The 53,336-nt window shown below is 66.9% G+C and carries 60 protein-coding genes and 1 pseudogene (1 of these 61 running past the window's edge); 20 read left to right on the forward strand and 41 right to left on the reverse strand.

The annotated features are described in order from the left end of the window. Positions 1–329: 329 nt before the first annotated feature. From VGN82_RS25795 to epmA, 7 genes are all read right to left on the reverse strand, one after another. A complete protein-coding gene (locus VGN82_RS25795) occupies positions 330–1,433 on the reverse strand; it encodes an anhydro-N-acetylmuramic acid kinase (RefSeq protein WP_327529964.1) in 1,104 nt (367 codons plus the stop codon). Between the two features lie 44 nt (positions 1,434–1,477). Beyond that, positions 1,478–1,786, reverse strand: a complete 309-nt coding sequence (locus VGN82_RS25800) for a DUF1330 domain-containing protein (RefSeq protein WP_327529965.1) — start codon at positions 1,784–1,786, stop codon at positions 1,478–1,480. A gap of 2 nt (positions 1,787–1,788) precedes the next feature. Next, on the reverse strand, positions 1,789–2,076 hold the full coding sequence (locus VGN82_RS25805; RefSeq protein WP_327529966.1) for a DUF1330 domain-containing protein: 288 nt from the start codon (positions 2,074–2,076) through the stop codon (positions 1,789–1,791). A gap of 51 nt (positions 2,077–2,127) precedes the next feature. Then, positions 2,128–2,832 carry an orotidine-5'-phosphate decarboxylase gene (pyrF, locus tag VGN82_RS25810; RefSeq protein WP_327529967.1) on the reverse strand — a complete coding sequence of 235 codons (705 nt, stop codon included), beginning with the start codon at positions 2,830–2,832 and terminating at the stop codon, positions 2,128–2,130. Between the two features lie 65 nt (positions 2,833–2,897). After that, positions 2,898–3,542: a DsbA family oxidoreductase gene (locus tag VGN82_RS25815; RefSeq protein ID WP_327529968.1), complete on the reverse strand. Its 645-nt coding sequence runs from the start codon at positions 3,540–3,542 to the stop codon at positions 2,898–2,900. 34 nt (positions 3,543–3,576) lie between these two features. Next, on the reverse strand, positions 3,577–4,644 hold the full coding sequence (locus VGN82_RS25820; RefSeq protein WP_327529969.1) for a lysine-2,3-aminomutase-like protein: 1,068 nt from the start codon (positions 4,642–4,644) through the stop codon (positions 3,577–3,579). After that, positions 4,641–5,705: an EF-P lysine aminoacylase EpmA gene (epmA, locus tag VGN82_RS25825; RefSeq protein WP_327529970.1), complete on the reverse strand. Its 1,065-nt coding sequence runs from the start codon at positions 5,703–5,705 to the stop codon at positions 4,641–4,643. Before epmA ends, VGN82_RS25820 begins: the two co-directional genes overlap by 4 nt. A gap of 115 nt (positions 5,706–5,820) precedes the next feature. Here epmA and efp point away from each other — a divergent pair, with 115 nt between their 5' ends. The 3 genes from efp to VGN82_RS25840 all read left to right on the forward strand — a co-directional run bounded on the left by efp (position 5,821) and on the right by VGN82_RS25840 (position 7,499). Then, the gene (gene efp, locus VGN82_RS25830; RefSeq protein WP_327529971.1) at positions 5,821–6,390 is read left to right on the forward strand and encodes an elongation factor P; all 570 of its coding nucleotides are present in this window, start codon (positions 5,821–5,823) and stop codon (positions 6,388–6,390) included. 91 nt (positions 6,391–6,481) lie between these two features. Continuing rightward, positions 6,482–7,000, forward strand: a complete 519-nt coding sequence (locus VGN82_RS25835; protein WP_327529972.1) for a DUF1993 domain-containing protein — start codon at positions 6,482–6,484, stop codon at positions 6,998–7,000. A gap of 31 nt (positions 7,001–7,031) precedes the next feature. Further along, positions 7,032–7,499, forward strand: a complete 468-nt coding sequence (locus VGN82_RS25840; RefSeq protein ID WP_327529973.1) for a GNAT family N-acetyltransferase — start codon at positions 7,032–7,034, stop codon at positions 7,497–7,499. A 179-nt stretch (positions 7,500–7,678) separates the two neighbouring features. Here the strand turns inward: VGN82_RS25840 and VGN82_RS25845 are convergent, their stop codons facing one another. The 10 genes from VGN82_RS25845 to VGN82_RS25890 form a co-directional block, all read right to left on the reverse strand. Then, positions 7,679–8,335 carry an MBL fold metallo-hydrolase gene (locus tag VGN82_RS25845; protein WP_327529974.1) on the reverse strand — a complete coding sequence of 219 codons (657 nt, stop codon included), beginning with the start codon at positions 8,333–8,335 and terminating at the stop codon, positions 7,679–7,681. Between the two features lie 55 nt (positions 8,336–8,390). Continuing rightward, positions 8,391–8,726 (reverse strand): hypothetical protein, encoded by a 336-nt coding sequence (locus VGN82_RS25850; protein ID WP_327529975.1) that lies wholly within the window; start codon positions 8,724–8,726, stop codon positions 8,391–8,393. Then, positions 8,723–10,351, reverse strand: coding sequence for a fumarate hydratase (locus VGN82_RS25855; protein WP_327529976.1), 1,629 nt, complete (start codon positions 10,349–10,351; stop codon positions 8,723–8,725). The genes VGN82_RS25850 and VGN82_RS25855 overlap by 4 nt, the downstream gene beginning before the upstream one ends. A 160-nt stretch (positions 10,352–10,511) precedes the next feature. After that, the gene (gene ptsN, locus VGN82_RS25860) at positions 10,512–10,973 is read right to left on the reverse strand and encodes a PTS IIA-like nitrogen regulatory protein PtsN (protein WP_327529977.1); all 462 of its coding nucleotides are present in this window, start codon (positions 10,971–10,973) and stop codon (positions 10,512–10,514) included. 85 nt (positions 10,974–11,058) lie between these two features. Further along, complete coding sequence (hpf, locus tag VGN82_RS25865) at positions 11,059–11,646, reverse strand: ribosome hibernation-promoting factor, HPF/YfiA family (RefSeq protein ID WP_327529978.1); 588 nt, start codon at positions 11,644–11,646, stop codon at positions 11,059–11,061. 117 nt (positions 11,647–11,763) lie between these two features. Next, positions 11,764–13,293 (reverse strand): RNA polymerase factor sigma-54, encoded by a 1,530-nt coding sequence (gene rpoN, locus VGN82_RS25870; RefSeq protein WP_327529979.1) that lies wholly within the window; start codon positions 13,291–13,293, stop codon positions 11,764–11,766. A gap of 280 nt (positions 13,294–13,573) precedes the next feature. Further along, complete coding sequence (gene lptB / locus VGN82_RS25875; RefSeq protein ID WP_414644405.1) at positions 13,574–14,383, reverse strand: LPS export ABC transporter ATP-binding protein; 810 nt, start codon at positions 14,381–14,383, stop codon at positions 13,574–13,576. Between the two features lie 142 nt (positions 14,384–14,525). Further along, positions 14,526–15,257, reverse strand: coding sequence for an LptA/OstA family protein (locus tag VGN82_RS25880; protein ID WP_327529981.1), 732 nt, complete (start codon positions 15,255–15,257; stop codon positions 14,526–14,528). 2 nt (positions 15,258–15,259) lie between these two features. After that, a complete protein-coding gene (gene lptC / locus VGN82_RS25885; RefSeq protein ID WP_327529982.1) occupies positions 15,260–16,051 on the reverse strand; it encodes an LPS export ABC transporter periplasmic protein LptC in 792 nt (263 codons plus the stop codon). A 115-nt stretch (positions 16,052–16,166) separates the two neighbouring features. Continuing rightward, entirely contained in the window at positions 16,167–16,781 is a 615-nt protein-coding gene (locus VGN82_RS25890; RefSeq protein ID WP_327529983.1) for a ribonuclease D, read from the reverse strand. A gap of 253 nt (positions 16,782–17,034) precedes the next feature. Between VGN82_RS25890 and VGN82_RS25895 the strand changes: the two genes are divergently transcribed. The 3 genes from VGN82_RS25895 to VGN82_RS25905 are packed head-to-tail and all read left to right on the forward strand — an operon-like array spanning position 17,035 to position 19,297. After that, on the forward strand, positions 17,035–17,508 hold the full coding sequence (locus VGN82_RS25895; RefSeq protein ID WP_327529984.1) for a hypothetical protein: 474 nt from the start codon (positions 17,035–17,037) through the stop codon (positions 17,506–17,508). Next, the gene (gene dapE, locus VGN82_RS25900; protein WP_327529985.1) at positions 17,457–18,653 is read left to right on the forward strand and encodes a succinyl-diaminopimelate desuccinylase; all 1,197 of its coding nucleotides are present in this window, start codon (positions 17,457–17,459) and stop codon (positions 18,651–18,653) included. Before VGN82_RS25895 ends, dapE begins: the two co-directional genes overlap by 52 nt. A gap of 56 nt (positions 18,654–18,709) precedes the next feature. Next, complete coding sequence (locus VGN82_RS25905; RefSeq protein ID WP_327529986.1) at positions 18,710–19,297, forward strand: hypothetical protein; 588 nt, start codon at positions 18,710–18,712, stop codon at positions 19,295–19,297. 44 nt (positions 19,298–19,341) lie between these two features. Here the strand turns inward: VGN82_RS25905 and truA are convergent, their stop codons facing one another. The 3 genes from truA to def all read right to left on the reverse strand — a co-directional run bounded on the left by truA (position 19,342) and on the right by def (position 21,669). Beyond that, entirely contained in the window at positions 19,342–20,079 is a 738-nt protein-coding gene (truA, locus tag VGN82_RS25910; protein WP_327529987.1) for a tRNA pseudouridine(38-40) synthase TruA, read from the reverse strand. Beyond that, positions 20,079–21,008 carry a methionyl-tRNA formyltransferase gene (fmt, locus tag VGN82_RS25915; RefSeq protein WP_327529988.1) on the reverse strand — a complete coding sequence of 310 codons (930 nt, stop codon included), beginning with the start codon at positions 21,006–21,008 and terminating at the stop codon, positions 20,079–20,081. The genes truA and fmt overlap by 1 nt, the downstream gene beginning before the upstream one ends. A gap of 85 nt (positions 21,009–21,093) precedes the next feature. Further along, complete coding sequence (gene def / locus VGN82_RS25920; protein ID WP_327529989.1) at positions 21,094–21,669, reverse strand: peptide deformylase; 576 nt, start codon at positions 21,667–21,669, stop codon at positions 21,094–21,096. 118 nt (positions 21,670–21,787) lie between these two features. On the opposite strand from def, the gene VGN82_RS25925 reads away from it, so the two are divergent. Continuing rightward, the gene (locus tag VGN82_RS25925) at positions 21,788–22,972 is read left to right on the forward strand and encodes a DNA recombination protein RmuC (protein WP_327529990.1); all 1,185 of its coding nucleotides are present in this window, start codon (positions 21,788–21,790) and stop codon (positions 22,970–22,972) included. On the opposite strand, the gene VGN82_RS25930 is transcribed toward VGN82_RS25925, so the two are convergent. The 4 genes and pseudogenes from VGN82_RS25930 to VGN82_RS25945 all read right to left on the reverse strand — a co-directional run. Further along, complete coding sequence (locus tag VGN82_RS25930) at positions 22,973–23,482, reverse strand: OsmC family protein (RefSeq protein WP_327529991.1); 510 nt, start codon at positions 23,480–23,482, stop codon at positions 22,973–22,975. A 64-nt stretch (positions 23,483–23,546) separates the two neighbouring features. Beyond that, positions 23,547–24,329: an ABC transporter ATP-binding protein gene (locus tag VGN82_RS25935; protein ID WP_327529992.1), complete on the reverse strand. Its 783-nt coding sequence runs from the start codon at positions 24,327–24,329 to the stop codon at positions 23,547–23,549. Between the two features lie 11 nt (positions 24,330–24,340). After that, entirely contained in the window at positions 24,341–25,099 is a 759-nt protein-coding gene (locus tag VGN82_RS25940; protein ID WP_327530031.1) for an ABC transporter permease, read from the reverse strand. 91 nt (positions 25,100–25,190) lie between these two features. After that, positions 25,191–26,157: pseudogene (locus tag VGN82_RS25945) on the reverse strand (aliphatic sulfonate ABC transporter substrate-binding protein); the annotation flags it as partial. Positions 26,158–26,441: 284 nt separating this feature from the next. On the opposite strand from VGN82_RS25945, the gene VGN82_RS25950 reads away from it, so the two are divergent. The 3 genes from VGN82_RS25950 (at position 26,442) to VGN82_RS25960 (ending at position 30,634) form a co-directional block, all read left to right on the forward strand. Then, positions 26,442–29,255, forward strand: a complete 2,814-nt coding sequence (locus VGN82_RS25950) for a [protein-PII] uridylyltransferase (RefSeq protein ID WP_327529994.1) — start codon at positions 26,442–26,444, stop codon at positions 29,253–29,255. A 149-nt stretch (positions 29,256–29,404) separates the two neighbouring features. After that, on the forward strand, positions 29,405–30,010 hold the full coding sequence (grpE, locus tag VGN82_RS25955) for a nucleotide exchange factor GrpE (RefSeq protein WP_327529995.1): 606 nt from the start codon (positions 29,405–29,407) through the stop codon (positions 30,008–30,010). Between the two features lie 3 nt (positions 30,011–30,013). Further along, on the forward strand, positions 30,014–30,634 hold the full coding sequence (locus tag VGN82_RS25960) for a trimeric intracellular cation channel family protein (protein ID WP_327529996.1): 621 nt from the start codon (positions 30,014–30,016) through the stop codon (positions 30,632–30,634). 18 nt (positions 30,635–30,652) lie between these two features. Here the strand turns inward: VGN82_RS25960 and VGN82_RS25965 are convergent, their stop codons facing one another. The 3 genes from VGN82_RS25965 to VGN82_RS25975 all read right to left on the reverse strand — a co-directional run bounded on the left by VGN82_RS25965 (position 30,653) and on the right by VGN82_RS25975 (position 33,266). Then, positions 30,653–31,276 (reverse strand): alpha-ketoglutarate-dependent dioxygenase AlkB family protein, encoded by a 624-nt coding sequence (locus VGN82_RS25965; protein WP_327529997.1) that lies wholly within the window; start codon positions 31,274–31,276, stop codon positions 30,653–30,655. Between the two features lie 10 nt (positions 31,277–31,286). Then, the gene (gene dapB, locus VGN82_RS25970) at positions 31,287–32,093 is read right to left on the reverse strand and encodes a 4-hydroxy-tetrahydrodipicolinate reductase (RefSeq protein WP_327530032.1); all 807 of its coding nucleotides are present in this window, start codon (positions 32,091–32,093) and stop codon (positions 31,287–31,289) included. Positions 32,094–32,273: 180 nt separating this feature from the next. Beyond that, on the reverse strand, positions 32,274–33,266 hold the full coding sequence (locus VGN82_RS25975; RefSeq protein WP_327529998.1) for a Tim44 domain-containing protein: 993 nt from the start codon (positions 33,264–33,266) through the stop codon (positions 32,274–32,276). Between the two features lie 288 nt (positions 33,267–33,554). Here VGN82_RS25975 and VGN82_RS25980 point away from each other — a divergent pair, with 288 nt between their 5' ends. Continuing rightward, positions 33,555–33,800, forward strand: a complete 246-nt coding sequence (locus tag VGN82_RS25980) for a hypothetical protein (protein ID WP_327529999.1) — start codon at positions 33,555–33,557, stop codon at positions 33,798–33,800. 338 nt (positions 33,801–34,138) lie between these two features. Here VGN82_RS25980 and VGN82_RS25985 read toward each other — a convergent pair whose 3' ends face one another. Together VGN82_RS25985 and VGN82_RS25990 are read right to left on the reverse strand one after the other, a co-directional pair. Then, positions 34,139–35,383: an amidase gene (locus VGN82_RS25985; protein WP_327530000.1), complete on the reverse strand. Its 1,245-nt coding sequence runs from the start codon at positions 35,381–35,383 to the stop codon at positions 34,139–34,141. A 1-nt stretch (position 35,384) separates the two neighbouring features. Then, positions 35,385–35,612: a DUF2798 domain-containing protein gene (locus VGN82_RS25990; RefSeq protein WP_327530001.1), complete on the reverse strand. Its 228-nt coding sequence runs from the start codon at positions 35,610–35,612 to the stop codon at positions 35,385–35,387. A gap of 276 nt (positions 35,613–35,888) precedes the next feature. Between VGN82_RS25990 and VGN82_RS25995 the strand changes: the two genes are divergently transcribed. Continuing rightward, positions 35,889–37,040, forward strand: a complete 1,152-nt coding sequence (locus VGN82_RS25995; RefSeq protein WP_327530002.1) for an extensin-like domain-containing protein — start codon at positions 35,889–35,891, stop codon at positions 37,038–37,040. Positions 37,041–37,047: 7 nt separating this feature from the next. Here VGN82_RS25995 and mepA read toward each other — a convergent pair whose 3' ends face one another. Next, on the reverse strand, positions 37,048–37,995 hold the full coding sequence (gene mepA / locus VGN82_RS26000; protein ID WP_327530003.1) for a penicillin-insensitive murein endopeptidase: 948 nt from the start codon (positions 37,993–37,995) through the stop codon (positions 37,048–37,050). A gap of 147 nt (positions 37,996–38,142) precedes the next feature. On the opposite strand from mepA, the gene VGN82_RS26005 reads away from it, so the two are divergent. Continuing rightward, on the forward strand, positions 38,143–39,126 hold the full coding sequence (locus tag VGN82_RS26005; protein WP_327530004.1) for a Bug family tripartite tricarboxylate transporter substrate binding protein: 984 nt from the start codon (positions 38,143–38,145) through the stop codon (positions 39,124–39,126). Positions 39,127–39,229: 103 nt separating this feature from the next. Continuing rightward, on the forward strand, positions 39,230–39,403 hold the full coding sequence (locus tag VGN82_RS26010) for a DUF3309 family protein (RefSeq protein WP_327530005.1): 174 nt from the start codon (positions 39,230–39,232) through the stop codon (positions 39,401–39,403). Positions 39,404–39,442: 39 nt separating this feature from the next. Here VGN82_RS26010 and lhpI read toward each other — a convergent pair whose 3' ends face one another. The 6 genes from lhpI to rpsA all read right to left on the reverse strand — a co-directional run bounded on the left by lhpI (position 39,443) and on the right by rpsA (position 45,330). Beyond that, the gene (gene lhpI, locus VGN82_RS26015; RefSeq protein WP_327530006.1) at positions 39,443–40,393 is read right to left on the reverse strand and encodes a bifunctional Delta(1)-pyrroline-2-carboxylate/Delta(1)-piperideine-2-carboxylate reductase; all 951 of its coding nucleotides are present in this window, start codon (positions 40,391–40,393) and stop codon (positions 39,443–39,445) included. Further along, positions 40,393–40,731, reverse strand: coding sequence for a lipopolysaccharide assembly protein LapA domain-containing protein (locus VGN82_RS26020; RefSeq protein WP_327530007.1), 339 nt, complete (start codon positions 40,729–40,731; stop codon positions 40,393–40,395). Before VGN82_RS26020 ends, lhpI begins: the two co-directional genes overlap by 1 nt. A gap of 88 nt (positions 40,732–40,819) precedes the next feature. Beyond that, complete coding sequence (gene ihfB, locus VGN82_RS26025; RefSeq protein ID WP_327530008.1) at positions 40,820–41,104, reverse strand: integration host factor subunit beta; 285 nt, start codon at positions 41,102–41,104, stop codon at positions 40,820–40,822. 28 nt (positions 41,105–41,132) lie between these two features. Next, positions 41,133–42,101 (reverse strand): signal peptide peptidase SppA, encoded by a 969-nt coding sequence (gene sppA, locus VGN82_RS26030; protein ID WP_327530009.1) that lies wholly within the window; start codon positions 42,099–42,101, stop codon positions 41,133–41,135. Between the two features lie 130 nt (positions 42,102–42,231). Next, positions 42,232–43,521, reverse strand: a complete 1,290-nt coding sequence (locus VGN82_RS26035) for an Hsp70 family protein (RefSeq protein ID WP_327530010.1) — start codon at positions 43,519–43,521, stop codon at positions 42,232–42,234. Positions 43,522–43,629: 108 nt separating this feature from the next. Continuing rightward, positions 43,630–45,330, reverse strand: a complete 1,701-nt coding sequence (rpsA, locus tag VGN82_RS26040; protein ID WP_327530011.1) for a 30S ribosomal protein S1 — start codon at positions 45,328–45,330, stop codon at positions 43,630–43,632. 384 nt (positions 45,331–45,714) lie between these two features. Between rpsA and VGN82_RS26045 the strand changes: the two genes are divergently transcribed. The 4 genes from VGN82_RS26045 to VGN82_RS26060 all read left to right on the forward strand — a co-directional run bounded on the left by VGN82_RS26045 (position 45,715) and on the right by VGN82_RS26060 (position 48,563). Beyond that, positions 45,715–46,380 carry a sulfite oxidase-like oxidoreductase gene (locus VGN82_RS26045; RefSeq protein WP_327530012.1) on the forward strand — a complete coding sequence of 222 codons (666 nt, stop codon included), beginning with the start codon at positions 45,715–45,717 and terminating at the stop codon, positions 46,378–46,380. 92 nt (positions 46,381–46,472) lie between these two features. Next, on the forward strand, positions 46,473–47,030 hold the full coding sequence (locus VGN82_RS26050) for a LemA family protein (RefSeq protein WP_327530013.1): 558 nt from the start codon (positions 46,473–46,475) through the stop codon (positions 47,028–47,030). A 48-nt stretch (positions 47,031–47,078) separates the two neighbouring features. After that, a complete protein-coding gene (locus VGN82_RS26055; RefSeq protein WP_327530014.1) occupies positions 47,079–48,176 on the forward strand; it encodes a M48 family metallopeptidase in 1,098 nt (365 codons plus the stop codon). Positions 48,177–48,365: 189 nt separating this feature from the next. Beyond that, positions 48,366–48,563: a hypothetical protein gene (locus VGN82_RS26060; RefSeq protein WP_327530015.1), complete on the forward strand. Its 198-nt coding sequence runs from the start codon at positions 48,366–48,368 to the stop codon at positions 48,561–48,563. Here VGN82_RS26060 and VGN82_RS26065 read toward each other — a convergent pair whose 3' ends face one another. Next, on the reverse strand, positions 48,564–49,172 hold the full coding sequence (locus VGN82_RS26065) for a 2-hydroxychromene-2-carboxylate isomerase (RefSeq protein ID WP_327530016.1): 609 nt from the start codon (positions 49,170–49,172) through the stop codon (positions 48,564–48,566). A gap of 253 nt (positions 49,173–49,425) precedes the next feature. On the opposite strand from VGN82_RS26065, the gene VGN82_RS26070 reads away from it, so the two are divergent. Together VGN82_RS26070 and VGN82_RS26075 are read left to right on the forward strand one after the other, a co-directional pair. Then, positions 49,426–50,658, forward strand: coding sequence for an argininosuccinate synthase (locus VGN82_RS26070; protein ID WP_327530017.1), 1,233 nt, complete (start codon positions 49,426–49,428; stop codon positions 50,656–50,658). A gap of 102 nt (positions 50,659–50,760) precedes the next feature. Beyond that, positions 50,761–51,129, forward strand: a complete 369-nt coding sequence (locus tag VGN82_RS26075; protein WP_327530018.1) for a hypothetical protein — start codon at positions 50,761–50,763, stop codon at positions 51,127–51,129. Positions 51,130–51,166: 37 nt separating this feature from the next. Here VGN82_RS26075 and VGN82_RS26080 read toward each other — a convergent pair whose 3' ends face one another. From VGN82_RS26080 to fabB, 4 genes are all read right to left on the reverse strand, one after another. Next, on the reverse strand, positions 51,167–51,412 hold the full coding sequence (locus VGN82_RS26080; protein ID WP_327530019.1) for a DUF2188 domain-containing protein: 246 nt from the start codon (positions 51,410–51,412) through the stop codon (positions 51,167–51,169). 51 nt (positions 51,413–51,463) lie between these two features. Further along, entirely contained in the window at positions 51,464–52,297 is an 834-nt protein-coding gene (fabI, locus tag VGN82_RS26085; RefSeq protein WP_327530020.1) for an enoyl-ACP reductase FabI, read from the reverse strand. Between the two features lie 94 nt (positions 52,298–52,391). Then, a complete protein-coding gene (locus VGN82_RS26090) occupies positions 52,392–52,664 on the reverse strand; it encodes a DUF3303 domain-containing protein (protein ID WP_327530021.1) in 273 nt (90 codons plus the stop codon). A gap of 11 nt (positions 52,665–52,675) precedes the next feature. Then, a protein-coding gene (gene fabB / locus VGN82_RS26095; RefSeq protein ID WP_327530022.1) for a beta-ketoacyl-ACP synthase I crosses the window boundary here: on the reverse strand, positions 52,676–53,336 show its 3' portion. The gene runs 566 nt beyond the window's last position; the window shows 661 of its 1,227 coding nt (coding positions 567–1,227); its start codon lies beyond the right edge, outside the window; the stop codon is at positions 52,676–52,678.

Genomic DNA, 53,336 nt, shown 5'->3' on the forward strand with positions numbered 1-53,336 from the left:
CCTCAGCAGAGACAGGCATTCGGCCGAGCAAGTCGGCGTCACAGCCTGGCGTTCCAGTGAAGCGCAGAAGAGGCGCCGCTCAGCGGCGGCGCCGTCTCGATGGGCGGTTTATAGGCGGACCCCCCGGACCAAGTCAACAGCGATTTTTCAAAAAAGTGACGACCGGTCCCGCCCCGGCGCTTCCACGAGCCGGCTTCCGACCGATTTAGGCCTGCCGGAGCGCGCTTTTGGGCCTCTCGGCGGGCATTTCGGCCGAATCCGAAAATTTTCGAATCGTCGAATTCGGCTACCGGCATCCATAGCGGCTGGGCGCCGACAGTTTTGTGACGTCAGCCGGCCCGGTTGAGCCTGCCGCCTGTGAGCGGACTTGGGACGCCCGTGGTCGAAGGCAGGCTGAGCGGCAGCCCCTTCACCGATCGGATGGCGAGATAGGCGAAGAGCTGCGCCTCGAGGGAGTCACCATCCCAGCCTGCAGCCTCCACCGGCTCGACCGGCACACCGAGTCGCTCCGCGAGGCGGTTCATGAAATGGCGATTAAGCCGGCCTCCGCCACCGACAAGCCAGCGCTTCGGCGCTTGCGGCACGTGGCGTAGCGCTGCGACCAGGCTTTCCACGGTGAAGGCTGCGAGCGTCGCCGCGCCATCGGCGTCGGAAAGCGGCTCCGTGATCTGGGCACGGCGATGGAAATCATTCCGGTCGAGCGACTTTGGCGCCGGCCGGTCGAAGAACGGATTGTCCATGAAGGTGGCGACAAGCTCCTCATGGACGCGGCCACTCGCTGCCAACTCGCCATCGGCGTCGAAGGGGCGCCCAAGCCGGCGCAGCACGAAATCATCGAGGATCGCGCTGGCGGGCCCCGTGTCGAAAGCGATGACGGTGTCGCCGTCGATATAGGTGACATTGCCGACGCCGCCGAGGTTCAGCACCATGACGGGCTGTGCCATGCCCTGAGCAAGGGCGCGATGATAGAGCGGCGCGAACGGCGCGCCCTCCCCGCCCGCGGCGACATCGGCATAGCGGAAACGGTCGACCGTCGGGATGCCGAGCGCCGCGGCAACGGCCGGACCATCGATCAACTGGCGGGTGAAGCGCTGCTGGGGCCGGTGATAGACCGTCTGGCCATGGAGCCCGACGAGATCGATATCGGCCGGATCGTGGCCGTGGTCGGCGATAAAATGCCGGACCGCGGCGAGGTGGTCGGCCGTGACCGCCGCCTCCAGTTCGGCCAACGGCTCGGTCAGTGCGCGCTCGGGCTCGGCTATCAGCGCCTGAAGCGCCCGGCGCGTCTCGTCGCGATAGGGGTAGGATTGTCCGGCACCGAAGCTGACGGCATCGCGACCGTCGCTGGTGACGAGCGAGACGTCGATGCCGTCCATCGAGGTGCCGCTGATGACGCCGATGGCGGTGAGGCTGTCCTGCTGAAGCCGGTCCATCTGAGCTCGCTGCGGCCCGTCCCTGAGGCGTCGTGGAGGCCGGCCTATTCGCCGGGCTGGGCCCCGTCGTAGCCGCCGATGATGACGAGATCGACCTGGCCGACTTGGGCAAGGTGCTTCACCGCCTCCTGGTATTCAGGTGAAGCGTAGCAGGCTCGCGCCGTCGCTTCGTCCTTGAACTCCAGGACGACGTTGTGCTTGCGGCCCGCGCCGCGCGCGAGCTTGTACTCGCCGCCGCGCACCAGGAACTTCGCGCCATACTTCGCGAAGGCGACCGCATTCAGGGCGCGGTAGCGGGCATATTCCTCCTCGTTCTCGACATCGAGCCGAGCGATCCAATAGCCCTTCGCCATCCTCACGCCCCCTCGACCGCAACGAGGTCGATCTCGCCGGCGCCCTCGCGCAGCTTGCGGGCCTCGGCATATTCGGGAGAGAACAGATAGGCCCGCGCCGAGGCGAAATCCGCGAACTCGATGACGACGTTGCGGGCGCGGCCTTCGCCCTCGCCCACCGTCATCTGACCACCGCGTACGATCGGCGTGCCGCCATAGATTTTCATCACTTCGGAGGCCTTCGCCGCATAGGCGCCCCACTTGGTCGCGTCGGTGACCTTGGCGCGGCCGATGACATATCCCTTGGGCATGAGCGTATCCGTCTGCTGGAGCGGGGTGCGCGAATCGCGTTCCTGCGAAGCTTATGAGGCCGCCGCGATCTCGTCCATGATCGCAGCGGCCGCGCCGCGCGGGTCGGCCGCACGGATGATGGGGCGCCCGACGACGAGATGATCGACCCCGGCGCGGATCGCCTCGCCCGGTGTCAGGGTGCGCTTCTGGTCGCCGGCGGCACTGTCGGCGGGGCGGATGCCTGGCGTGACGATGACCATGTCGCCGCCGATCACGTCGCGGACGATTGCAGTCTCGGCGGCCGAACAGACGATGCCGTCGATACCGGCGGTACGGGCCTGTTCGGCGCGCAGGCGCACGAGATCGCGCACGGCGAGCCCGTAGCCTGCATCGCGCAGATCGCCATCGTCATAGGAGGTCAGGGCCGTGACGGCGAGCAGCTTCAGCGCGGCATCGCCGCGGCCCTCGACGGCGCCGCGCATGGTCTGGGGGTAGGCGTGAACAGTCAGGAAGGTGACCCCGAGCTTGGTCAGCGAGTCGACGCCTTCGGTGACGGTGTTGCCGATATCGTGCAGCTTGAGGTCGAGAAAGACCTTCTTGCCTTCGCTCGTAAGCTGCCGGGCGAGATCGAGCCCGCCGGCGAAGGCGAGGCGATAGCCAATCTTGTAGAAGGTCGCGCCGTCACCCAGCGTCGAGACGATGCGGTAGGCGTCCCAGATCGTCGGCACATCGAGGGCCACGATCAGCCGATCGCGCATGTCGTTGATCTTCTGCATCATCGCCCCTCCGCTGCCTGCGGGGAAGGCGCATGATTCGAGCGCGGTTGCAAGCTTCGCGGCCTTCAGGCCGCGTCGGACAGCACCTGGGCGAAGACCTTGGCCCAGACATCCGGCGTCTGCGCGCCCGAGACCGCCAGCTTGCCGTCGACGATGAAGAACGGCACGCCGGTGACGCCGACCTGGGCCGCATGAGCCTCAAGCCCGACGATGGTCTCGCGCAGCTCGTCATTGGCGAGTTCGTCGCGCGCGGCCTGCTCGTCGAAGCCCTGCTCGACGGCGATCTGGACGAGCGTCTCGAGGTCGCCGATGTCGCGGCCGTCCTGCCAATAGGCCTTGAACAGCGCCGCCTTCATCTCGCCGCCGCGCTGCACGGTCGAGGCAGCCGCGACCAGCATATGCGCCATGCGGGTATTGACGCTCTTCTTGACCGCCGCCCAGTTGAAGGTGACGCCGCTTTCGAGCGCGGCTTCCGACAGGCGCAGCTCGATCTCGCGGCGCTTGCCGGCGCCGAACTTGGCGTCGAGATACTGCGTGCGATCCATGCCTTCGGCCGGCATGTCCGGGTTCAGCTCGTAGGGCAGCCAGGTGATGGCGACGCGCTCGGTCAGCCCATTGCGGGCGAGCGCGGTCTCGAGCCTAGCCTTGCCGATGAAGCACCAGGGGCAGGCCAGATCGGAGACGATCGCGATCGGCAGTTTCTCTTGCATGTGCATGTCCTTCGCGGTTCGCCGCCTGTCGCCTTCAGCCCGGTGGATAGCGATGCTGCTCGCCATGGCGGTCCTCGGCGAATGCCTCGGCACCCGGCGCCTCGCAGGCCGAGAGGAAGGTCGGGCCGACAGGGATCTTTCCCGCCCCGCCGGGGATGTCGAGGATATAGGTCGGCTGGCACAGGCCGGACAGATGGCCTCGCAGGCTTTTGACGAGAGCCTGCCCTTCCTCCAGCGAAAGGCGGAAGCGCGCCGTACCGGGCGCGAGATCGGGATGGTGGAGATAATAGGGCTTCACGCGGTTCTCGACGAAGGCGCGCATCAGGGCGGACAGCGTCTCGACATCGGCATTGACGCCCTTGAGGAGGACGCTCTGGCTGACCAGGACATGGCCGGCATCGGCCAGCGTCGCGAGGGCGGCGCGAGCGGCATCGGAGAACTCGCGCGGATGATTGGCGTGAACAGCGACATAGCTCGCCTTGCCAGGGATACGCAGCGCCCGCGCATAGTCCCCGGTGATCCTGCCGGGATCGACGATCGGCACGCGCGTGTGCCAGCGCACGACCTTGATGTGCGGGATCGCGGCGAGGCGCTTGGCAACCTCTCGGATACGACGGGCCGAAAGGATGAAGGGATCGCCGCCGGTCAGGATGACCTCCCAGATCTCCGGATGGCCGGCGAGATAGGCCAGCGCGGCATTGAGCTTGTCACCCGTCAGCGCGTCGCCGCCGGGCCCGACCATCTCGCGCCGGAAGCAGAAGCGGCAATAGACTGGGCAGGCATGAACCAGCTTAAGGAGCGCTCGGTCGGGATAGCGATGAACCACGCCTTCGACCGGCGAATGGGCCTCGTCGCCAATCGGATCGGCGATCTCCTGCGGCAGAGTCACGCGTTCGGCGGAGTCGGGGACGAACTGGCGCGCGATCGGATCGGCAGCATCGGTCGGATCGATGAGTTCGACCATGGCCGGCGTCACCGAAACCGCGTAGCGCGCGGCCACAGCCTGCAGCGCCTCGCGCTGCTCCGGCGCGGCCAGACCTGCATCGATGAGCGCGTCGACGCTGCGCAGCGGCTGGCCGCCGGGGAGCTGGTGAAGGGTCATGCCCCTCCCCTGCCCGGTTCCGCGACCGGCGTCCAGAGCACGTCCTCGATACGGCGGGCGCCGGTGCAGAGCATCACCAGCCGATCGAAGCCAAGCGCGATACCGCTCGCCGGCGGCATCGCAGCGAGTGCGGCGAGGAAATCCTCATCGATCGGATAACGCTCGCCATAGATGCGCGCCTTCTCGTCCATGTCAGCCTCGAAGCGCCGGCGCTGCTCGGCCGGGTCGGTCAATTCGCCGAAGGCATTCGCCAGCTCGACGCCGCAGGCATAAAGCTCGAAGCGCTCGGCGACCCGCGGATCGCCGGGCTTGGGCCGCGCCAGCGCGGCCTCGGAGATCGGATATTCGCACAGGATCGTGGCGCGTCCGCGACCCAGATGAGGCTCGACCTTCTCCGACAGCACGCGGCTGAAAATGTCGGACCATGTGTCGTCATCGGCCACGCGGATGCCGGCCTCGATCGCATCGGCGGCAAGCCCGCCGCGATCGACGTCATGATCCGCAGTCACGGTGCGGAGCAGATCGATTCCGGCGTAACGGCCGAAAGCGTCCTGCAGCGTCAGGCGCTCGGGCTCCGCGAAGGGGTCGGCCTCGATGCCGCGCCAACGCAGCACATCGACGCCCGCAGCCCGTGCAGCTTCCGCGAGCAGGGCGGCACTGTCGCGCATCAGCGTCTCGTAATCTTCGCCCGCACGGTACCATTCCAGCATCGTGAATTCGGGATGATGCAAAGCGGTCCGCTCACGATTGCGGAACACGCGCGCGAAATCGAAAATCCGCGCCTCGCCCGCCGCCAGCAGCTTCTTGGCTGCAAATTCCGGTGAGGTGTGAAGATAATAGGGATGCGGCTGCGCGGCGTTGTCGATCAGCGTGGTGGCGAAGCCGTGCAGATGCGTCTCGTTCCCGGGCGAGACCTGCAAGATCGCCGCCTCGACCTCGACGAAGTCGCGCGCTTCGAACCAGCGCCGCAGCGCCGCCTTGACGCGCCCGCGCGTCAGCAGCGCCGGGCGTCGGTCGGCATGGATGTCGGGCCGCCAGAGTGGCGTGACGGAGGAACTCATCGAATCTCGGGCCGGATGCGTCGGAAAGCTTTCGTTTCGCGCGTGGATGCGGTAGTTGCGCGGCGATCGAATTCGCATAGCGCGCGGGCGCGCCGCGCACCAGAAGGACATTCACGTGGTCAAGGTCATCGCCTCTTCCGTCCGCAAGGGCAACGTCCTCGAAGTCGACGGGCACCTGTGCTCGGTTCTCTCGGCCGAGAGCTTCTTCCCCGGCAAGGGCACCCCGACGACGCAGATCGACATGCGCCGCATCGCCGACGGCGTGAAGGTCACGCAGCGCTACAAGACGACCGAGCAGGTCGAGCGCGCCTATGTCGAGGACCGCGACTTCACCTATCTCTATCAGGACGGCGAACAATACGTCTTCATGAACCCCGAGACCTACGACCAGATCCATGTCGATAAGGATGTGGTCGGCGACTCCGCCCCCTATCTCCAGGAAGGCATGAAGGTCTCGCTCTCGGTGTTCGAGGACAAGGCCGTGGCGATCGAGCTGCCCCAGCGCGTGACTCTCGAGGTCGTCGAGACCGAGCCGGTGACGAAGGGCCAGACGGCCTCCTCCTCCTACAAGCCGGCGATCCTGTCGAACGGTGTGCGCAGCGCGGTTCCGCCGCATGTCGGCGTCGGTACCCGCATCGTCGTGATGACGGCCGACGGCTCCTATGTCGAGCGCGCGAAGGATTGATCTCCGGGCGCAGAGCGCCGTGGAGAAATCTCCTCTATAGCTTCACGCAGCGGGCCCTTTCCGGGCCCGTTGTCGTTTCGAGGATCCCGCCATGTCGCTCACAGTCCAGGCTGCCGCCCTTTCCGGCTTCGTACAGACGCTTCGCGCGCTCGACGCCATCATCGACAAGGTCGTCGAGCAGGCAGAGAGCCGCAAGATCCAGCCGGAGGTCGTGCTGACCGCGAGGCTCGCACCCGACATGCTGCCCTTCACGCGGCAGATCCAGCTCTGCTGCGACTTCGCCAAGAACACGGTGGCGCGGCTTTCGGGCGGCGACAACCCGCGCTTTCCGGACGAGGAGAAGAGCTTTCCCGAGCTGAAGGAACGCATCGCCAAGACGCTGGCCTTCATCGCGGCGGCCGATGCAGCCGCCCTCGATGCGGGACTTTCCCGCGACGTCACCTTTCCGCGCGGCCCCTCGGCGACGGTGACGATGAAGGGCGAAGCCTATCTCACGCGCTTCGCCATCCCGAACTTCTATTTCCACGCCGCGACTGCCCACGGCATCCTGCGCCATAACGGCTTCCATATCGGCAAGCAGGATTTCCTGCTGGGCGTCTTCAACGCCTGAGACGACGCAAGTCGCCCCGATGCAGGGGACCGTGTCCTTCGTGATCGAACGTGCCACTCCCGGCGATGCCGGGGAGATCGCCACGCTCTATCTCGCATCGCGGACTGACGCCCTGCCCTATCTGCGCCGCTGCCACAGCGACGCAGAAGTGCGCGACTGGATTGCAACCGTGATGCTCGCCACTGGCGAGACCTGGGTCGCGCGCCAGGCTGGCCTCATCCTCGGCTTCGTGATGCTCGAGGGCGAAGAACTCGAGCAGCTCTACCTGCTGCCCGGTCAGTTCCGTCGCGGCATCGGCTCGCATCTGCTGGCCAAGGCCAAGGAACGCAGCCCCGCCCGGCTCGGCCTGTTCACGTTCCAACGCAACGCGCCGGCGCGCGCCTTCTACGAGCGCCACGGCTTTCGTCTCGTCGCTCTCGGCGACGGCACGCAGAATGAAGAAGGCGAACCCGACGCGAGTTACGAGTGGCGCAGCTCATTTTCGCCAGAGGCCTTGTAATCGGAACGAGCCCTCCCCATCTCGGTCTCATCGGCGATGTCGAGGGCGTTCCACTGTCCTCCGTTGCCGCGAAAGACGGCCATGAGCCGAACGTGTGACGCCGGATGTACGCGCACCGTTCCGCTGCATGGCCGTTGGCGTTTTCAGGCCCGTGGCACAGGCGCGCGTCGCCGCGCCGCTCAGCCCTGTAGGAACGGATTGTTCTGCCGCTCCTCGCCGAGCGTGCTCGCAGGCCCATGCCCCGGCAGGAACTGGACGTCGTCGCCGAGCGGCACGAGCTTGGACTTGATGCCGGCAATCAGCGTCTCGTGGCTGCCATAGGGAAAATCGGTGCGGCCGACCGATCCGGCGAAGACCGTGTCACCCGCGAGCAGGAAGCGCAGATCCTTCTGGAAGAAGGTGATGTGGCCGGGCGTATGGCCAGGCACATGCTGAACCGAGAAGCTGACATCTCCGACCGAGATCTCGTCGCCCTCTACGAGCCAGCGCGACGGCGTGACCGCCTTCATGTCGAGAATGTCGAAGCGCAGGCCCGATTTCGGCAGATCGTCGAGCAGGAACTTGTCGGCCTCATGCGGCCCGATGATCGGGATCGAGAGCTTTTCCGCCAGTTCGGTCGCGCCGCCGGCATGGTCGAGATGGCCGTGGGTCAGCCAGATCGCAGCCGGCGTGACGCCGATCTCCTTCAGCGCCCCCTGGATCACCCCGACATCACCACCCGGATCGACGATCACGGCCTGCTTCGTGCGCGTGCACCAGATGATCGAGCAGTTCTGCTGGAAAGGCGTCACCGGGACGACGGCGACGCCGAGAGGCGATTGCGGCTGATCGGTCATTGCGTGTGTCCTCTGCTTGCGGGTGTCCGCCGATCGCAATGACGGGAGGCGGGGTTCAGCGCTTGCCGCCGCAGCGATTGGCGAGCAGCGCGCGGTAATCGGCCAGTTCGGAATCCATCAGAGCGACATTCTGTGCGCGCTCGTTCCCGCTCTGGCAGGTCGCGAAGATGGAGCGGGCATTCTGCAGGAAGCCGACATGCTCGCGCCAGGTCCGACACTGCGTCGCCTGGTCGGCACTGGCCACGGCGGTCAGACGCGATTGCTGGCGGCGCAGGCCGGCCTCGTTCTGGAAGAGGTCGCGCGAGCAGGTCGCCGGGCGGTTCTGCGCCGGGGCGGGCTGCGCGATCCCGAGCAGCGCGAGGGCGAGACCGCCGAGGGCAAGGCTCCTCATCCGAGGTTGAGCTCCTTGAAGAAGTCGTTGCCCTTGTCGTCGATGACGATGAAGGCCGGGAAGTCCTCGACCTCGATGCGCCAGACTGCCTCCATGCCGAGCTCGGGATATTCCAGCAGCTCGACCTTGCGGATGCAGTCCTGGGCGAGACGGGCGGCTGGGCCGCCGATCGAGCCGAGATAGAAGCCGCCATGCTTCTTGCAGGCTTCGCGCACCGAGGCAGAGCGATTGCCCTTGGCGAGCATCACCATCGAGCCGCCGAAGGACTGGAACTGGTCGACGAAGGAGTCCATTCGGCCAGCGGTCGTCGGCCCGAAGGAACCGGAGGCAAAGCCCTCCGGCGTCTTGGCCGGGCCGGCGTAATAGACCGGATGGTTCTTCAGGTAGTCGGGCATGCCCTGCCCGCTTTCGAGCCGCTCTCGGATCTTGGCGTGGGCGGAATCGCGGGCGACGATGATCGTGCCGGTCAGCGAAAGCCGCGTCTTCACCGGATACTTCGTCAGCGCCGCGAGGATCTCGCTCATCGGCCGGTTGAGGTCGATCTTGACCACGTCGCCGCCAAGCGAGGCATCCTCGACCTCGGGCATATACTTCGCCGGGTTGGTCTCCAACGCCTCGAGGAAGATGCCGTCCCGGGTGATCTTGCCCTTGGCCTGCCGGTCAGCCGAGCAGGAGACGCCGAGCCCGATCGGCAGCGAGGCGCCATGGCGCGGCAGGCGGATGACGCGGACGTCGTGGCAGAAGTACTTGCCGCCGAACTGCGCGCCGACGCCGAGCGACTGGGTCAGCTTGTGGACCTCCTCCTCCATGGCGAGGTCTCGGAAGGCGTGGCCGAGCGGGGAGCCCTCGGTCGGCAGCGCATCGAGATACTTGGTCGAGGCGAGCTTGACGGTCTTGAGGTTCTGCTCGGCCGAGGTGCCGCCGATGACGATGGCGAGGTGGTAGGGCGGGCAGGCGGCCGTGCCGAGCGTCAGGATCTTCTCCTTCAGGAAGGCGATCATCCGGTCCTTCGTCAGCAGCGAGGGCGTCGCCTGGAAGAGGAAGGTCTTGTTCGCCGAGCCGCCGCCCTTGGCGACGAAGAGGAACTTGTAGGCGTCCTCCGCATGGCCCTTGCCCTCGGCATAGATGTCGATTTGCGCCGGCAAGTTGGTCGCGGTGTTCTTCTCCTCGAACATCGACAGCGGCGCGACCTGGGAGTAGCGCAGATTGCGCTTGAAATAGGCATCGGCGACGCCTTCGCCCAAGGCCTGCTCATCCTCGCCGTCGGTCCACACCATGCGACCCTTCTTGCCCATGATGATCGCGGTGCCGGTGTCCTGGCACATCGGCAGCACGCCGCCGGCGGCGATGTTGGCGTTCTTGAGGAGGTCGTAGGCGACGAACTTGTCGTTCGAGGTCGCCTCGGGATCGTCGAGGATCTTGGCGAGCTGGGCGAGATGACCCGGGCGCAGCAGATGGTTGATGTCGATGAAGGCCTGTTCGGAGAGCTTGCGGATCGCCTCACGAGAGACGCTCAGCACCTCGCGGTCGCCGATCTTCTCGACCGAAACGCCTTCGCTGCCGAGCGCGCGGTAGGGCGTCTTGTCCTCGCCGAGCGGAAAGAGATCGACATGGGTATAGGCCATCAGCGGCACTCCGGCATTGAACGGCGTCCCTTCCGCCCAGCGGGCAGAAGGATCGCCGGATCGAATAGACGATGTTGCGATCTGGTCAAATGAAAGAGACCGCGATGGGCTCAGGGCCAGCAGCGCTTCCAGCGCTTCGGGCGCGAGGCCAATGCCGAGCTCAGGCTGCCTTCGCAGCCGATTCAGCGAGGATGGCGTAGATCGCGGCGGGATCGCGAATGCCTCGGATCTGTTCGAGCACCGAGGGGTTGCGCAGCACGCGGGCGACGCGCGCCAGCGCCTTCAGGTGATCGGCACCAGCGCCTTCGGGGGCGATCAGCACGAAAATGATGTCGACGGGCTGGCCGTCGAGGGCGTCGAAATCGATCGGCTTTTCGGCGCGCGCGAACAGGCCGACCAGCCGGTCGATGCCCGGCATGCGCCCATGCGGGATCGCGATGCCGTCGCCGATGCCGGTCGAGCCCAGGCGTTCGCGCTGCAGCAGCGACTCGTACAGCTCGCGCTCGGGCAGGCCTGTCGCCAGCGCCGCGTGCTGGGCCAGTTCCTGCAGCGCCTGCTTCTTGCCGTTGGCCCGCAGCGGCGAAATCACCGCCGCGGGTGTCAGGAGATCGATCAGCGTCATGCGCCAGTCCATGCATGTCCCATGCCGCGCTCGGAATGACTGCGGCAGGGTCCAGGTTCGGGGTCCGCGCGGAACCCCGCCAGACCTACGACAACGACGCCGGCGGATCGATCCAGCCGATGTTGCCGTCGCGGCGGCGGTATACGACGTTCATCCTGCCATTGCCAGCATGGCGGAAGATCACCACCGGCGCGCCGGTGAGGTCGAGTTCCGCGACGGCGTCGCCAACGGTCCTGACATGCAGGGATTTCGTCGTTTCGGCGACGATCACCGGGTTGTCCCCGGCCCCTTCGTGCTCGATTTCCTCGATTTCCTGGTCCGGGGCCGCGATCACATAGCTGGGGATTTCGACACCCGCATCGCGACCATTCGCCGATGCCGAGCGATCCTTGAGCCGCCGCTTGTAGCGGCGCAGCCGCTTCTCGATACGCTCCGCCATCTTGTCGAGGCTGGCATAGGCATCATGCGCGGTGCCCGAGGCCTCGAGCGTGATTCCCGACGACAGATGCAGCACGCCGTCCGTCTTGAAGGCCGTACCATCCTTTCCGACGGTGACGTGTCCCTGATAGCCGCCCTCGAAATATTTGCCGAGCGCAGCGGCGACGCGGGCCTCGGCCTGCCCACGCAGGGCTTCGCCGACATCGAGATTCTTGCCGGAGATTCGCAAGCTCATGGAGTGCTTCCCCTAGTTAGCCATGGCCAGGAGATCGGCCATCTCTAGGAGCTAAGAACTGGCTACCGGGTATGTCAATGATATGGCTCAAACAGGCGAGGCTGTGCGCCCGCCGGCTCAGCGTCCGCCCATAGCCATGGCGACCTTCTCGCGGCGACGCTCCATCGACGACGGGATGCGCAGGGATTCACGATACTTCGCGACGGTGCGGCGCGCGATGTCGATGCCGCCAGCCTTGAGCCGCGCGACGATCGCATCGTCGGACAGCACATCGGCCGGCTCCTCGTCGTCGATCATCTGGCGGATGCGGAAGCGCACGGCTTCCGCCGAATGGGCCTCGCCATAGCCGGTCGCGGCGATCGCAGCGGAGAAGAAGTACTTCATCTCGAAAACGCCGCGCGAGCAGATCAGATACTTGTTCGAGGTGACGCGCGAGACGGTCGATTCATGCATGCCGATGGCGTCGGCCACCGTCTTGAGGTTCAGCGGACGCAGATGCTCGACGCCATGGGCGAAGAACCCGTCCTGCTGGCGCACGATCTCGCTCGCCACCTTCAGGATGGTGCGGGCGCGCTGCTCCAGCGAACGGGTCAGCCAGTTGGCCGTCTGCAGGCACTCCGCGATGAACGCCTTGTCCTCCTCGCTGCGCGCCGCCTTTGAGACCCGCGCATGGTAGGTCTGGTTGATCAGCACGCGGGGTAGCGTGTCGGGATTCAGATCGACCAGCCAGGAGCCATCGGGGGCAGCGCGGATGAAGACGTCCGGCACCACCGTCTCGGCCGCCGCACCGCCGAAACCGCGGCCGGGCTTGGGATCGAGTCGCCGAACCTCGGCGACCATATCGGCGATATCCTCGTCATCGACGCCACAGAGCCGCTTGAGCGCGGCGAAGTCGCGCTTGGCGACGAGGTGGAGATTGGCGACGAGGATCTGCATCGCCGGGTCGAAGCGATCCCGGTCGCGCAGTTGAATGGAGAGGCATTCGCAGACATCGCGCGCCGCGACGCCCGAGGGATCGAAGCTCTGGACGATGCGCAGCACGCTTTCGACGCGGGCGACCGAGACGCCCAACCGCTCCGCGACGTCGGGGACGGCCTCGCCGAGATAGCCGGAATCATCGACGGCATCGATGAGGTGACGGCCTATCAGGCGCTCGGCTGGATCATGCACCGCGAGGTCGAGTTGGGTGCTGAGATGTTCGTGCAGCGAAGTCTCGACGGTCAGCCCGCTCTCGAAGCCATCCGGCCCGTCCTCGAAGGAGCCGCCGGAGCCGCCATAGGCGCCGCCGATGATGGGGAGGCTGTCGGCTCCGCGTGTATCCAGTCGCGCGACGCTCGGCTGCTCGCCCTGGAAGACGTTGTCGAGCCCGGTGCCGAGCCGGCTTTCCATCCCCTCCTGGCTGTTCAGGCTTTCGGCACGGGCATAGGCCTCGGGATCGGCCGCGTGGGCGTTGTCGCCACCATCGGCCTGGAACGGACCGTCCGACGCATCGTCGCGTTCCAGCAAGGGATTGCGTTCCAGCTCCCCCTCGACGAAGTTCTGCAGTTCGAGATGCGACAATTGCAGAAGCTTGATCGCCTGCAGCAATTGCGGCGTCATGATCAGGGACTGGCCCTGACGCAGCTCCATGCGAGGCATCATCGCCATTGCGGCATCGACCCTTTCGTGCCAGCGCGCCAATTCGGCACACTTCTTGCTAAGAGGTCAGACTAGCGCCGTCCAGCGAGCGCGTCAAAGGCTTGCCCTGTCATTGAGCAGGGAAATTTTTGCGCCGCAACATGAGACTATGGTTGCAGCCGCAATGGCCGGAACCAAGCCCCGATGGCGCGCTGCGAAGCCGATTACACCCGGAAAGGGCGTCGCGCACCATGCCCTGGCTGCGCGCGGCAATCACCGGGAATGCGTGGCGTAGCGTCGCGGCACTCGCTCAGAGCCGGAAATCCTCGCCGAGATAGACACGGCGGACATCCGGGTTGGCGATGATCTCGGCCGGCGACCCCTCGGTCAGCACACGGCCGGAATGGATGATGTAGGCGCGATCGACGAGGCCGAGCGTCTCGCGGACGTTGTGGTCCGTGATCAGGACGCCGATGCCGCGATCGGTGAGCTGCCGCACCAACGCCTGAATGTCGCCGACCGCGATCGGATCGATGCCGGCGAAGGGCTCGTCGAGCAGGATGAAGGAGGGCTTGCCGGCGAGCGCGCGCGCGATTTCGCAACGGCGCCGCTCGCCGCCCGAGAGCGCGATCGACGGCGCCTTGCGCAGGCGCGCGATGGTGAACTCCTCGAGCAGCTGGTCGAGCTGGCGCTCGCGCTCCTTGCGGTTCGGCTCGACGACCTCGAGAACCGCGCGGATGTTGTCCTCGACGCTGAGGCCGCGGAAGATCGAGGCCTCCTGTGGCAGGTAGCCGATGCCCAGCCGTGCGCGCTGGTACATCGGCAGCTGCGTGATGTCGTTGCCTTCGAGCGAAATCGTGCCGAGATCGGCCGCGACGAGGCCCGTGATCATGTAGAAGATCGTGGTCTTGCCGGCACCGTTGGGACCGAGCAGCCCGACGGCCTCGCCCTGGCGCAGGTGCAGGCTGGCATCGGTCACGACGGTGCGGCCGCCATAGCTCTTGCGCAGGCCGCTAACCGCCAGGATGCCGGGGCCACCGATCGCGGCGGCTTCCGAAGCGCCGATACCGACGACACCTTCATGACCGCGCCCGGATCGACCGAACAGGCGATTGAACATGCCTGCACTGCGCGGCTGGGTCGTCGGCACTTCGCGGGCGGGCACCGTATCGGATTGAGGCATGTCGGAGATCGTCACTGCGGGTGCTGTGCCTGGTCTGGAGAAAGGACGGCGGGATGCCCGCGGAGCGTGCGAAACCGGCTCAGTTGGTCGGCGTCGCCGGCTTGGCGGGCGTAGCCCCGGCCGCGGGCTTGGCACCGGCTTCGGTCGAGTTCGGCACGAAGAAGCCCTGAACGCGACCGCCCTTGTTGGTCTCGACATTGGCGACGCCGGTGACGGTGTCGTAGGTCAGCTTCTCGCCGCGCGTGATGTTGGGGCCGTCGTTCAGCGCTACATTGCCCGTCATGATCACCTTGTTCGCCGCGCGATCGAAGACCGCGTTGTCGGACGTCGCCGCCTGCGTCTTCGAGACGACGGTGACAGGCCCCTTGCATTCGATACGCTTGATCGACGAGTCGTTGGACTGCCCGGGCGCCGCGACGGCGGCAGCGGGGGCCGCAGGCGCGGCCGGCGCGCGCGCTGCGCCCGCTCCGCCCTGCCCGCCGCTGCGCCCCTCGTAGAACACGGTCATCACCGTGCAGCGCACCGTCGTCTCGCCCTGGACGGCGACGACGTTGCCGCTGAACACGGCGCGGTTCTCCTTGTCGAGCACGTCGAGCTTGTCGGCGTCGATCTTGATCGGCTCCTTGCTGTCACCACCGAGGCCGCCGAGCGGCGAGCTTGCCGCGCCGCTGCCGCCGCGCGCGCGTCCCTGCGCGAACCCGTCCTGCTGCGCGCCGACGAGGATGGCGCCCGCGACCGCCGCGAACAGGGCGACATGCCGGGAGACGGCGCCGACGCGGGCGAAGCCGAAGTGGTTCATGGCTACCTGCATTGTCACTCTCCCGTCCTGTTCGGCTGCTTGTCCGTCGGCGCCGCCTCGCCAGCGGGGGCGGTGCGAACCGACTGAAGCAATTCCAGCTGCGGCGTGCTGCCTTCCCGCTCGGGCCCCGCGATGGTGCCGGCCGGCGCATTGGGAATATAGACGCGGACCCGGCCCTGGAAAGCGATCAGCGCGCCATTGTCCTTCACGTCGAGCGCATCGGCATCGACCGTGTTCGTGTCGATGCTGACCTTGACCGGATCCTTCGAGACCACGGTCCCGCCCTTGAAGTCGACATCGGCCGTCTTCATGCGGATGTCGTAGCCGCCCTCGGTCTTGATGCGGACATCGTCCACGAGCCGCAGCTTTTCCTTCTGCGTATCGAAGTGCCCGGTCTTGGCGTTGACGGTGACCCAGCCCTCGCGCTCCATCTGCAGCCGCGCCGTCAGCGTCTGCAGTTCGACCTGCGTCGGGTTACGGATCTCCTGGAGAGCCGCTTCGGCCGTCACCTCATAGGGGCGGTTGTCCTTGCGATAGCCCGAGAGGCGAGGCGTATCCATCTTCACCTTGCCCCCGGAAATCCCGACCGCCCCGAGCGACACGTTGGCGATTCCGCGCAGTGGGCTGAAGAAGGGCGCTACGATCAGGACCAGCACCGCAACGACGGCGCCGATCGGAATGGCGCGGCGCATGAAGCGGACGAGTATGGTGTGCCGGCGTGCGGCGCCAAAGGCCGCCTGACGGCGCGCCAGCCTCTTGGCCTCCCCGCTCCCGTCAGGGCGGGCGGCCCAGTCATTGGTTGTCACAGCCACAGTCATGCCCCGCGCAATGGCAGTTTCTAACGGCTTTTTCGTGTCATCCGGCGCGCGCCCTCGCACCGGCCAGCCACAGCCAGACTGACGCAAGAAGCCTTAGAATTTGTCAAGTATGCGCAAAGATATCGGTCTCCGGCCAGCCCGCCAGATCCAGCTCGGCGCGGAAGGGCAGGAAGTCGAAGCAGGCCTTGGCGAGATCGCGACGCCCCTCGCGGGCCAGCATCGTCTCGAGCCGGCCATGCAGCGCATGCAGATGCAGCACATCCGAGGCCGCATAGGCGAGCTGGGCATCGCTCAGTGTGTCGGCGCCCCAATCGGAGGATTGCTGCTGCTTGGAAAGCTCGACCCCGAGCAGTTCCCGCACCAGATCCTTGAGGCCGTGCCGGTCGGTGTAGGTGCGGGTGAGCTTTGAGGCGATCTTGGTGCAGTAGACCGGGCCGGTGACGACGCCGAAGGCCTGGCGCAGCACGGCGATATCGAAGCGCGCGAAATGAAACAGCTTGAGGACCGAGGGATCCTCCAGCAGCCGGATCAGGTTGACCGGGCGCTCGCCGCCTTTCGGGATCTGCACGACATCGGCCGTGCCGTCGCCGCGCGAGAGCTGGACCACGCAGAGCCGGTCACGATGGGGATTCAGCCCGAGCGTCTCGGTATCGATCGCGATGCTGGCGCCAGCGTCAAAGCCGTCCGGCAGATCGCCGCGATGAAAACGGATGGTCATGTCGCAAACCTCGCTCGGGCTCCGGCGCCCCTCAAATCCGACATCGGGCCCGACCGCTCGAAGCCCAAGTCTGGGCGAAGCCCCAAGTCTCGTCTGCGGAATGCCAACACCTGTAGCCGCAGCTAGCGGCGCGGCGCCCGGCATTCAAGCCTTTTCTGCGACGCACCCGACCCAGGCGCGTTAACCCTTTATTCACCATATCCTTCCAGCCGCGGCCCGGGCATGCCAGATTGGCGACATCGGAGACTGCTCGATGTCACTTTTCCGCCTGCTCACAGACTTTGACGGACGTATCGGCCTCGGCCGCTTCTGGCTGGGGAGCGCACTGGTGGCGTTCGCCCTGCTCGGCGTCCGGCAGACGGCACCGGCCCTGTTCTATTTCGAGGCCGAGAAGATCATTGCCTTCGCCCAGGCCTTCGCGTTGTTCCCCTGGGCGGCGCTGGCGGCCAAGCGTGCCGCCGATCGCGGCAGCGCGCCGCTTTACGGAATCCTGCTGGTCTGCGCGATCGTCCTGCCCGGCCAGCTCCAGCCCTGGCTGCCCTATGCCTGGGCGCCCTCGCTCGAGACGGTCTCCCTGATCGCCTGGCTGTTCGCCCTCGTCGATCTCGGCCTGATGCCTTCGGCGCTGGGCGGGGAACCGCTTGCGGCCGATGGCGCCGATGCTAAAGCGGGGGCATGGACACCACCGCACTCTCCGACCTCGATCCCCTCGACCCCGTTGCGCTGACTCAGGCGCTGGTCCGCTGCGCTTCGGTGACGCCGCATGAGGGCGGCGCATTGGCGCTGCTCGGCTCGGCGCTCTCAAACGCGGGCTACAGCGTCGAGCGGCCCGTCTTCAGCGCGCCAGGCACGCCGGATGTCGAGAACCTCTATGCCCGGATCGGCACGGAGGGACCGGTCTTCGCCATCGCCGGCCACACCGATGTCGTGCCGGTCGGCGATGCCGCGGCCTGGACGCGGGATCCCTTCGGCGGGACCGTCGAGAACGGCATCCTGCATGGGCGCGGCGCCTGCGACATGAAGGGCGGGCTCGCCGCGATGGCAGCGGCCGCCCTGCGCTTCCGCCGTGAAAACCCCGAGGCTCCGGGTTCGATCGCCTTCCTCGTTACCGGTGACGAGGAAGGCCCCGCCGTCAACGGCACCGTCAAGCTGCTCGAATGGGCGCATGCGCGCGGCCAGCGCTTCGACCATTGCCTGCTCGGCGAGCCGACGAACCCGTCCTCGATGAGCGACATGATCAAGATCGGCCGGCGCGGCTCGCTGACCGGCCGGCTGACCGTCAATGGCAAGCAGGGCCATGTCGGCTACCCGCATCTCGCCGAGAATCCGATTCGCGGCATGGTCCGGTTGTTGGCGGCGCTCGACGCCACGCCCCTCGACGCCGGAACCGAGCATTTCGATCCGAGCAACCTCGAAGTCACGACGCTCGATGTGGGCAATCCCGCTACGAATGTGGTGCCAGCGCAGGCGAAAGCCGTCTTCAACATCCGCTTCAACGATGTCTGGACACCGGCGACGCTGGCCGCGGAGATCGAGCGGCGCCTGCACGAGGCGGCCGGTAACGCCGTCCGCTACGAGATCAGCTTCGAGCCGACCAATTCGGTGGCGTTCCTGACGCAGCCGGGCCCCTTCGTCGCGATGGTCGCCGACGCGGTCGAGGCCGAAACCGGGAAGCGCCCGGCCCTCTCTACGACGGGCGGCACCTCGGATGCGCGCTTCATCAAGAATTATTGCCCGGTCGTCGAATACGGTGTCGTCGGCCAAACCATGCATCAGGTCGATGAACAGGTCGCCGTGGCTGACCTGCTGGCGCTGGAGCGGATCACGTATCGGCTGCTCCACGATTATTTTGCAGTGCAGCATGGCTCTTGACGCTTCGGCCCGGCGGGTCGATAGTCGTCTTAGACGAAAGTCTAAGGAAGCGAACGATGAGGCTTGCTGCTGACGACGTGGCGCGCTCGCTGCGCGGCTCATGGCACCTGATGACGCGCGGCTCCGAGGCCCTCGAGGAACTGGACCTGACGCGCGAAGGGTTCTGGCGCTCTTTCGCCGCCTTCGCGCTGATGCTGCCCGCGACGATCGCGATCCTGGCGGCTGTCCGCCTTCTGGCCGGCCTGCCCAATTCGGCCGGCTTGTTCGCCTCCCCCAGCCTGACCATGGCCGTGATCGGCGCCGAGCTTCTCGCCGTGCTGGCGGTTCCCGCCCTGCTGATCGGGCTGGCGCCGCATCTCGTGCACGCGCCGCGCTTCACCAGCTTCGTCATCGCCTGGAACTGGGCCGGCATCGTCTCGGCCAGCCTGATCGCCGTGCCGGCCGCTGTGTTTGCGATCGGCTGGTCGTATCCGAGCCTCGCTGGACTGCAGGCGCTCGCCTTCGTCACGATCGTCCTGCGGCTGCGCTACTGCGTGGCGCGGGCCGCCTTCGGGCCGGAGAGCCGGCTCGCTGCTCCGATCGTGCTGGCGAGCATGGTGGCCGACTACAGCGTCGTGCGGCTCTTCGGACTGCTGCCGCTCTGAGGCACCGCCGCTGACGCCGTCTCGATCAGGCGTCTGCCGCGCTTCTAGTAGTCCACCCCGGCCAGATACAGGCCACAGGGCGGCGCCAGTGCCGCGCATTGCGAACGGTCGCGTGCCGCCAGGACCTTGCCCAGCTTGTTCTCCGGCCAGCGCCCCGCCCCGACCATCTTCAGGCAGCCCACGATCGAGCGGACCTGATGATGCAGGAAGGAGCGGGCATGAGCATAGACCACGATCTCGTCACCCTCGCGCCGGACATCGAGCCGATCCAGCGTCCGCATCGGACTGTTGGCCTGGCATTCGGCGGCGCGGAAGGTGGTGAAGTCGTGATGGCCCAGCAGCGCCTTGCCGGCACGGTCCATCGCCTCGTGATCGAGCTTGATCGGGACATGCCAGAGCCGGTCGCGATCGAGCGCCGGCTGAGCGCGCCGGTCGAGGATGCGATAGATGTAGTAGCGCCGCGTCGCCGAGATCCGCGCGTCGAATTCGTCGGAAACCGCCTGGGCGCTGACGACCGCCACTGGCAGGCGCTTCAGGCGGGCATTGCTGGCGTCGCGCACCACATCCGTGCGCCATTCCTTGTCGAGATCGACATGGGCGACCTGATGGGTGGCATGGACGCCGGCATCGGTGCGCCCAGCGCAGTGCAATCGCACCGCATGGCCGCAGAAGGCCTCTATCGCCTCCTCGATGCTCTGCTGGACGGAGGGCCCGTTGAGCTGGCGCTGCCAGCCCGAGAAGGGCGTGCCGTCATATTCGATCACGAGCTTGTAGCGCGGCATCAGAGCTTGGCGCCGGCAGCGAGCCGCGCGCCTCGAAGGAACTCGATTCCGCTCATCGGCCGCCCCCCGGCGCGCTGGACCTGGAGCAGCTTCACCGCCCCCTCGGCACAGGCGACGGTGCCTTCGTCGTCGAGCAGCATGCCGGGCTCGGCCGCCCCACCCGCCAGCGCCGTACGCAGGACCTTAAGACGCTCGGCCCCCTTGCCGAGATCGATCTCGGCGAAGGCTCCGGGAAAGGGCGAAAGCCCACGCACGAGATCATGTACCTGCCTCGCTGGCCTCGCCCAGTTCAGCTTCGCCTCTGCATTGCCGATCTTGGCGGCATAGGTGACGCCGTCTTCGGGCTGCGGCGTGAAGTGCAAGCCGCCCCGGCCGAGCGCCGCGAGAGCACGCACCATCAGGTCGGCGCCGAGCGGCGCGAGCTGGTCGTGCAATTCGCCCGCAGTCATGTCCGGGCCGATCGCCAGCCGCTCGACCATGCCTACCGGGCCGGTATCGAGACCCGCCTCCATCTTCATGACGCAGACGCCGCTTTCGGCATCACCCGCCATCACCGCGCGCTGAATCGGTGCCGCGCCGCGCCAGCGCGGCAGCAGCGAGGCATGCAGGTTGAGGCAGCCGAGCTCCGGCAGATCGAGGATCGCCTGGGGCAGGATCATGCCATAGGCGACGACGACCGCGACGTCGGCCTGGTGCGAGGCGATCTGCTCCGCGGCCTCCGGCGTCTTCAGTGTCCTGGGCGTGAAGACCGGGATGCCGAAGCGCTCGGCCGCCTTGTGCACGGGCGACGGCTTCAGCTCCAGCCCGCGCCCGGCCTGGGCAGGCGCGCGCGTATAGCAGCTCACGACCTCGTGGCCCTGGCCGATGATCTCGGTGAGGGTCGGCACCGCGAAATCGGGGGTGCCCATGAAGATGACGCGCAGACTCATACGCTCGATGCTACCTCAGAAATGCGATGGTCCCGGGCGACCGCTGGGAGACCCGGGATAAAGATCAACAATGCGAGCGCTGTGCCTAGCGCCGCGCCGCCTGCTTGGCGAAACGCTTGGTGACGCGCTCGCGCTTGAGGCGCGAGAGATGATCGATGAACAGCACGCCGTTGAGGTGGTCGATCTCGTGCTGCAGGCAGGTTGCCAGCAGCCCGTCGGCCTCGATCTCCTGCTGCTTGCCGTCGAGATCGGTGTAGCGGACCCTGACCGAAGCCGGGCGCTCGACCTCCTCGTAGTATTCCGGGATCGAGAGGCAGCCTTCCTCATAGACGCTGCGCTCCTCGGACGACCAGGTGATCTCGGGATTGATGAAGGCCATGGGATTGCGCGGCTGCGCGTCGCGCTTCTCCTGGGCGCCCTCGCCCTCCTCTTCGCCCGCCGCCTCTTCCTTCTCGTCCGGCGCGCGCTTGGCGACGTCGAGCGTCACCACGCGCTTGGGAATGCCGATCTGAATGGCGGCGAGGCCGATGCCCGGCGCATCATACATCGTCTCGAACATGTCGGAGACGAGCGTACGGATCTCGGGCGTGATCTCCGCGACCGGGGTCGAGACCAGGCGAAGCTGGGCGTCGGGCAGGATGACGAGAGGGCGGATGGCCATGAAGGGATTTCTGCGCAGGATTTCGTGATGAAGGGGCGACATAAGCCCTTGCACGCACCGGGTCAAACTGTTCCGCTTTCGTTCGAATTCATTCACCCGAATCGGCTAGGATCGCGACATGAAAGAGATCGCCTTCATCCTGCTCGACAGGCCGGTGACTTGGGCCGAGGCCGCTTTCGGCTTCGCGGCCCTTTGCCTCGCGCTGCTCCTGATCATGTCGCTGTCGTCATGGCGCGCCGGCCGGGGCCGCGCACTGGAAGCCGCCATCGCCGCGGAGCGCGCCCGCGAAATGGACGACAAGGTCGCCGAGTTGAACCGGCTCCAAGCCGAAATGACCGGGCGCATGCAGTCCATGGCCGAGATCCTGTCGACGCGGCAGGGCGACCTGGCACGGCTGGTCGCCGACCGGATGGATGGCCTGCGCCAGCAGGTCGGGTCCGGACTGGAGCAGAACGTCCGCCAGACCACCGAGAGCCTCGGCAAGCTGCAGGAGCGGCTGGCCGTGATTGACAACGCCCAGAAGAACCTGACCAGCCTGACCTCGGAAGTCGTGACGCTGCGCGACGTGCTCTCCAACAAGCAGGCGCGCGGCGCCTATGGCCAGGGCCGGATGGAGGCGATCATCCGTGACGGACTGCCGAGCGCCTTCTTCGCGTTCCAGCCCCAGCTTTCCAACGGCAAGCGGCCGGACTGCCTGGTGACGCTGCCGGGCGACGGGCGCGGCCTCGTCATCGACGCGAAGTTCCCGCTGGAAAGCTTCACGCAGCTCCGCGAGGCGCGCGGCGACGATGCCAGGAAGGCCGCCGGGTCCCGCGTGCGCAACGATGTCGGCGTGCATGTAAAGGACATCGCGGAGCGCTATTTCCTGCCGGGCGAGACGCAGGACATGGCGCTGCTCTTCGTGCCGTCGGAATCGATCTACGCCGATCTGCACGAGCATTTCGACGACGTGATCCAGAAGGCCCATCGCGCCCGGATCATGATCGTCTCGCCCTCGCTGCTGGCGCTGGCGATCCAGCTGATGCAGTCGCTGGTGCGCGATGCGCGGATGCGCGAGGAGGCGCAGGTGATCCAGGCCGAGGTCGGCAAGCTGCTCGCCGACATCCGGCGCCTCGGCGAGCGGGCCGAAAAGCTCGACCAGCATTTCCGCCAGGCGCAGGAGGACGTCTCCGGAATCCGCACCTCCGCGACCAAGATCACCAGCCGCGGCGAGCGGATCGTGGCGCTCGACTTCGACGAGGCCAAGGCCGAGCCGACACTGCCCTTCGCGCAGGGCCTCTCGCTGAAGAATGCGGCGGAGTGATCAGGCGGTCTTGAGCGCCGCCGAGAGTTCCGGCTTCACGTTCAGCGTCTGGAACACCACGCAGTAGCGCTCGGTCAGCTTCAGCAGCGAGTCGAGCTTTTCCTGGGGCGCGTCGGTCTCGACGTCGAAGAAGAGGCGGATCGCCTTGAAACCGACCGCCGCGTCCTTGGCGACGCCGAGCGTGCCGCGGAAGTCGAGATCGCCCTCGGCACGGACGACACCCTTCTTGAGTTCGATCTCGAGCGCCGTCGCGACGGCCTTAAGCGTCACGCCGGCGCAGGCGACCAGCGCTTCCAGCAGCATGTCGCCGGAGCAGAGTTCCGCGCCCGAGCCGCCCGTCGCCGGGTGCAGACCGGCGAGCGCGATGGCACGGCCGGTCTCGACCTTGCAGGCGATGTGCTGGTCGTCGAGCTCGCCCTTGGCCTTCAGCGTGATGACGGCCGCGTCGGGGTTGTTGCGGTACTCGTCCTTAAGTGGCGCTTGCAGGGCGCGGAGGGCTGTAACGTCCATGGCATTTCCTCGGGTCAGGCTTTGATGTGATTGCCGTCTTGGTAGCGACTGTCGCGGCCATCCGCTACCACCACATCCCCGCGGTCTCGCTCGCCTTCTGCTGATGCGGGGCCTCGTCGCGCAAGGAACGGTCGAGGCTGCGCAGCACCTCGCGCTTGGCCGCCTCGAAGGCTGGCGAAAGATGGTCGCGCGGCCGAGCGAGCGGGTTGTCGAACTCGTCGAAGATGCGACCGGGCCTGGGCTGCATCACCACGATGCGGTCGGCCAGCGTCACCGCCTCCTCGACGTCATGCGTGACCATCACCATGGTCGGGCGGCTTTCGGCCCAGAGCGCCAGCAGATGGCCGTGCAGGCTCGCGCGCGTCGTCGCATCGAGCGCGGAGAAAGGCTCGTCCATCAGCAGCAGCTTCGGCCGCGTGACGAGCGCCCGAGCGATCGCGACGCGCTGCTGCTGGCCACCGGAGAGTTCGCGCGGCCAGCGCCCCTGGTGACCGGCGAGGCCGACGCGGACCAGCGCATTGGTCACCAGCCCCTCGCGTTCGAAGGCGGAGAGATGCGACAGGCCGAAGCCGACATTCTCGGCGACCGAGAGCCAGGGGAAGAGGCGCGGCTCCTGGAAGATGACGCCAACATCGGCACGCGGTTCGGTGATCGCCTCGCCATTCAGCAGGATGCGCCCGGCGCTCGGCCGGTCGAGGCCGGCGATCAGCCGCAGCAAGGTGGTCTTGCCGCATCCTGAGCCACCGACCAGCGCCAGGATTTCGCCCGCGGCGACATCGATGGTGATGGCCGACAGCGCCTGCGTGCCGTCGGCATAGGTTTTCGACAGGGTCTCGAAGCTCAGCATCGAGGTGGCTTTCAGAGTTTGTCGCGCGCCGTGTCCTGCCAGGCGAGAACCGGCCGCGTGAGGGCGACGAGCAGCCCGTCCGCCAGCTTGCCGAGCACGGCGAAGCTGATGATGGCCGCGATGATGGTGTCGGGGCGGCCGAGCTGCTGGCCGTCCACGAGGAGGTAACCGAGGCCTTCGCTCGCACCCATGATCTCGGCCGCGACCACGAACATGAAGCCGAGGCCAAGGCCCGAGCGCAGCGCCGTGATCCAGGCCGGCAGGATCGCCGGCAGAAGCACCCGACGCGCCATCGCCAGCCGGCCGAGCCGGAAGACGCGACCGACCTCGACGATCTTGCGGTCGATGCCCTGAATCGCGGCGGCCACGCCGAGATAGACCGGGAAGAAGACGCCGACGGCGATCAGCGCAACCTTCGAGGCCTCGAAGATGCCGAGCCAAAGGATGAAGAGCGGCACCCAGGCGATCGAGGGGATGGCCCGCAAGGCCTGGAGCGTCGGATCGATGAGGCCGCGCGCCACCGGCAACGCGCCGGTGACGGCACCGAGCAGCGTGCCCGCGGCCGCACCGAGGCCGAAGCCCGCCGCGACCCGCCAGAGCGTCGCCGTCGCATGCGTCAGGAGTTCTCCAGAGACGGCAAGCCCCCACAGGGTCCCGCCGACGACACTGGGCGGCGGCATCAGCCGGCCATTGGCAAGTCCTGTCCTGACAGCGAACTCCCAGAGGATCGCCAGCAGCACCGGCAGCACGAAGCCGGCAAGCGCGAGCATCCGGCGGCGCGGTCGCCGCGAGTGGGCCGTGGCGCCCGGCTCGCCGATCTCCGCCGTCTCGATGCCGAGCGCGCTCATCCGGCCCGGTTGCCTCAGTTGGTAGCGGCGAAGCGGCGGTCGAGCAGATCGTCGACCACGGCCTTCACGTCCGTGGTCGCGGGGAGCACGCCGGCTTCCTTGAGGGCGAGGCCGGCGGCAATGATCGTGTCGGCCTGGGCCTGGCCGATCGCCGAATGGGTCAGCTCGGTACGGGTGAGCTGGCGCTCGATCACCGCGTCCGACAGCTTGGTGTAGGCAATGAGAGTCTTCTTCAGCTCAGCCGGATTGGCCAGCGAATAGGCCCTCGCCTCCTCATAGGCGGCCAGCACCTTGCGCACGAGCGCCGGATTGTCCTTGGCGAAGGCATCGCGGACATTGAGCACGCCCCAGGTGTTGTCCTCGGCCTTGCGGTGGAACAGCTTCGCCCCGCTCTCGACCTCGGCCGCAGCCATCAGCGGGTCGAGCCCGGCCCAGGCATCGACATCGCCACGTTCCAGAGCGAGGCGGCCATCGGCATGCTGCAACAGGACGAGCTTGACGTCCTTTTTCGTGAGCTTGGCCTCGGCCAGCGCCCGCACCAGGAAGATGTGCGGGTCGGTGCCACGCGTGACCGCGACGCGCTTGCCCTTGAGATCGGAGACCTTGGCGATCTCGCTCTTGGCGCCGGTGACGAGAGCGGTCCATTCCGGCCGCGAATAGACATAGATCGACTTGATCGGGTTGCCGTTGATCTTGCCGATCAGGGCGGCGGCGCCGGCGGTCGAACCGAAATCGAGCGAGCCGGCATTGAGGAATTCGAGCGCCTTGTTCGATCCAGCCGACTGGACCCAGCGCACGGTGATGCCGTCGGCAGCAAGTGCCTTTTCGAGGATGCCGCTGTCCTTCAGCACGAGGCTGACAGGATTATAGGTCGCGTAATCGACCCGGATCTCCTTGGGAGCCTGGGCGAAGAGCTGCGTGCTCGCGAAAGTGATGGAAGAGGCGAAGCCGGCGACGGCGAGACGGCGGGTGATGCTCATTGGTGGTCCCTTTCGATGCGCGAAGGGGACCGGGCTGCGGACACGCACCCGTACCCCACGCTTTAGCTGCACTTGTTTCGCGCCCGCAAGCTGGTGGCTCAAATCGGCGCGTATTCGACTTGTAGGTCCGTTTGTTCTGTATGTCAAACAGCACGACACACGGCGTTTAATTCAATATTTCACATACCTCACTTGTTTAATTAAAGCGCTTTGCGAATCCCCTCCACATGCTAACCAGCGACATCGGCGCCAGCGCCGAGAGACGCTAACAATCGAGGTCAGGCTTGGTCTCATCCGCTGCCGATCAGCCGGTGCTCGAACTCGACCAGGTGCTGGAAAGTCCCCAGCGCGCCGTCGCCCATCTGCTCGAGCGGGCGCGGGGCCGCAGCACCGCCGATACACGCAACCTTCTCGTCGGCGGGCTGCGCCATGTCCTCGACGAGGGACACGCCTCGGCGCGCGAACTGCTCAAGCGCCCGCGCCATGGATTGATCTGCGCCCAGCATCTGTCCGCGGTGATGGACGGCGTGGTCGGCTGCCTGCATGTCGCGGCGACCGAGCATTTCTATCCTGCCCTGAACCCGTCGCAGTCGGAGCGCATCGCCGTCGTCGCCGTCGGCGGCTATGGCCGGGGCACGCTGGCGCCAGGCTCGGATGTCGATCTGCTCTTCCTGTTCCCGCACAAGCAGACCGCCTGGGGCGAGAGCGTGGTCGAGGCGATGCTCTATCCGCTCTGGGATCTGAAGCTGAAGGTCGGCCATTCCGTGCGTTCGGTCGATGATTGCGTGCGCGAGGCGCGCGCCGACATGACGATCCGCACCGCGCTGCTGGAGGCGCGCTTCATCGCCGGCGACGCACTGGTGTTCCACGACATGGTGCGCCGCTTCGGCGCCGAGGTGGTCGAGGGCACGGCGCCGGCCTTCACTGAAGCCAAGCTGGCCGAACGCGAGACGCGCGTGCGCCGCGCGGGAACGTCACGCTATCTGGTGGAGCCGAACGTCAAGGACGGCAAAGGCGGCCTGCGCGACCTCAACACGCTGTTCTGGATCGCGAAATACGCCTATCGCGTCAACGACGTCCGCGATCTGGTGACCGCCGGCCTGTTCGACCGCAAGGAACAGCTGATGTTTCAGCGCTCGGAGGAATTCCTCTGGCGCGTGCGCTGCTGGCTGCACTTCATCACCGGCCGGGCCGAGGAGCGGCTGTCGTTCGACCTGCAACGCCAGGTGGCGGCCGCGATCGGCTATGCCGGGCGCAGTGGGCAGGCTCCGGTCGAGCGCTTCATGAAGGCCTATTTCCTCGTCGCAAAGGATGTCGGCGACCTGACCGCGATCGTCTGCGCGGCGCTGGAAGCGCGCCAGCAGAAGCCGCGCGCCTCACTCTCGCGCCTGCTCGGCTCCTTTGCCAAGCGCAAGCGCGTGCGGGCGCTCGGTCACCCCGATTTCACGCTCAAGAGCCAGCGGCTCAATGTCGTCGACCCCGGCGCCTTCCGGCGCGACCCGGTCAACCTGCTGCGGCTCTACGAGATCGCGAGCCGCGACGACCTGGCCATCCACCCGGATGCCAGCCGCCTCGTGACGCAGTCACTTCCGCTGGTGACGCCGGAGCTGCGCAACGATCCCGAAGCCAACCGGATCTTCCTGGAAATCCTCACGGCACGGCGCTCGCCGGAGGCCGTGCTGCGGCGGATGAACGAATCCGGCCTGCTCGGCAAGTTCGTGCCCGATTTCGGGCGCGTCGTGGCGATGATGCAGTTCAACATGTATCACCACTATACCGTCGACGAGCACCTGATCCGCTCCATCGGCGTGCTGGCCGAGATCGATGCGGGCGTGCTCGAGACCGAGCACCCGCTCGCCAACGAGATCATGCCGACGATCACCAATCGCCGCGCCCTTTACGTCGCCCTGTTCCTGCACGACATCGCCAAGGGGCGGATCGAGGACCATTCGATCGCCGGAGCCCGGATCGCCCGCAAGCTCGGGCCGCGCTTCGGCTTGACCGAAGGCCAGACCGAGACGGTCGCCTGGCTGGTCGAGCACCATCTCGACATGTCGACCGTCGCGCAGAGCCGCGATCTCGGCGACCCCAAGACGATTGAGAGCTTCGCCGCGACGGTGCAGACGCTCGAGCGGCTGAAGCTCCTGCTCGTACTCACCGTCGCCGACATCAAGGCGGTCGGGCCCGGCGTCTGGAACGGCTGGAAAGGCCAGCTCCTGCGCACGCTCTACTACGAAACCGAGATCGTGCTGGCCGGCGGCCATTCGCTGATCGAGCGCAAGGCGCGCGTCGAAAAAAAGCAGGATGCCCTGAAGGAGCGGCTCGCCGACTGGGACGAGGCCGCGCGCGACGCCTATCTCGCCAGGCACTATCCCGCCTACTGGATCAAGGTGGACGTGGCGGAGCAGGAGAAACATGCGCGCTTCCTGCGCCGCGCGGAAGAAGAGGGCCGCACCACCGCGACGCTGGTCGAGACCGACCAGTTCCGCGGCGTGACGGAATTGACCATCCTCGCGCCCGACCACCCTCGCCTGCTCGCGATCATCACCGGTGCCTGCGCCGCGGCTGGCGGCAATATCGTCGACGCGCAAATCTTCACGACCACCGACGGGCTCGTGCTCGACACGATCTCGGTCTCCCGCGCCTTCGAACGTGACGATGACGAGTTGCGCCGGGCCGAACGGATCGCCGCCGCAATCGAGCGCGCGCTCAAGGGCGAAATCAAGATCGCCGACCTCGTCGCCCAGCGTCGTGCGCCGCCGCCGCGCGGCCAGACCTTCCAGGTCGCACCGGAGGTCATCATCGACAATGTTCTGTCGTCCCGCCACACCGTTCTGGAGGTCGCCGGGCTCGACCGGCCGGGCTTGCTCTACGACCTGACCACGGCGATCGGGAAGCTCAACCTCAACATCGCCTCGGCGCATATCGCAACCTTCGGCGAAAAGGCCGTCGACGTATTCTATGTCACCGACCTGACCAATGCGAAGATCGTCTCGACCGCGCGCCAGCTGACGATCCGGAAGGCCCTGCTCGACGTGTTCGGCCCCGATGGCGAGAAGGCTCCCCCGACAAAGAGCAAGGTGCCCGCGCGAGCTTGATTTAAGCCGGCATAAGCCCGATATCGGCCGGGAACACGGTCGCGCCTCGATGCCGCGATCAGAACTTTGATGGAAGCCGAGAGCCCCGCTTCCGCGAAACCCGGTTCGCCGGTCTCGCGCAAGGCTCTCGATATGGAATGGATGACGCGATGACGCAGAACCCTGCGACGGAAAACCCGAACGCCGAGCCCGCCGTCGACGAGACCGCCCCTCAGTCCCCCGAGGAGATCATCCAGGCCAATTTCGCCCGGATCGAGGCCGAGCGTGACGATCTCAAGGACAAGTTGCTGCGCACGCTGGCCGATATGGAGAATCTGCGCCGGCGCACCGAGCGCGAGATTGGCGACGCCAAGGCCTATGCAGTGACGAGCTTCGCCCGCGACATGCTCGGCTCCGCCGACAACCTGCGGCGAGCGCTCGAAAGCCTGCCGGAGAGCGCCCGCGCGGCCGAGGAGCCGGCACTCAAGGCCCTGACCGAGGGCGTCGAGCTGACCGAACGGGACCTGCTCAAGACGCTGGAGCGCCATGGCGTGCGCAAAATCGATCCGCAGGGCGAGAAGTTCGATCCCAACCTGCACCAGGCGATGTTCGAGGCGCCCGACGCCGAGATCGCCAAGGGCCTCGTCTCCAAGGTCGTCCAGGCAGGCTACAAGATCGGCGAGCGCGTGTTGAGGCCAGCCCTTGTCGGCGTATCCGCCGGGGCGCCGAAGCCGCAGGCGACGAACGGTGAAGACGCTTCCTCGGGCGGCCACTAAGCTGTGATCGAGGCGGTCGGCGTCGCCGTCTTCGCTCTCACCGGCGCCCTCGTCGCCGCCCGCAAGGGCATGGATCCGTTCGGATTCATCCTGCTTGCGACCACGACCGGCGCCGGCGGCGGCACCATGCGCGACCTCGCGCTGGGCCGGCCCGTCGGCTGGGTCGAGGCGCCGCTCAACGTGCTGATCTGCGCCACCGTCGCGCTGCTCGCCTGGCTGATTGCCTATCTGCGGCCGGGGCAGCTCGATGGCTGGAGTGCCAAGCGCGTGCTGCTCTGGGCCGACGCGTCGGGGATGGCGCTCTTCGCCGTTTCGGGCACGCGGATCGCAATGGCTGCGGACGTCCCGCTGATCTCTGCGATCGCGCTCGGCGCCGTCACCGCCTCCTTCGGCGGCATCATCCGTGACATCCTCGCCGGCGACCGCGCCATGGTGCTGTGGAGTCGGGATTTCTATGTCACCGCCGCGACAGCCGGCGCCGGCGCGACGGCGCTTCTGACCCATTTCGGCTTTGGCCCAGCCGTCGTCATGCTCGGCGGCCTTGCGGCGGGCTTCGGGCTCAGGGCCGGCTCGATCCTGTTCGGCTGGTCCTTCCCGCGCCTGCCCGGCGACGGCTCGCGCTGATCGCCTGGGGATCCGGCCTCAGCGGGCGGGTCTGGTGACCCGCCGCAGCGTCAGATTGATCCGCCCGCCCTGCGGCAACAGCCCCGAGGAGCCGGCGAGGATGCGGTCGATGCCGTGATAGGCAAGCCGCGCCTCGCCGCCGAAGAGCAAGGCGTCGCCCGAACCGAGCTTCAGCGATTGGGTCTTGCCGCCGCGCTGCGTGCCGCCAATGCGGAAGACCGCGGTGTCGCCGAGCGAGAGAGACAGCACCGGCGCATCGAAATCCTGCTCGTCACGGTCCTGATGCAGGCCCATCTTGGCGCTGGCTTCGTAAAAGTTGACCAGGCAGGCTTCGGGCGGATGGGGATAGCCCGCCAGTTCCTGCCAGGCCCGCGACAGCACGGCCGGGAGCGGCGGCCAGGGCTCGCCGGTGACGGGGTGCAACGGCTGATAGCGATAGCCTGCTTCGTCTGAAACCCAGCCCAGGGACCCGCAATTGGTCATGCGGACCGAGAAGGGCTTGCCGGTCTTCGGCATGCGCGGCAGGAAGAAAGGCGCCAGCCGCGCCACCTCGCGCAGATCACCGACCAGGGCAGCCTGCGCATCAGCGGCGAGATAGCCCGGCCAATGGACGACGCCGGGCGCGACGACGAGCCGGTTCATCGCGATGGCCTTACAGGGAATCGAGGCCGAGCACGTCGGCCATCGAATAGAGGCCGGGCTGGCGGCCCCTGCCCCAGAGCGCGGCCTTCACCGCGCCCTGTGCGAAGAGCCCGCGATCCTCGGCGATGTGGGCGAGCTCAAGCCGCTCGCCGGCGCCCGCGAAGACGACCTTGTGGTCGCCGACGACCGTGCCGCCGCGCAGCGTGGCGAAGCCGATCGTGCCCGGCACGCGCGCACCGGTATGGCCGTCACGAACCGCGACACGCTCCTGCGCAAGATCGACCTCGCGCCCCTGCGCCGCCGCCTCGCCAAGCAGGACGGCGGTGCCCGAGGGCGCATCGACCTTCATGCGGTGATGCATCTCTACGATCTCGATGTCCCAATCCGTGCCCAGCGTCGCCGCGACCTTGCGCACGAGCGCGGCCAGCAGGTTGACCCCGAGGCTCATATTGCCGGAGCGGATGATCGCCGTGTCGCGCGCGGCTGCTTCCAGCTTCGCCAGATGCTGCGGTTCGAGCCCGGTGGTCCCGACGATATGGGCGATGCGGGTGCGGGCAGCGAGTGCAGCGAAGGCGACCGTGGCATCGGGCGTCGTGAAATCCAGCACCCCTTCCGCGGCGGCAAAGGCGGGTGCCGCGTCGTCGCTGACGAGCACGCCGCTTGCGGGCAGGCCGGCCAGAACGCCGGCATCCTGCCCGATGGCGGGAGAGCCGGGCCGTTCGATCGCAGCCGCCAGCGCGCAGCCCGGCGCCTCATGGATCGCTTTGACCAGCATTCGGCCCATGCGCCCGGCAGCACCGACGACGACGAGACGCATATCGGACATGGCGATAGACTCCGGCAGACGGGAATGAAAGCGAGCCAGCCGCGGTGCCCTTCCCGACCGGCGCCGCGCCGTCCGCCTATAGGACGGATCGCAGCCTCGCGACACCCGAAACCGCGCAACGAAAAACGGCCGGGTCGCCCCGGCCGTTTTCCATCATATCGTCAGCCTTGGTCAGGCCGCCTGCTGGATGCCCGAAAGCTTCCAGGCACCGCCGCGCGAGCGCACGAAGGTCCAGTGCTCCGTGACCTCCTGCGGAACCGTCGCGTTGCCGTCGACGACCTTGCCGCTGGAGCGCTCATAGAGCGCGTTGATCAGGCTGAAGCGCATCGCGACGGTCGCGAAGTCGAAGCCTTCCTCGGTCCAGGCTTCCGAAAGGTCGCCCTGCAGCAGCTTCACGTCGGAGACGCGGTCGACCAGGCCCTTGCGGGCATTGGTCGTCAGGTCCTCGTCGAAATAGCCGAACATCTCGGGCGTGACGCGATCGCGAAGGCCTTTCTCGTCCTCGTTCGAGTAAGCCGTGTTGATCTCACCGAGCAGGCGCTCGAAGGCATTGAAATCCTCGCCAACGAGTTCGATCGGCGTGGTCTGCGGCACGGCGGCCGGACGGCCCACACCGCCACCCATTGCGCCCATGGCGCCCATGCGGGCGTTGGGCTGCGGCTGGTAGGCTTCGCGCGGCAGCGGCGCACCGGCGCCGGCGAGCTGAGGCTCGGAGCGGCGACGGAAGAAGCGCAGCGCCAGCCAGATCGCGCCACCGATCAGGGCGATCTGCAGGAGGAAGCCGAGGATACCGGCCATCGAGGCGAGGCCGCTGAAGAAGCCGGAACCGGACAGCAGGCCGAACAGGCCCGCGCCAAGGAGGCCAGCGCCCAGACCCATCATCAGGTTGCGGGCCATGGAGGGCCGTGCAGCCTGGGCCGCGGCGGCAGCACCGGCGGCGGGAGCAGCCTGCGACGCCGACGGCTGCGCGCTGCGCTGGAAGGGCTGTGCGCCATTGGGCGCGGTGTTCGTCGGGGCCGGCGCGGATTCAGTGCGCGAGCCACGGCTGCCAAAGCTGCCCTTGCCACCACCGGGCCGCGCTTCGGCCAGCACTGGAACGAGAATCAAAGCGCCTGCGAGCACAGCGACGAAACGACCGTGACGGGCTAGCGAAATCAGAGACATGGTTCCTCCCGGAGCCCCCCTTGGGCTCTCTTCCAGGGAATATGGGCCATCTGCGCCGTCTCCGCAAGATCAAGCCAACTAAGCGTCTGCGATATAACAATAATCTGAAAATATAACGAAACTGGGCGAACGAACCGCCCTGTGCTAGACTGCAGGTCTTGCCGATGCATGTGTCCTTCCGTTCTGCGGGAGCGAACGATGATCGCTGTTGCGCCCGGGCTCCGCGAGACAAGACGTAAACCATCCAGAACTGCCGCAGCGTTCTGGAGCGCTCTGTCGGCCGCGCTCATGGTCCTGCTTCTGTCTTCCCCGGCGGCAGGGGTTCATGCCGGAGAGCCCGCCGTCGCGCTGGAGCCGCCGCGGCTGGCCCAGGCGCCCGAACCGCTCTGCTTCTGCTGGAACGAGGGCCGCAAGATCGCCGAAGGCTCAGCCGCCTGCATCCGTACGACGCAGGGACGTCGCTTGGCGCAATGCGGCCGCGTCATCAACATGATGTCCTGGCAGGTCACCGAGACGCCCTGTCCGGAGAGTTGAACCGGCGACTGGCGGAAAGCAGGCCCGGAAAAGCGAACGCCGCCGGGACGATGTCCCAGCGGCGCTTAAGGCTCTTGTGGTCTTCAGCGACTTCAGACTGACGTCCGTCAGAACGCTCCCAGAACGATCAGCATCATGAAGGCGAATGCCGCACCCATGATCAATCGGTCGAGACGTAGCGTGAGGTTCATCACACTCTCCTGTGTCATTGACCTGACACAACGCTAGCAGAACTGGCGGCGGCTGCAAGGGGGCGAGCATGTGGCGCGATCGCGGCCGAGCGAAGAGTATCCTTAAACAAGGGTTAAGCCATTGATGAGCTTTGGGGATAAGCTCGTCTATACGCCTGCCTCGACAAGCTTTTCCAACCCCTTCGCCACAGCAATGACATGGTTATCGTTGCCGAATCCAGCGATGATCTGGATGGTCGCCGGCAGGCCCCTGGGACCACGCATCAGCGGGATCGTCGCGCAGGGCACGCCGAGCAGCGTCCAGAGCCGGTTGAAGCGGGAATCCCCGGTCGATCCGAGCGTATCGGGCGCCTCGCCCGGGGCGGCATAGCTCACCACCACATCGACTTCCGAGAAGAAGCCACGGGCGGCGTCGCGGCCCCGCCGCGACTGGCGGCGCGCCTCGTCATACTGCTCCGGCGTGGTGGCACCAGCGGCGTCGAGATAGGCGCGCAGCTTGGGCGGCAGGAGGTCGCGATGATGCGCATATTCCCAGGCGAGCGCCTGCGTCGCCTCATAGTCCTGCAGCGGACCGTGCGCCCGGAAGGCTTCCGCCAACGCCGCCGCCCCTTCGAGCGGGACGAGCACCGCGCCAGCCCCGGCCGCAAGCTCCTGGAAGCGCTGCAAGGCCGCGGCCGAAGCCGGCTCCGGCGCGCCGGCATAGGCCTGATGGTGGATGCCGATGCGCAGCCCCGACAGGCTGGCGGCAGAAGCATCCATGTCCGGGCGGCCTGAGATCGCCGCCAGGGCCAGGCCGACGTCATCGGCGCTCGCGGCCATCAGACCGAGCGTGTCGAGCGACCAGGAAAACGGCTTCACCCCGACCGTCGGCAGGAGGGCATAGGAGGGCTTGATCGCCGCGACCCCGCAATAGGCCGCCGGCCGGATCACCGATCCGCCAGTCTGCGTCCCCAGCGCGAGCGGGATCATGCCGGCGGCGACGGCAGCTGCGGATCCGGCCGAGGAGCCGCCGGGGCTCGCCGTCGCGTCGTGCGGATTGCGCGTCGGCGCCGGGTCGAGAAAGGCAAAGGCCGTCGTGTGCGTCTTGCCGGCGACGGTCGCGCCGGCCGCCTTCAGCGCCATCACGATCGGCGCGTCGGCGCGCGGCTGCCAGCCGTCATAGATCGGCGAGCCCATGCGGGTCGGCAGGTCGGCCGTCTCGATGATGTCCTTGACGCCGCAGGCAATGCCGGCGAGCGGCCCGGTGCCGGGCAGGAGCGCGTCCGGCCGGCTCGCAAAGGCCTGGACCTGCGGCTCCCGTTCCGCGATGCGCGCGGCACTGAAGGCAAGGGCGTCCGCTGCAGTGGTCTTGCCGCTTTCGATGCGGCTCAGGATCTCGCGCAGGCTCTGCATATCACTCCCCGATGACGCGGATGATCAACCCGGTCGCGCGGCGCGCAACGGGAATGGCGATGAATGCGGTGGCGGCAGCGCAGGGCCAGGCGATCGCGAAGGCCGCCAGCCAATGCCGGACGAAATCGGCGGGCAGGCCCAGATTGAGCCAGGTGACGAGGGCCGTCATCAGGAAGGCCATGATGGCCGACATCAGGACCGGAAAGATGAAACGCGCCTTGCCGGTCATGAACCGATCTCCTGTTGCGGAAGCGTGAGCTCTTCCGCTCTGTCGCATGCCGAAAACCCACGGCGCCAGTGACGTTTCGGCCCTGCGGGGATGCGTCGGCCGGGCACCGGGGGCGCATGGTCGTCCACCCTGCCTGACCGATTTCATGACGTTGGGACAGGCCAAAGAGGCCCGTTAAGCGTTCGTTAACCGCGGCGCCAAAGTTAATCCAGCTGTGTCGCCGCGGGCTCACCCGGTTGAGAAACCGTTCACGAAACGGGTCGCATTTGATCGGTCATGCGACGCGTTCACCTCGCCCTCATCGCCCTCGGCCTGCTCGGCGCCGGCCTTGCCGGCTGCGGCAAGTTCCAGAAGCCGCAGCGTGCCGCCTGGCGCGACCAGGCCGAAGCCGCCTGCCTGTCCTCACGCCAGGTCCAGCTCTCGGCCTATGTCAGCCTGCGCGACAAGCCCATCGACGGTCCCGGCACCTGCGGCATGGAAAGGCCGCTGAAGGTCTCGGCCTTCGCCAATGGCGGCATCGGCCTGACCAGCAACGCCACGCTATCCTGCCCTGTGGTCGCGACCACCGACAAATGGCTCGCCGACGTCGTGCAGCCGGCCGCCATGAACGTGCTCGGCGCGCAGGTCATCGAAATCAAGGCCGGCTCCTATTCCTGCCGCGCCATGAACAACGGCAGCGGCACCAGCCGCACCTCGGAGCACGCCTACGGCAATGCCGTCGACGTGTTCTCCTTCCGCCTGAATGACGGGCGAAACATCACGGTGAAGGATGGCTGGCGCGGCTCTCCCCAGGAACAGAACTTCCTGCGCGAGATCTTCGTCGGCGCCTGCGAGCATTTCTCGACCGTGCTCGGCCCGGGCGCGGACATGTTCCACTACGACCATTTCCACATCGATCTGGCGCGCCATTCCAGGGGCCGCCACATCTGCAAGCCGATCATCAAATACACCCCGAACTACAACCTGCCGCCGCCAGACCCGGCACGGCCCTATTCGATGGCGCAACCGAAACTGCGCGACACCGCACCGGCCATGGTCGCGGGCGGCGCCCTGCTGCGCCAGCCGAGCGGCGGCATGCGCCCGCCCGGCGCGGTCGCCAACGCCGGCGCCTACCCGGTCGCGAACCATGCCGGACAGGGGCTGGAGGCCCAGCGCCGCTTCCTCGAGGAGTACGACAACCGGCCGCTCAACCCGCCGCGCGCGAACCGCTCGTCAGGCGGCGGGTATCAGCCACAGTCGCTGCCGAGCGAGCAGCGCGGCCCGCTGATGCTGCCGGGCTCGGTGCCGCCGACGGAGGAGATGATTGTCGGCGACGACGAGGGCACCGGCGTGCTCGATCAGGAGGGCTACGACCAGGCCCAGCCCGCGATCACACCGCAGCGCGACCCGTTCGCCTATCGCTCAGGCGGCGCGCCACAGCGTCGCTGACGGCGGCTCAGCGCGAGACCAGCACCTGCCGGCACTCCGGCGGCAGGGCATCGAGCGACATCGGCGGCTTGGGTTTCGGCGGGGTCTTCGGCGGCGGCTTGGGAGGCGCGAAGATTGCGGCGCGCTGCCGCTCGATCCAGCCGGAGAGCTCCTCGCCGCAGCCATCGCCGAAATTCGGCGGTTCCTGGCCGCTGCAGCTCGCCATCCCGGCCGGGCAGCTCATTCGGATGTGGAAATGGTAGTTGTGGCCCCAGATCGGCCTGACCTTGTTCAGCCATGAGCGGTCCGCGCCGGCCTCGCGGCAGAGCGCGACCTTCAAGGCCGGATTGACGAAGATGCGCTCGACCCGGGGCTCGCTGGCCGCGGCCTTGATCAACTTGGTATGGGCCGGCGTCCAGTGCTTCGGATCGACGTCGCGCCAGTCGGCCCGGGCCATGTTGACCGCCGGCATGTTCTCGCGGGCGTCGCTGTCGAGGCGGCCTCGCGGCATCGGCGTCAGCCAGAGATCGGCATCCAAGCCGATCTGATGCGAGGCATGGCCGGTCAGCATCGGGCCGCCGCGGGGCTGCGAGATGTCGCCGACGAGCAGGCCCGGCCAGCCATTGATCCGGGGCACCTCGCGGGCGAACTCCTCGAGATAGTCGATCAGCACCGGGTGGCCCCAGTTGCGGTTACGGGCGAGCCGCATCACCTGCCAGCTCGGCCCGTCGATCGGCAGCGCCGTCGCCCCGGCGAGACAGCCGCGCGCATAGGAGCCGATCGCACGCGCCTGCATGCTGGCCGGCGCCGTCTTCTGGCCGAAGAGTGAGCGGGCCGCCTCCGGATAGGCCGCGATGTTGGCGGCGCGCCGTTTCGCCTCCTCCTCCGCGGTCGATTGAGCCCGCACGGCCGCCGGCAGCAGCACCGTGATTAGGAGAATGGAGGCGGCGATGATGGGGCGATTCAGGGCGAACATCGCCGCAGAATCGAACCTGCCGGGGACAAAGGTCAAGCGCGAGGGTGACGAATTGCCGATGGACAAGGCGCCGGTGAGCCGGCAGCCTCACAGCGGATGAGAGCCGGACGATCAAGATCCGGCCCGATTGGGGAAGGACAACGCATCATGACGGATCTCAGGATCGACCGCCGCGCACTGCTTGGCGGTCTCGGCGCCACGCTGGCCGCGCCCGGGATTGGCTTGGCGCAGGCGCCCTGGCCGCAGGGCCGCACGCTGAAGCTCGTCGTGCCGTTCCCGCCTGCCGGCGCGACCGACGTGCTCGGCCGGCTGGTGGCCGACAAGCTCGGCCAGACATGGGCGACCAATTTCGTCGTTGAGAACCGCGCCGGCGCCGGCGGCAATATCGGGACCGACGTCGTCGCCAAGGCCGAGCCGAACGGCGACACGCTGCTGATCGTCTCGGTCGGCATGGCCACCAACCAGTACCTCTACGCCAAGCTCAACTACGATCCGGTCAAGGATCTTGCCCCGATCACCATGGTCGCGCTCGTGCCGAACCTGCTCGTCGTCAACAAGGATCTCCCGGTCCAGTCGGTCGCGGAGCTCGTCGCCTATGCCAAGGCCAACCCCGGCAAGCTCAGCTATGGCTCGTCCGGCATCGGCACCTCCGTGCATCTCTCGGGCGAGTACTTCCAGAAGCTCACGGGCACGAAGATGGTTCACGTGCCCTATCGCGGCACGGCGCAGGCGACGCAGGACCTCATCGGCGGGCGCATCGATCTGATCTTCGACAACATCACCCAGGCGCTGCCGCATGTTCGGGCCGGCACGATCCGCGGCCTCGGTATCACGACGGCCAAGCGCTCAGCCGCAGCGCCGGAATTCGCCCCGATCGCCGAGACGGTGCCAGGCTTCGACGTATCCTCATGGTTCGCGCTGTTTGCGCCGGCCAGGACGCCGCAGGCGATCATCGACAAGATCCAGGCCGACACCAAGGCGGGGCTCGCCGACCCGGCGTTGCGCGCCAAGATGGACACGCTTGCTGCCGAGCCCGTCGGCAACACTCCCGCCGAACTCGCCGCGTTCCTTCAGTCCGAAATGAAGAAATGGGGTGACCTGATCAAGGAAATCGGCGCGAAGGCCGAGTAGCGGCCCGCCCGCCTGGCGCGCGGAACCCGCTGCGCGCGCGCGGCGTTCCCCTCTGCATCCTGTCGCATCGACAGATCAGTGCAGCGTTCAGAGGGGTTCCGCCATGTCCACGCTCGTCATCGTTCTCCTAGTCATCCTGCTGCTGGGTGGCGGCGGATACTATGGTCACCGCTCCTATGGCGCGACCGGCCTTGGCGGCGTGCTGGGGCTCGCCCTCGTCATCGTGCTGGTGCTCTGGTTCCTCGGCGCGCTCGGCGGCGCGCCGGTGCGCGTCTGAATTCGGCAATGCCTTCAGCCTGAGAGCCTCTCCCGGCTCTCAGGTAAGGGAGCGGTTTTCCCAGACCGAGATCGCGGCCGCGAGATCCTCGAGCGAAACCCCGACCGACTTGAACAGGGTGATCTCGCCCTCCTCCGCCCGACCCTCGATCCGGCCATGGCACAGGTCGGTCAACGTTCCGGCGATCCGCTCGGCGGAATAGCTGCCCTCATCGATGCCAATGGCGACGTCCCCGCCCTCATCGATCGCCTTCTTGGAATCGACCACGACGCGGGCGCGTTCGAGAGCATCGGCATCGGCCTCGCGCATCTGCATCGTGAAGGCGCCGACGAGGTCGAGATGCGCGTCACGCTTGAGCCAGCGGCCATGGATCAGCGGCTGGGTCGCGTTGGTCGCGCAGGAGATGATGTCGGCGGTCCGCGCTTCGCCTTCGAGATCGGTCACCGCCCGCGCCTCGATGCCGTCGCCGGCGAGTTCCGCCACCACGGCCTCCGCCGCCTCCGGCCGCCGGGCCCAGATCGCGATCTCGGTCAGCGGGCGCACCGCGCGATGCGCCTTGATCAGAAAGGGCGCGAGGCCGCCGGCGCCGACCATCAGCATCCTGGAGGCTTCCGGATTCGACATGTAGCGTGAGGCCAGCGCCGAGGCGGCGGCCGTCCGCCACAAGGTCAGCCGATTGCCGTCCATCACCGCCAGCGGCTCGCCGGTGCGCCCGTTCATCAGCAGATAGGCGCCCATGACGCCGGGCAGATTGCGCGCGCCATTGCCGAAGAAGACCGAGAGAATCTTTGTACCGATATAGGGCGTCTCGGCGTCCTGCGTGCTCCAGGCGGGCATGATCAGCAGCACGGCGTCCTCGCCGGGCCGCTCGATCTTGTGGTTCGTCCGCGGAGGGGTCACCGGTTCGCGGCGAAAGGCCTCGGCAAGGGTATCGATCAGGCCGGGAAAGCTGAGCGCCGTATCGATTTCGGCATTTCCGAAAAGGCGCATCAGCCACGTCCGTTGGTAAGAGCCGGCAAGGCGGAATCCGGAACCGCGGCGCGCAGCGCCTGCGTCTCCGAGCGAAGCGTCTCGGCCTCGCGCCGGTTGCGACGGGCGGCCTTGCGATACTTGCCCTGGGCCAGCCAGGAGGCCAGCCCGCCAACCAGGACACCGGCTGCGAGCGCAGCCAGCACGACGGCGAAAAGCGGGATGTCGAAGGCAAAAACCGGCGCATCACGGCTGATCGGATCGAAGGACACCCGCACGGGCGCGCGGTTGGCCACGGAAAACAGCACGATCGCCAGTGCGATCGGCACCAGGATCAGGGCCTTGAAGAAGGATTTCATCGCTGTTCCTTTCGGCAGCTTCCCGACGGGGCCTCGGGCTCAGGGCGAGCGAACGCGCCCCGCCGGATGAGGTCCGTCGCTGCCGGGCTCACGCCTTGTCGTTCAGCCGCAGGCGCAGTTCCTTGCCCGTCTTGAAGACGGGAACGAACTTCTCCTCGACCTCGACGGCATCACCCGTGCGCGGGTTACGGCCGACGCGGGCGGAGCGCGCCTTGCGCGAGAATGCACCGAAGCCCCTGAGCTCGACCCTGTCGCCGCGCGAGAGCGCCTTGACGACCTCGTCGAGGATCGCCGTGACGATATTCTCGATATCGCGCTGATAGAGGTGGCCATTGCGCTCGGCGATCCGTTGAACGAGTTCTGATTTTATCATCGCTGCAATATAACCGCTTGTATCAACGTCACTTTTCGATCGCAGGCTGCCAGAGCGCCATGGGCGCGTCAAGCCGCAAACCGAGCGGCTGCTCGGCGGCGCGGGCGAGGATCGCAGCGAGGCTGTCGAGCCCGGCAGCACGGGCCATCGCCTCGCCTGTACTCCACAGCCCATAGGTGGAGGACTCGCTCCGGCGGCGCCAGTCGCGCACGCGCAACCCCTTGGCGACGCCCTTCTCGCGTTCGAGCCAGGCGATCGCCTCCGGCTCGCCGCCGATCTCGTCGATCAGCTTGAGCGTGGCGGCCTGTCCGCCGGTATGGACGCGCCCGTCGGAGACGATGGCGACCTCGGGCTCGGCCAGCTTGCGGCGCTCGCGAACCAAGCGCTTGAACCAGTCGTAATTGTCGTCGACGACCCGCTGGAGCGCGGCCCGCGCTTCCGGCGAGGTGGGCTCGAAACCGCTGGGCGCCGCCTTGAGCGGGCTCGACTTGATCGACTCGACCTTGACGCCGACCGTGTCGAGGAACTGCGCGACGTTCGGGACCTGGAAGAGGACGCCGATCGAGCCGACGAGCGAGGTCTGGCGCGCCACGATCCGGTCGGACCCGATGGCGGCGATATAGCCGCCCGAAGCCGCCAGTCCGTCGACGACCGCGACCATCGGCTTCTTGGCCGAGAGCTTGCGCAAGGCGTCGTAGAGCGCTTCGGAGCCGCTGACGGTGCCGCCGGGGCTGTCGATCCGGATCACCACCGCCGAGGCGCGGCTGTCCTCGAGCGACTTGATCAGGTCGAGCGTGCGCCGGTCGCCGGAGATGAAGCCCGAGATCGTGACGCGCGCGATATGGGCCTGGCTGATCGAACCGGGCGTCTGCCCGGTCCAGGCGAGGCCGGCGACGACGGCCGCGCCGAGCACGCCAGCGGCGGCGAGGAGGCGCCAGAGCGTCACCTTGCGGCGCAGGCTGCGACGGTCGGCGAGCAGATCGGCATCGGACGACATCTGGGCGCTCCTGAGAGATCAGAGCCGAAGAACATGGCGCGGCTCGAAACCGGTTTCCGCTTTCGGCAGCATGTTCCGGGCCCCGTGGTGTAGCCTCGCGCCGGAGCCGGAGCAAGACGAAGCGCAGCCGTCAGGCCGCGACCGAGGGGCGCGACCTGTCGAGCGCCAGCAATGCGAGCCCACTGGCAACCGAACGGAAGGCATCACCGATATGGATGCGGCCGGCACCGAAGCGGCGATCGAACAGCGCCCGCACGGCCGGGACATGCGAGGTGCCCCCGGTCATGAACACCGCCTCGATCGCCCCGGGCGCCACATCGGCCTCGACCAGGGCCTTGTCGAGCGCAGCCTCGATGGCGCCGACATCGCCTGCAATCCAGCCATCGAAATCGGCGCGGGTGATGGTGCGCTCGATCTTGACGCCCACCTGGTCGAAACGCAGCACCGTCTCGTCGGCGGCCGAGAGAGCGATCTTGGCGGCCGAGACGGCGCGGTAGAGTTCGTAGCCGAGATCGTACTCGATCACGGTCAGAAGATCCTCGAGCTTTCCGGGCTCGACCGCGTCGCGGATCAGCGCCTTGAGTTCGGCCATGGTTTCCCGGCTCTTCATCAGCGAAAGCTTGTGCCATTGCGCGAAGGCGGCATGGTAATGCGCCGGGACCGGCAGGAGCTTCTCGAAGGAGCGGTATTGCGTGCCCTTGCCGAGGCGGGGCGAAACCGCATGCTCGATGATGCGGTAGTCGAAGGTGTCGCCGGCGACGCCGACGCCGGCGTGGGAGAGCGGGATCGCCTCGAGCCGCCCGGCGGCGCCGGGCTCGAAGCGCATCACCGAGAAGTCCGAGGTGCCGCCGCCGAAATCCGCGACCAGCATGGTCTGCGGCTGCTTCAGGTCGCGTGCGTACCAATAGGCGGCACCGAGCGGCTCATAGGCGAAATCGACCTGGCGCATGCCGGCCTTGCCGTAGGAAGCCGCCAGCCGGCCGAGCGCGAGCTCCTCATCGGGGCGCTCGCCGGCGAAGACGACGGGTCGGCCCGAGACCAGCGGCGTGCCTGCCAGGCCGTCGAGATCGGCCGTAAGATCCGACAGGAAGACGCCGATCAGGTCCTCCAGCTTGAAGAGCTTGCCGAACAGTCGCGTCTCCTGGAAGGCGCGGCTGGAGAGATGGGTCTTGAGCGACTGCAGGAAGCGGTGCTCGGTCGTCATGCCGAGCGCCATGTCGAGCGCATCGGGGCCGCTGACATGGGCGATCGAGGTCTGCGGCGGGCGCCCCTCGCGCCAGAACATCAGCGCCGAGCGATAGGCATCGACGGCGCCCTGCTTCGTCGCGAACGAGCGGGTCGTCACCGAGCCATTGGCGTTGGCCAGCGCGACGACGCTGTTGGTGGTACCGAAATCGATGCCGATCGCCGCGGTGGTCATGGTGTTCTCCTGACGTGATGAATGACGGCCTAGAGCCGAAACAAAAGCCCGCGCGGATTGCTCCGCGCGGGCTGACTTGGATTTCCGGCCGCATGCGCGGCCGAAGGATCACTTCTTGTCGCCGGCCTTCTTGAGGGCGGCGCCCAGGATGTCGCCAAGCGAGGCGCCGGAATCGGCAGAGCCGAACTGGGCCATCGCCTCCTTCTCCTCGGCCATCTCCAGGGCCTTGATCGAGACCTGGATCTTGCGGGCCTTCTTGTCGAAGAGGACGACGCGGGCGTCGACCTTCTCGCCAGCCGCGAAGCGCTCGGGGCGCTGCTCCTGGCGATCGCGGGCGATCTCCGCGCGCTTGATGAAGGTGGTCATGTCGGTGCCGGCGATCTTGACGTCGAGACCGGCTTCCTTGACCTCGATCACCTCACAGGTGACGACCTGGCCCTTCTTGAACTCGCCGGCATCCACGAAGGGATCGCCGCCGAGCTGCTTCAGGCCGAGCGAGATGCGCTCCTTCTCGACGTCCACATCGAGAACGACAGCCTGCAGCATGTCGCCCTTCTTGTATTCCTCGATGACCTGCTCGCCCGGACGGTTCCAGTCGAGATCCGAGAGGTGGATCATGCCGTCGATGTCGCCTTCCAGGCCCAGGAACAGACCGAACTCGGTCTTGTTCTTGACCTCGCCCTCGACGATCGAGCCGCTCGGGTGGGTCTCGGCGAAGACCTCCCACGGATTCCGCAGGGTCTGCTTGAGGCCGAGCGAGATGCGGCGCTTGACCTGATCGACCTCGAGGATCGCGACGTCGACTTCCTGCGAGGTCGAGACGATCTTGCCGGGGTGGACGTTCTTCTTGGTCCAGGACATCTCGGAGACGTGGATGAGGCCTTCGATGCCCGGCTCCACCTCGACGAACGCGCCGTAGTCCGTGATGTTGGTGACGCGACCCTTGAGGCGGGCGCCGACCGGATAACGGGCGGCGATGCCATCCCACGGATCGGCCAGCAGCTGCTTGATGCCGAGCGAGATGCGGTGCGTGTCCTGGTTGATCTTGATGATCTTGACCTTGACCGTCTGGCCGATGGTTACGACCTCGGACGGATGGTTCACGCGGCGCCACGCCATGTCGGTGACGTGCAGCAGGCCGTCGATGCCGCCGAGGTCAACGAACGCACCGTATTCGGTGATGTTCTTGACGACGCCGTCGATGACCTGGCCCTCTTCGAGCGAGGCGACCAGCTCGGAGCGAGCCTCGGCGCGGGTCTCTTCGAGGACGGTGCGGCGCGACACGACGATGTTGCCGCGGCGGCGATCCATCTTGAGGATCTCGAAGGGCTGCGGCTGTCCCATCAGCGGGCCGACGTCGCGGATCGGGCGGATGTCGACCTGCGAACGCGGCAGGAAGGCCACGGCGCCGTCGAGGTCGACGGTGTAGCCGCCCTTGACGGTGTTGAAGATGACACCCGAGACCTTCTCGCGAGCTTCGAAAGCCTTCTCGAGCTTGACCCAGCTCTCCTCGCGGCGAGCCTTGTCGCGCGAGATGACGGCTTCGCCGAGCGCGTTTTCGATCCGGTCCAGATAGACCTCGACCTCGTCGCCGACCTTGATGTCCTGGTCACGGCCGGGGCCGTTGAATTCCTTGAGCGCGACGCGCCCTTCCGTCTTCAGGCCGACATCGATGATCGCCATGTCCTTCTCGATGGCGACGACGAGGCCCTTGATGACGGAACCTTCGAGGGCTTCGTTACGGCCGAAGGATTCCTCGAGCAGGGCGGCGAAATCCTCGCGGCCCGAAAAGCTTTCTACAGCTGACATGTATTCTCCTGACGCCGGCCGCGTATCCCGCGGATGTCCGGCAAGCGCCCGATTGGGTTGGTGTTGCAGGCCGGATGCTCCCGTCGGCGCCTCTCCCCGAGGCTTGTCGCCAAGCCCGCGCCTTTCGACGCCGGGCACAGCGAACGGCGCAAGGCCGCCGGTTTTACATCCGCATCCGAACGATACGCTCCAAGCACGAAACGGGAGCCGGCCTCAAAGACCGCCCCCGGCTGTGATCGATCACGGCCCTTCGGACAGGGGCGATGTAGGCGAAAACGAGGCGCAGAACAAGGGGGACGCCCGCCTGGACTTGCGCAGTCGTTGCTGGCCCGCGATCCTCCGGGCCTGTCGCCGTGACACCCTGCGGACAGCGAGGACGCGACCATGACCGACGATGCCGAAACGCCCGCCGACACCAAGCTGACCCGGACAAAGCAGGCCTGGGCGCGGGCCGGCAAGTTCCTGACCGGGCGCGTGGCACGGCCGGAAAGCGAACGGCTGCCGCCGGGCCAGCATCTGGTCAAGGATTGGCCGGTGCTGGATCTCGGCCTGCAGCCCGAGATCCAGCTCGCGAGCTGGACGCTCGACATCGACGGCGCGGTCGAACAGCCCCTGCACTGGCGCTGGGCAGATCTTCTGGCGCAGGAGCAGACGCGCGACGTTTCGGACATCCACTGCGTGACGACCTGGTCGCGCTATGACAACCACTGGGAGGGCGTCTCGACGCGCACGCTCCTCGATCTCGTCCGCCCCAAGCCGGAAGCGGGCTTCGTGGTGCTCCATTCCTATGACGGTTACACCACGAATCTGACGCTGGAAGACTTCGCCAGCGAGGACGCCATCCTGGCCCATGGCTGGGAAGGCAAGCCGATCCCGACCGAGCATGGCGGACCGCTGCGGTTGGTGCTGCCGAAACTCTATTTCTGGAAGAGCGCGAAATGGCTGAGGCGGATCGAGTTCACGCTCGCCAACCAGCCGGGCTTCTGGGAGGTCCGCGGCTACCATGACCGCGGCGACCCCTGGCGGGAGGAGCGCTACAGCGATGACTGAAGCGGGACGGCTGGAGCCGCCGGCCGCTTCCCCAACGTCGCCCTTCATGCAAGGTTGCGCGCCGGGTTTCGCCTGCGCTTGAGGAGCACGCCATGGGCTGGGTTGTCTTGGGGCTGATCGTAGCCGTCGTCATCTACCTGATCATGACCTATAACGGCCTCGTCGCGATGCGACAGCGGGTCAACCAGGCCTTCGCCGACATCGACGTGCAGCTCAAGCAGCGCCACGACCTCATTCCCAACCTGGTCGAGACGGTGAAGGGTTACGCCACCCACGAGAAGAGCACGCTCGATGCGGTGATCGCGGCGCGCAACGCCGCACAGGGTGCCACCGGCGTCCATGACAAGGCGGCAGCCGAGCAGCAGCTCTCCGGCGCGGTAGGCCGGCTGCTGGCGCTCGGCGAGGCCTATCCGGACCTCAAGGCGAGCGCGAACTTCCAGCAGCTCCAGGTCGATCTCGGCAATGTCGAGGACAAGCTCGCCGCGGCGCGGCGCTTCTTCAACAATGCCGTCAGCGAGTTCAACGCCGCGATCCAGGCATTTCCGGCGGTGTTCTTCGCGCCGCAGATGGGCTTCACGCCACGCGAATTCTTCGATGTCGGCGAGACCGTTCGCGCACAGATCGAGGTGGCGCCGAGCGTCAAGTTCTGACGGCCGGCCGAGAGCGGCCAAGGGGCAGCGGCTAACGGGGCAGCGGTGATGCTGGGCCAGGCCTTCGGGCTTTACAGCCACATGCGCAACAACCGGATCAGGTCAGGCTTCCTGATCGCGGGGCTGTTCGCGCTGGTCTATCTGACCGTTTGGGGGCTGCTGCTCGTCGCCTACGGCTATGGCGGCGTGCCACGCGGCCGCAGCGCCTTCGGCGAGGCCGGCCGGCAGTTCTGGGCCTGGCTGCCCTTCACCACGCTCGCGGCCGGCGCCTGGGTCTTCATCGGCTTTCGCATCAATGTCGGGCTGATTAGCGCCATGGCGGGCGCGCAGGGCCTGTCGCGCGAGGACAATCCCAAGCTCTACCGCATGCTCGAGAACCTCTGCATCTCGCGTGGCCTCACCGTGCCCAAGCTCGCCATCATCGAGAGCGAGGCGCTCAACGCCTTCGCGAGCGGCGTCAACGACAAGCAGTTCACCGTGACGGTGACGAGCGGCCTGCTGGCGCAGCTGAACGACGCCGAAGTCGAGGCCGTGCTCGCGCATGAGCTGACCCATATCCGCAATGGCGACGTCAGGCTGATGATCATCGCGGTCGTCATTGCCGGCATCGTCTCGCTCGTCGGCGAGATCGTGTTCCGGGGCCTGGCGCGCAGCCGGCTGCGCGTGTCCTCCGACGATACGAAGAAGGGGAATGCCATCGCGATCCTGATCGGCTTCGCCGTGATCGCGCTGTCCTGGTTCCTCGCCGTCCTGATCCGTCTCTCGCTCTCGCGGTCGCGGGAGTACCTGGCCGATGCGGGCGCCGTCGAACTGACCAAGAACCCCGATGCGATGATCTCGGCGCTCCTCAAGATCGCCGGGCGCGCCGACATCGAAGGCGTGCCATCAGGCGTGATGGACATGTGCTTCGAGAACGATCCCGACGATTTCGCGGATTTGTTCTCGACGCATCCTTCCGTCACCAAGCGCGTGCAGGCCCTGGTCGAGACGGCGGGCGGGCGGATGCCGGCGATGCCGCCTCATCCGCCGCGCATCGCCGAACGGCAGGACCTGCCGACCATGGTCGAGGAATCGGTCGCTCACATTGATCCGGCCGCACGTGGACCATGGGCGCAACCGCCCGGCGGAGGCAGCGCAAGCCCTTAGATGGGCAAGCTCCTAAATGGGTAGGACAATGCGGGGTGACCGACCCCCCAACATTGCATTAACCTTCCCATAGGGAAGAGGGAGGTTGATGGTGAACAGCATGACGGCACTCCTGGTCGGCCTAGCCATACTTGCAGCGACGCTGCACCCCGCCATCGGACAGGATGGTTGCACGGCCGCGCGGAGTTCATGCTCGCAGATGAATGCATCCTGCGAGAAGACCTGTCAGGGCGCCAGCAACAATCCGAGCGCCTGCATCTCGCGCTCCTGCTCGGCAACACTCAACACCTGCAAGGCGACCGGTATCTGGAAGCCTGCTGGCAGCGCCGGCTGCTGGAAGACGAACAACCGAAGCTGAGGCTTTGGCTGCCTCGCTTTACAGCGTGATCAACGGCCGTGGCGGGACCAGTCGAGCGCCTCCTCGAGCCGATCGTCGCCCCAGAACAGCTCGCCATCCTCGGTTACGAAGGTCGGCGCGCCGAAGATGCCGATCGACTTGGCGTATTCGATTTCAGCGCGCAGCCGGCCCTTGACCTCCTCGCTGCGCGAGGCCGGAAAGGCCACGCCCGGATCCGCGCCCGCCTGCCTGAGCGCTGCGCTCAGCACCGCCTCCTCCGCGATGTTGCGCCCCTCGCAGAAGGCGGCCGAGAACAGCGCCTTGGAGAAGGCCGGCAGCCATCCGGCCTCGCGCCCTGCGAGCGCAACGCGCGCAGCCACGAGCGAGTTCTGCGGAAAGGGGTTTGGCTTGACCAGAGGAAGGCCGGCCCGCGCCGTCTGCCGCTCGAGATCGCGCCACATGTAGCGGCCCCTGCTCGGGAACAGATTGAAGGGCGAGGTCGACCAGCCCTGGGCAGCGAAGATCGGCCCCAGCAGGAAGGGCCTCCAGCGGAGATTCACGCCGGCTGCCTCGGCCAGCGGCTCGATCCTCAGCGCACTCAGGAACGAATAGGGCGATGCGAACTCATACCAGAAGTCCAGCACAGGACGATTCGGCATTCAGCCTCCGAAGTCGGTCTTCAAGGGTTGAGTCGCGCACCCGAAGCTTCGGCTTCGGATGGCCCGACCGCAAGGGCGAGAGACATGTCCGCGCGATTGCGATCGGCGCCATCAACACCGATCCATCACGCGAAGACGCGAAACCGATCAGAAGGTTCCGATTGCGTCGTTTCGATGCCTGCGATAGTGCGCCATTGCGTTCAAAAAGCGGCCCGCTGGGCCGGACTGTCGCCGCAGCAGGAAGATGACCAAGATGACCGAGAAAAGCGTGAAGAAGGTCGTGCTCGCCTATTCCGGCGGCCTGGATACCTCGATCATCCTGAAGTGGCTGCAGACCACCTATGGCTGCGAGGTCGTCACCTTCACCGCCGATCTCGGCCAGGGCGAAGAGCTCGGCCCGGCACGCGACAAGGCCCTGCTGCTCGGCATCAAGCCGGAGAACATATTCATCGAGGACCTTCGCGAGGAGTTCGTGCGCGACTACGTCTTCCCGATGTTCCGGGCGAACGCCGCCTATGAGGGCGTCTATCTGCTGGGCACCTCGATCGCCCGCCCGCTGATCGGCAAGAAGCTGATCGAGATTGCCGAGAAGGTCGGGGCGGACGCCGTATCCCATGGCGCCACCGGCAAGGGCAACGACCAGGTCCGCTTCGAGCTGACCGCCTATGCGCTGAAGCCCGACGTCGTCGTGATCGCGCCCTGGCGCGAATGGGACCTGCGCTCGCGCGAGCAGCTGATCGCCTTCGCCGAGCAGCACCAGATCCCGATCGCCAAGGACAAGCGCGGCGAGGCACCCTTCTCGGTCGACGCCAATCTCCTGCACGCCTCGTCCGAGGGCAAGGTGCTCGAGGATCCGGCGCAGGAGGTGCCGGACTACGTCTATTCGCGCACGATCTCGCCGGAGGACGCTCCGGACCAGCCGACCTACATCACGATCGATTTCGAGGGCGGCGACGCCTCCGCCATCGACGGCGTGAAGATGTCGCCCGCGACCCTGCTGGCCAAGCTCAACGAACTCGGCCGTGCCAACGGCATCGGCCGGCTCGACCTCGTGGAGAACCGCTTCGTCGGCATGAAGTCGCGCGGCATGTACGAGACGCCGGGCGGCACGATCCTGCACACCGCCCATCGCGCCATCGAGTCGATCACGCTCGATCGCGGCGCCGCCCATCTCAAGGACCAGATCATGCCGCAATATGCGGAGCTGATCTATAACGGCTTCTGGTTCTCGCCAGAGCGCGAGATGCTGCAGGCGCTGATCGACAAGAGCCAGGAATTCGTCACCGGCCAGGTCCGCCTCAAGCTCTACAAGGGCGGCGTCCATGTCGTCGGCCGGTCGAGCCCCTATTCGCTCTACGACCAGGACCTCGTCACCTTCGAGGAAGGCGCCGTCGCCTATGATCACCGCGACGCGGCCGGCTTCATCAAGCTGAACGCGCTGCGCCTGCGCACGCTCGGCCAGCGCAAGAAGAAGCTGGGCCTCTGATCACGCCACCACGGCCTGCCGGGATGCCCAGATGCATGCCGGCAGGTCGAACCTCCCGGGCTTCCGCGCGTTGAGCCTGCACCGAACAACCGAGTGCACCGCATGACGCGCCTGACGAACACCGTCGCCCTGCTGACCGCCGCCCTACTCGCCACCCCTGCCCTCGCCCAGACGGCCGGCCCGACGTCAGGTGCTCCCTCCGAAAAGCCGGCCTCGCCCGAGATCGCCTCCTGCAAGGCGACCGCGCTGCGCACGATCTCGGCCCGCGAGCCCGAGATCAAGGACATCTATATCGACGAGGACGGGGCGACGGTCGCCGTCTCCGAAACGAAGGTCGAGGATACGCCGGTCACGCGCATTGTCATGGCCGAGGCCTATCTGCGAACCGACCGCTCGGACAAGCCACGTCGGTTTCTCTGCCTTATCGGCGAGAAGGGGAAGGTGCTGCTGACCTTCTTCACCGCCCGATAGCTCGGTTCGGCCGGGCCGCAGTCTATATCGGTCGCGGTCAGGGCTGATCGACGACCCTCGTCGCAGGGCGATCGCGGCCGTCAGCCAACTCCTCGTGCCACTGGCCGTTCTCGTCCTGATAGACGATCCCATCCGTCTGGCCCGCGAGCGTCTGGCGCGCGGCTGCAGACGTCGCCGCCTTCAGCGCGGCGTCATGCGACCGGAAGGTTTCCGACAAGGCCGAGCCGACCTTGTACGCCCAGCCGCCATCGTGTTCGACGATTTCGTACCTGACCATGACCATTGCGTTCTCCCTGCTCGACAGGAGAACCGCGGCGCGCGCTCGACGGTTCCCCTACTCGGCATTGCCGGCATCGGCGGCACGCAGGCCGTCGAGCACGGGCATTGACGTGATGTGGTAGCCGGCATCGACATGGTGGATGTCGCCGGTGACGCCACCGGAGAGATCCGAAAGGTAATATAGCGCCGAACCGCCGATCTCCTCCAGAGAGACCGACTTGCGCAACGGCGAATTTGCGCGCTGCCAGGAATACATCGCGCGCGCATCCGAGATGCCGGCGCCGGCAAGCGTCCGCACCGGGCCGGGCGAGAGCGCGTTGACGCGAATGCCGCGCGGACCGTAATCGCCCGCGAGATAGCGCACGCTCGCCTCCAGCGCGGCCTTGGCGACGCCCATGACGTTGTAGTTCGGCATGATCCGGGTCGAACCGCCATAGGTCAGCGTGATCATGCTGCCACCCTTGGGCATGCGCTCGGCTGCGCGCTTCGCCACCTCGGTGAAGGAGAAGCAGGAGATCACCATGGTGCGCGAGAAGTTTTCGCGGCTGGTGTCGGCGTAGAGCCCCTTGAGCTCGTTCTTGTCCGAGAAACCGATGGCGTGGACGATGAAGTCCAGCGTGTTGCGCTCGGGATCGCCGCCCCAGACCTCGTCGAGCGCGGCGAAGGCCGCATCGACCGTCGCAATGTCCTCGACATCGCAGGGCAGGACGAGCTTCGAGCCGACGCTTTCGGCCAGCGGCTTCACCCGCTTGCCGAGGGCATCGCCTTGATAGGTGAAGGCCATCTCGGCGCCATGGGCGTGGAGCGTTTTCGCAATGCCCCAGGCGATCGAGTTCTGGTTGGCGACGCCCATGACGAGGCCGCGCTTGTTGTGCATCAGGGGGAGCATTGAATTATCCCGGAGATCAGCAAAGGCTTTGAACGAAAAAGACCGGCTCGGCACGGTCGGAAGAAGGGACGGACGCGCCGGACCCGAACCCGCATCAGAGATGCTTCCCGACCGCTGCCGCGGTGTCCTTGGATGCGGCGATCGGCACGATCTCGAAGCGGGCGAGATCACTCCAGGACAGCACCCATTCCTGCAGCAGCGCGACGTCGTCGCATTGCATCACCTGGAAGCAGCGGGAGAGGTCCGCTGCGATCCAGCTGTCGACATAGGTCAACCCTTCCGGTGCCATCCGCCCACGCTCGCGGAAGCGACGATAAACGTCCTTCACCCGTGCCTGGTCGAAATGCTCGATCACCATGAAGAGCATTGCGTGGCGCCTCAGGCTTCGAGCTTCTTCATCACGATGGTGGCGTTGGTGCCGCCGAAGCCGAAGGAGTTGGAGAGCACGCAGCCGAGGCCGGCATTGTCGATGCGCTTGCGCACAATCGGCATGTCGGCGAAGGCCGGATCGAGCTCGTCGATATGGGCGCTCTCGCAGATGAAGTCGTTGTTCAGCATCAGCAGCGAGTAGATCGCCTCCTGCACGCCGGTGGCACCGAGCGAATGGCCGGTGAGCGACTTGGTCGCGGAGATCGGGGGGCTCTTGTCGCCTGCGCCGAAGACCTCGCGGATCGCCTCGATCTCCTTGCCGTCGCCGACGGGTGTCGAGGTGCCGTGCGGGTTGATGTAGTCGACCTTGGCCTTGACGCCTTCCAGCGCCATCCGCATGCAGCGCACCGCGCCCTCGCCGGAGGGGGCGACCATGTCGTAGCCGTCAGACGTCGCGCCGTAGCCGACGATCTCGCCGTAGATCTTTGCGCCGCGAGCGCGCGCGTGCTCGAGTTCCTCGAGCACGACGACACCGGCGCCGCCGGCGATGACGAAGCCGTCGCGGTTGGCGTCATAGGCGCGCGAGGCCCGCGCGGCGGTCTCGTTGTAGTCGGTCGACATCGCGCCCATGGCGTCGAACAGCACCGACAGGGTCCAGTCCAGCTCCTCG

This window comes from Allobosea sp., assembly GCF_035999205.1.
GTDB lineage: Bacteria > Pseudomonadota > Alphaproteobacteria > Rhizobiales > Beijerinckiaceae > Allobosea.

What these genes read in the sequence shown, in the direction of transcription:
- VGN82_RS25795 (WP_327529964.1), bottom strand. Translation starts at nt 1,433, where the DNA reads ATGGACCGGCTTCAGCAGGACAGCCTCACCGCCATCGGCGTCATCAGC.
- VGN82_RS25800 (WP_327529965.1), bottom strand. Translation starts at nt 1,786, where the DNA reads ATGGCGAAGGGCTATTGGATCGCTCGGCTCGATGTCGAGAACGAGGAG.
- VGN82_RS25805 (WP_327529966.1), bottom strand. Translation starts at nt 2,076, where the DNA reads ATGCCCAAGGGATATGTCATCGGCCGCGCCAAGGTCACCGACGCGACC.
- pyrF (WP_327529967.1), bottom strand. Translation starts at nt 2,832, where the DNA reads ATGCAGAAGATCAACGACATGCGCGATCGGCTGATCGTGGCCCTCGAT.
- VGN82_RS25815 (WP_327529968.1), bottom strand. Translation starts at nt 3,542, where the DNA reads ATGCAAGAGAAACTGCCGATCGCGATCGTCTCCGATCTGGCCTGCCCC.
- VGN82_RS25820 (WP_327529969.1), bottom strand. Translation starts at nt 4,644, where the DNA reads ATGACCCTTCACCAGCTCCCCGGCGGCCAGCCGCTGCGCAGCGTCGAC.
- epmA (WP_327529970.1), bottom strand. Translation starts at nt 5,705, where the DNA reads ATGAGTTCCTCCGTCACGCCACTCTGGCGGCCCGACATCCATGCCGAC.
- VGN82_RS25835 (WP_327529972.1), top strand. Translation starts at nt 6,482, where the DNA reads ATGTCGCTCACAGTCCAGGCTGCCGCCCTTTCCGGCTTCGTACAGACG.
- VGN82_RS25845 (WP_327529974.1), bottom strand. Translation starts at nt 8,335, where the DNA reads ATGACCGATCAGCCGCAATCGCCTCTCGGCGTCGCCGTCGTCCCGGTG.
- VGN82_RS25850 (WP_327529975.1), bottom strand. Translation starts at nt 8,726, where the DNA reads ATGAGGAGCCTTGCCCTCGGCGGTCTCGCCCTCGCGCTGCTCGGGATC.
- VGN82_RS25855 (WP_327529976.1), bottom strand. Translation starts at nt 10,351, where the DNA reads ATGGCCTATACCCATGTCGATCTCTTTCCGCTCGGCGAGGACAAGACG.
- ptsN (WP_327529977.1), bottom strand. Translation starts at nt 10,973, where the DNA reads ATGACGCTGATCGATCTCCTGACACCCGCGGCGGTGATTTCGCCGCTG.
- hpf (WP_327529978.1), bottom strand. Translation starts at nt 11,646, where the DNA reads ATGAGCTTGCGAATCTCCGGCAAGAATCTCGATGTCGGCGAAGCCCTG.
- rpoN (WP_327529979.1), bottom strand. Translation starts at nt 13,293, where the DNA reads ATGGCGATGATGCCTCGCATGGAGCTGCGTCAGGGCCAGTCCCTGATC.
- lptB (WP_414644405.1), bottom strand. Translation starts at nt 14,383, where the DNA reads ATGTTCAATCGCCTGTTCGGTCGATCCGGGCGCGGTCATGAAGGTGTC.
- VGN82_RS25880 (WP_327529981.1), bottom strand. Translation starts at nt 15,257, where the DNA reads ATGCAGGTAGCCATGAACCACTTCGGCTTCGCCCGCGTCGGCGCCGTC.
- VGN82_RS25890 (WP_327529983.1), bottom strand. Translation starts at nt 16,781, where the DNA reads ATGACCATCCGTTTTCATCGCGGCGATCTGCCGGACGGCTTTGACGCT.
- VGN82_RS25895 (WP_327529984.1), top strand. Translation starts at nt 17,035, where the DNA reads ATGTCACTTTTCCGCCTGCTCACAGACTTTGACGGACGTATCGGCCTC.
- dapE (WP_327529985.1), top strand. Translation starts at nt 17,457, where the DNA reads ATGGACACCACCGCACTCTCCGACCTCGATCCCCTCGACCCCGTTGCG.
- VGN82_RS25905 (WP_327529986.1), top strand. Translation starts at nt 18,710, where the DNA reads ATGAGGCTTGCTGCTGACGACGTGGCGCGCTCGCTGCGCGGCTCATGG.
- truA (WP_327529987.1), bottom strand. Translation starts at nt 20,079, where the DNA reads ATGCCGCGCTACAAGCTCGTGATCGAATATGACGGCACGCCCTTCTCG.
- fmt (WP_327529988.1), bottom strand. Translation starts at nt 21,008, where the DNA reads ATGAGTCTGCGCGTCATCTTCATGGGCACCCCCGATTTCGCGGTGCCG.
- def (WP_327529989.1), bottom strand. Translation starts at nt 21,669, where the DNA reads ATGGCCATCCGCCCTCTCGTCATCCTGCCCGACGCCCAGCTTCGCCTG.
- VGN82_RS25925 (WP_327529990.1), top strand. Translation starts at nt 21,788, where the DNA reads ATGAAAGAGATCGCCTTCATCCTGCTCGACAGGCCGGTGACTTGGGCC.
- VGN82_RS25930 (WP_327529991.1), bottom strand. Translation starts at nt 23,482, where the DNA reads ATGGACGTTACAGCCCTCCGCGCCCTGCAAGCGCCACTTAAGGACGAG.
- VGN82_RS25935 (WP_327529992.1), bottom strand. Translation starts at nt 24,329, where the DNA reads ATGCTGAGCTTCGAGACCCTGTCGAAAACCTATGCCGACGGCACGCAG.
- VGN82_RS25940 (WP_327530031.1), bottom strand. Translation starts at nt 25,099, where the DNA reads ATGCTCGCGCTTGCCGGCTTCGTGCTGCCGGTGCTGCTGGCGATCCTC.
- grpE (WP_327529995.1), top strand. Translation starts at nt 29,405, where the DNA reads ATGACGCAGAACCCTGCGACGGAAAACCCGAACGCCGAGCCCGCCGTC.
- VGN82_RS25965 (WP_327529997.1), bottom strand. Translation starts at nt 31,276, where the DNA reads ATGAACCGGCTCGTCGTCGCGCCCGGCGTCGTCCATTGGCCGGGCTAT.
- dapB (WP_327530032.1), bottom strand. Translation starts at nt 32,093, where the DNA reads ATGCGTCTCGTCGTCGTCGGTGCTGCCGGGCGCATGGGCCGAATGCTG.
- VGN82_RS25975 (WP_327529998.1), bottom strand. Translation starts at nt 33,266, where the DNA reads ATGTCTCTGATTTCGCTAGCCCGTCACGGTCGTTTCGTCGCTGTGCTC.
- VGN82_RS25980 (WP_327529999.1), top strand. Translation starts at nt 33,555, where the DNA reads ATGGTCCTGCTTCTGTCTTCCCCGGCGGCAGGGGTTCATGCCGGAGAG.
- VGN82_RS25985 (WP_327530000.1), bottom strand. Translation starts at nt 35,383, where the DNA reads ATGCAGAGCCTGCGCGAGATCCTGAGCCGCATCGAAAGCGGCAAGACC.
- VGN82_RS25990 (WP_327530001.1), bottom strand. Translation starts at nt 35,612, where the DNA reads ATGACCGGCAAGGCGCGTTTCATCTTTCCGGTCCTGATGTCGGCCATC.
- VGN82_RS25995 (WP_327530002.1), top strand. Translation starts at nt 35,889, where the DNA reads ATGCGACGCGTTCACCTCGCCCTCATCGCCCTCGGCCTGCTCGGCGCC.
- mepA (WP_327530003.1), bottom strand. Translation starts at nt 37,995, where the DNA reads ATGTTCGCCCTGAATCGCCCCATCATCGCCGCCTCCATTCTCCTAATC.
- VGN82_RS26005 (WP_327530004.1), top strand. Translation starts at nt 38,143, where the DNA reads ATGACGGATCTCAGGATCGACCGCCGCGCACTGCTTGGCGGTCTCGGC.
- VGN82_RS26010 (WP_327530005.1), top strand. Translation starts at nt 39,230, where the DNA reads ATGTCCACGCTCGTCATCGTTCTCCTAGTCATCCTGCTGCTGGGTGGC.
- lhpI (WP_327530006.1), bottom strand. Translation starts at nt 40,393, where the DNA reads ATGCGCCTTTTCGGAAATGCCGAAATCGATACGGCGCTCAGCTTTCCC.
- VGN82_RS26020 (WP_327530007.1), bottom strand. Translation starts at nt 40,731, where the DNA reads ATGAAATCCTTCTTCAAGGCCCTGATCCTGGTGCCGATCGCACTGGCG.
- ihfB (WP_327530008.1), bottom strand. Translation starts at nt 41,104, where the DNA reads ATGATAAAATCAGAACTCGTTCAACGGATCGCCGAGCGCAATGGCCAC.
- sppA (WP_327530009.1), bottom strand. Translation starts at nt 42,101, where the DNA reads ATGTCGTCCGATGCCGATCTGCTCGCCGACCGTCGCAGCCTGCGCCGC.
- VGN82_RS26035 (WP_327530010.1), bottom strand. Translation starts at nt 43,521, where the DNA reads ATGACCACCGCGGCGATCGGCATCGATTTCGGTACCACCAACAGCGTC.
- rpsA (WP_327530011.1), bottom strand. Translation starts at nt 45,330, where the DNA reads ATGTCAGCTGTAGAAAGCTTTTCGGGCCGCGAGGATTTCGCCGCCCTG.
- VGN82_RS26045 (WP_327530012.1), top strand. Translation starts at nt 45,715, where the DNA reads ATGACCGACGATGCCGAAACGCCCGCCGACACCAAGCTGACCCGGACA.
- VGN82_RS26050 (WP_327530013.1), top strand. Translation starts at nt 46,473, where the DNA reads ATGGGCTGGGTTGTCTTGGGGCTGATCGTAGCCGTCGTCATCTACCTG.
- VGN82_RS26055 (WP_327530014.1), top strand. Translation starts at nt 47,079, where the DNA reads ATGCTGGGCCAGGCCTTCGGGCTTTACAGCCACATGCGCAACAACCGG.
- VGN82_RS26060 (WP_327530015.1), top strand. Translation starts at nt 48,366, where the DNA reads ATGCTCGCAGATGAATGCATCCTGCGAGAAGACCTGTCAGGGCGCCAG.
- VGN82_RS26065 (WP_327530016.1), bottom strand. Translation starts at nt 49,172, where the DNA reads ATGCCGAATCGTCCTGTGCTGGACTTCTGGTATGAGTTCGCATCGCCC.
- VGN82_RS26070 (WP_327530017.1), top strand. Translation starts at nt 49,426, where the DNA reads ATGACCGAGAAAAGCGTGAAGAAGGTCGTGCTCGCCTATTCCGGCGGC.
- VGN82_RS26075 (WP_327530018.1), top strand. Translation starts at nt 50,761, where the DNA reads ATGACGCGCCTGACGAACACCGTCGCCCTGCTGACCGCCGCCCTACTC.
- VGN82_RS26080 (WP_327530019.1), bottom strand. Translation starts at nt 51,412, where the DNA reads ATGGTCATGGTCAGGTACGAAATCGTCGAACACGATGGCGGCTGGGCG.
- fabI (WP_327530020.1), bottom strand. Translation starts at nt 52,297, where the DNA reads ATGCTCCCCCTGATGCACAACAAGCGCGGCCTCGTCATGGGCGTCGCC.
- VGN82_RS26090 (WP_327530021.1), bottom strand. Translation starts at nt 52,664, where the DNA reads ATGCTCTTCATGGTGATCGAGCATTTCGACCAGGCACGGGTGAAGGAC.